A 57,671-nucleotide genomic window follows, 5' to 3' on the forward strand; every position below is an offset into this window, starting at 1 on the left:
AAGCGGTTTTCGAACTGAAGAAGCCGCAGGTATTGCGCTGGAAACAGATGCAGACATCGGGTGAACTCCTCAAAGATCGATCACGAATCAGCGCAGAAAGGTTTCGACCAGGCGCACCCAATAGCTGGCCCCTGTCGCGAGGCATTGATCGTTGAAGTCGTAACCCGGGTTGTGCACCATGCAGCCACCCTCGCCATCCCCGTTGCCGATCAGCAGGTAGCAGCCGGGGCAGCGCTGCAACATGACGGCGAAATCTTCGCTGCCGGTCAGCGGTTGCAGATCGCGGATCAGCCCCTCCTCACCCAGCCAGTCAACGGCAATTTGTCGGGCAAATTCGGTGCTTTCGGCATGGTTGATCAACGGCGGAAAACGCTGGGCCTGATCGACGACGACTGTGGCACTCGCGCCGAAGCTTGTTGCCTGCGCTTCGGCCAGGTCGGTGATTCGTAAGATCAATTCGTCGCGGACTTCAGGTTTCAGTGCGCGCACGCTCAGTTGCAGTTCGGCGTGATCGGCAATGACGTTCGGGGCAATGCCGGCGTGGAAGGAGCCGACGGTGACCACGGCAGTGTCGAGCGGATTAACGTTGCGCGAGACGATGCTTTGCAGCGCCATGACAATCGCAGCGCCGACAAACAACGGATCAATGGCTTTGTGCGGCATCGCGCCATGCCCGCCAATACCGTCGACTCGAATGGTCACGGTATCGGTGGAGGCCATGAACGGCCCCGGTAAAAAACCGAGCTTGCCGACCGGCAGGCCCGGCATGTTGTGCATCGCAAACACTGCATCGCAGGGAAACAGCTCGAACAAGCCGTCATCCAACATGCGTTGCGCGCCGCCATCGCCTTCTTCTGCGGGCTGGAAAATCACTACCAGCGCGCCATCGAATTCACGACTGTCGGCCAGATGTCTGGCAGCCGCGAGCAGCATCGCAGTATGACCGTCGTGCCCGCAGGCATGCATGACGCCATCGTGTCGGCTGGAATACGCCAGGCCCGTTTGCTCAACAATCGGCAAGGCGTCCATGTCGGCACGCAGGCCGATCATTTTGCCACCGCTGCCGTTGCGCAACAGTCCAACGACGCCGGTGCCCGCCATCCCGCGATGCACCTCATAGCCCCATTCTTCAAGTTTTCCGGCAACGAGGTCGGCAGTGGCGAACTCCTCAAAGCTCAATTCTGGATGGGCATGAATGTGTTGCCGCAGCGCAATCATTTCTTCCTCGATCGCGCGGATACCGGGCAGCGCAGGCAGGTCGATCATCACGTACTCCTCATTTTTTAAAGTCTTGTTTTCGGGTGTTCCGCTGATAGGCTGCGATGCTAATCAGTTGGCGATGGCCGTGGCAGTCGCAAAAAGCGGGGGCTGAAACCCGCTGGTTTACACCTTTGACTGGGAGAAGTGATGAAGCTGCATCAATTGCGCGCGCTGGTGATGACCGCCGACTGCGGGAGCATTCGTGCTGCCGCGCGGCAACTGGGTGTCTCGCAGACCTCAGTCGCCAAAGCGTTGCGTGAGCTTGAAGAACACCTGCATTTGCCACTGCTGGTGCGCAATGCCAACGGCGTAGTGCTGACCCAATACGGACAGTCGCTGCTGCAACATGCGCGGCAGATGCTCAGTCAACTGGAGCGCGCGCAACTGGAACTCGCGCATCTGAGCCACGAGGCGCAAGGCCAGTTAAGGTTGGGGATCTCGCCTTGGATGGGCATGACGTTATTGCCGGAAGTGGTGATGCTGTTTCGTCAACGCATGCCGAAAGTGCGTCTGGAGATTTTCGAGGGGTTGATGGCCGTGGCGCTGCCAAGATTGCGTGACGGCACCATGGAATTCGCGGTTGGCCTGGTCTCATCGCTGCTGCCGCGACCGGAGTTCGTCAGCGACCCCCTGTTTGCCTATCAGATGGCAGTCGTCGCCCGCCGCGAGCATCCACGGCGGCACAGCCAATCCATCCATGAATTGCTCGATCTGGATTGGGTGGTGAACTACCCGGATGCCAGTCACGAAGGCCTGATGACCGAACTGTTCTGGCAACACGGTGCGCAGATCGATATGCAGCACATCCACCGCGCGCACTCACCTCAGCTGACGTTATTGATGATTGAGCAAACTGACATGCTCAGTTACTTCCCCGAGCCGATGTTAACCGTGCCGATGTATGGCGAACGCGTGGCGCGACTGCCGCTGAAGGAAGCGTTTGCGACTGACACGATAGGCATCGTCACCACCCGCAATGTGCAGTTGGGCGTGGCCGCTCAGTGTTTTGTTGAATGCCTGACGCAGGTTATCCGCCGTCGCGCGCGTTCGGCGCGCAAAGAGTATGTCCAGTTGTTCGATACGCTGGAATTGTTGATCTGAATACTCGGCGGGTTTTTCTGGGCAAAAAAAAGGGCTTGCATGAGATATGTCATACAAGCCCTTGATATTCATGGTGCCCGAAGCCGGAATCGAACCGGCACGCCCTTACGAGCGGGGGATTTTAAGTCCCATGCGTCTACCAGTTTCGCCATTCGGGCGGTAGCGCGGTGTTGCTGTCTCCGACTGTTCAGTCGCGATCCTGACAGGATGCAGGCTTGAACAGCCGAGCGGGAAATATATACATCACTCCCCGGTGAAGCAAGTTCGCATTGGCTGTTTTAAAGACTAAATCTTACAGCGCAGTGCAAATAAAAAAGCTCCGTAAATCATGGATCTACGGAGCTTGTTTATAGTGGAGGCCGAGGTCGGAATCGAACCGGCGTAGGTGGATTTGCAATCCACTGCATAACCATTTTGCTACTCGGCCTCAAAACGTTTGCTATCAGTAGCACAACAACAAACGCGTTTTAAACTTGGAGCGGGAAACGAGACTCGAACTCGCGACCCCGACCTTGGCAAGGTCGTGCTCTACCAACTGAGCTATTCCCGCTTGGTGATGCGCATTCTATAGAATTAAGAAGCTCCGTCAACCCCTTGATTCAAAAAAGTTTTATTTCTTTTCAACATCGGTCTTCAGATGCGGCCAGGCAGCGCGAAGGTATTGAACCATCGACCACAACGTCAGGCCTGCGGAGATCATCAACAGCGAATAACCCAGAATGACCCAAAAGGTAAAGTCCTTCGGATTGGCCAACAGGATCACCAGCGCGAGCATTTGTGCGGCGGTTTTCCATTTGCCGAGATTGGACACGGCGACATGCGCGCGGGCACCCAGCTCGGCCATCCACTCACGCAGTGCCGACACGACAATCTCGCGACCGATGATAACGGCGGCTGGCAGAGTCAACCACAGATTGCCGTGTTCTTGCACCAACAACACCAATGCAACGGCGACCATCAGCTTGTCGGCAACCGGGTCGAGGAAGGCGCCGAATGGCGTGCTTTGCTCCAGGCGACGGGCCAGATAACCATCCAGCCAGTCCGTTGCAGCGGCAAAGGCAAACACCGAAGCGGACGCCATGTAGCTCCACTGGTACGGCAAATAGAACAGCAAAATGAAGATCGGGATAAGCAGGACGCGTAGAACGGTAATCAGATTAGGGATATTCATCGGCACAACTGGCTACGAGGTGAGGGGGCATTCTACTCGCTATGCAGGTTCGCATAAATCGACTCTGCGAGCTTTTTACTGATCCCCGGGGCTTTGGCGATCTCTTCGATGCTGGCACGAGTCAGCTCCTGCAATCCACCAAAATGTTTGAGCAAATCTCGACGGCGGGTAGGCCCGACACCGGCAACGCCTTCCAGCGTTGAGGTACGCCGGGTTTTGCCGCGACGTGCGCGGTGCCCGGTAATTGCAAAACGGTGCGCTTCGTCGCGGATCTGCTGGATCAGATGCAGCGCCGGCGAGTCGCCGCGCAGCGTGAACTCGTGCGCCGCATCATTCAGATACAGAGTTTCGAAACCAGCCTTGCGCGTTGCGCCTTTTGCAACGCCAAGCAAGATCAGATCCGGCACCGCCAATTCGTTGAGCACGTCACGCGCCATCGACAACTGACCTTTGCCGCCGTCTACCAGTAGAATGTCCGGCAGCTTGCCCTCGCCTTCCTTCAGCTTGCTGAAGCGTCGGGTCAAGGCCTGGTGCATGGCGGCGTAATCGTCGCCCGCTGTCACACCTTCGATGTTGTAGCGACGGTAATCGGATTTGATTGCGCCTTCCGGGCCGAACACCACGCATGATGCGACGGTTGCTTCGCCACTGGAGTGACTGATGTCGTAGCACTCCAGACGTTGCGGAGGCTCGTCCAGATTCAGCACTTCGGCCAATGCTTCGAAACGCGCAGCGGTGTGTTGGCGGTTGGCCAGACGCGCACTCAGTGCCTGTTCGGCGTTGGTGACCGCCAACTGTTGCCAGCGCGCTCGCGTGCCACGCACCCGGTGGCTAATGGCCAACTCACGACCGCGCAACTTGTGAATGGCTTCGATCAGCGTCGGGAAATCTTCGTGGACGACGTTGACGATCAACTCGCTAGGCAGATCGCGTTCCGGGCTGCTGATGAAATACTGCCCGAGAAACGCCGCCATGACCTCAGAGACATCTTCTTCAATCCCGACTTGCGGGAAGAAATTCTTGCTGCCGAGCACGCGCCCGCCACGGACACTGATCAGATGCACGCAGGCACCGCCCGGATTGACGAACGCAGCAATGACGTCGATATCGCCCGTACCGCCTTCCATGCTCTGCTGATCCTGAACCCGGCGCAGCAAGGCGATCTGATCGCGCAATTCGGCGGCGCGCTCGAATTCGAGGTTGATCGCTGCCTCCTCCATCGCCGTCGAGAGTTCATTGGTCAGCGCGTGGCTACGCCCTTCAAGGAACATCACCGAGTGACGCACGTCTTCGGCGTAGACCTCAGGCTCGACCAGGCCGACGCAGGGCGCTTTGCAGCGTTTGATCTGATATTGCAGGCACGGACGGGTGCGGTTCTTGTAATAGCTGTCTTCGCACTGACGGACGAAGAAAGTCTTTTGCAACAGGCTGAGACTTTCGCGAATCGCCCCGGCGCTCGGGTATGGCCCGAAGTATTTGCCTTTGGCCTTTTTCGCGCCGCGATGAATGCTCAGACGCGGAAACTGTCCGTCCGACAGGAATACGTAAGGATAGGATTTATCGTCGCGCAACAGAATGTTGTACGGCGGCCGCCATTCCTTGATCAGCGTCTGCTCGAGTAGCAGCGCCTCGGTTTCGTTGGCGGTGATGGTCGTTTCGACCTGAGCGATACGCCCGACCAGCGCAGCGGTTTTTGGCGCCAGCCCGGTCTTGCGGAAATAACTGGCCAAACGCTTCTTGAGGTTCTTGGCCTTGCCGACATAGAGCAGGCGCGCATCGCTGTCGAACATGCGATAAACGCCGGGGCGCCCACTGACGGTGGAGAGAAAGGCGCCGGAATCGAATACTTCAGTCATGGTCAGGCGCTGGCATCGACCATGCCGTGTCGGACTGCCAGAAGGGTCAACTCAACATCGCTGCTGATCGAGAGCTTCTCGAAAATACGGTAACGGTAGGTGTTCACGGTTTTTGGCGACAGGCACAACTTGTCGGAAATGATCTGCACTTTCTGACAACCAACAATCATCAACGCAATCTGGATTTCGCGCTCGGACAAGGCATCGAACGGCGAATCGTTGGTCGGCTGGAAAGACTTGATCGCCAACTGTTGAGCGATCTGCGGGCTGATGTAGCGCTGACCGGCAAAGACCAGGCGAATGGCCTGAACCATCTCCGGCAATCCCGCGCCCTTGGTCAGGTAACCGGCGGCACCTGCTTGCAGCAACCGTGTCGGAAAGGGATCTTCTTCGCACACAGTGACGGCAACCACCTTGATATCCGGATGACTGCGCAGCAGCTTGCGGGTGGCTTCAAGGCCGCCGATGCCGGGCATCTTGACGTCCATCAGCACCACGTCGGGCTTCAACTCACGCGCCTTGATCAGGGACTCTTCCCCGGACTCGGCCTGGCCGACCACTTGCAGGCCATCGATATCGGCCAGCATCCGTGTAATGCCTGTACGAACGAGATCATGGTCATCGACCACTAGCACCCTAATCAAGCAGACACCTCGCGATATGGTCTTATTGGGATGCCCGACACCTTAGCAAAAAGAGCCAGACAGACCTAGCGGAAAGCCGCATTTAAAAAGTTTCAATTCATCTTTGAGGTCTTGCCAGCCGTGGCTTTCAGAGCACAGGCGTGCTCAAATCGAGCTGCATGCGCAGGAAACACTCGTCCTTTCCATGAAGCTGTAGTCCTTTTCGCTGATACAAATTTTTTGCCGGATTGTTTTCGAATACCGTCAGCCGCAAAGCCGAACGCTTCTCATGGCGAGCCATCTCGATAACCTGATCAATTGCCCAGGATCCCGCGCCCTGCCCCTGAAACGCTTCAGCCAGCTGCAATTCGCGTATGTACAGTGCCCGCGCATCGCGGCTCAGGCTGAGAAACCCCAGCGCGATATCATTGCGGGTTACCAGCCAGTTTTCCCGGCCCATCCAGGCGACGTCAAAGGCTTCATCCTGCCACAGCAGCTCATGTTGAATGTAGTACGGCAACATGTTCCTGCAGGTGAGATCGCGGGCGAACGCCAAGTCCTCAGGCGTTGCACGACGCAACCGAAATCTCATCGTGGCAGATCCACTGCAACGACCCGCCCGCTCCATTCGCCATCACGACGCTGTGCGACTACCAGACAATCGCCCGCTCCTGCTGCCGAAGCCACAAGATCGCCAGTTTCTGACCAGATCGCACTGCGCCCCGCAGACTGCCAGCCGCCGGTGAGACCTCCGTGATTGGCCATCAATACGGCCATCGAATGGTGACGAGCATAGCCGTGCAGCAAAGCAGAGTCTGGCTCGTAGCCTTTCTCGCTGATCAATACACCCGCCGCGTACAGATTGGCACTCTGGTCAGCGGCAGCGGCCGCGTGGCTGGCGTGATTGAAATCAGCGCAAACCGCCAGCGCAACCTTATCGTCACCGATTCGCAGTGTTGCACCGCCAATGCCTGGAGCGAAAATACGCTCCTCGCCCGTGTGCAAATGTTGTTTGCTATAAACACCGAGCGAACCATTAGCCCCCAAGACCAACGCGCCAATCCATACCGCAGTTGGTTTATCCGCCCGGATCGGCATACCGACGACAGCGGTGATGCCCAGCGTTCGCGCCAGATCGCGTAACGGTTGAATGACCGCATCGTGCGGATCAATGGCCAACGCTGCTGCCGCCTCACCTTCATAACCGGTCAGCGACAACTCCGGAAAGACCAGCAACTCGACGCCCTGCTCCGCCGCCACTTCGATAAAGCACAAATGGCGTTGGATATTCGCCGCAAGATCCCCCGCAATGGAGATGGATTGGGCAGCAGCAATGGTCAGCGTCGACATGGTTCATCCTTGGGTTCAGGCAAAACGCTGAGTTTGTCACAACTGTTGCTACGCTCAAGCGATAGGCAAAATGTTCTTCACGCCATAGCATTTTCTGATTGCTGAGGCGCATCGGCCTCTAGTAAGCTCGGCGCATTCATTGGAGACAGACCATGTTCAACGCCCTTCCACAGCTTCGTGTCGTCAGCGCCCTGCGCTCGATGGCGGCTGCGTGGGCGAAAGACGTTTGCGCTCCGGTCAGCTTTTATTTTGGGTATTGGTTTAGCCACTAGCGCGCCTGATACCCAAACGGCGCCCATGTAAAACGGGTCGCCTACCAGAGATTTCTCAACCCCCGGTCGGCCTCCCGACCGGGGGTTTTGTTTTTTCTGGCCCCTGCTTTTTCAGCAACGCACCAGACACTTTTGAGGATTTACCCATGAACTACGCCACTTATTACCGTTACGACACTTTTACCGCCTGGCGATTTACCAGCCTCCGCTCGGGACAGCCTGCCGCCTCCGATCGGTCACCCACCGGTGGCAAACGCACACACGTAGCCAATACGGCCAATTGTCGAACACCCCAGTAGGGCCGAGCGAGCGGGAAGCACCCGCCGCCAGCCCAGGAATTGTGAATATGAACTCGTCCGTTTCTGCTCTGCCACTGTCCAGCCTCAACTCTGCCAACGAAGCGCTGACCCTACGTCTGCCCAGCTCGTTGCAACTCAAGCAGCAATTGCCCCTGAGCACTGCCTTGAGCCAGCAAGTCGCCACACACCGCCAGGCGGTAAGCGCCATTCTCAACGGTGAAGACCAACGTTTACTGGTCATCGTCGGCCCTTGCTCAATACATGATCCTCAGTCTGCCCTCGAATACGCCGGCAAACTCGCCCGTCTTGCCGATCAAGTCAGCGACGAAATGCTCCTGGTGATGCGCGCTTACGTGGAAAAACCCCGTACTACAGTGGGCTGGAAAGGTCTCGCTTATGATCCGCACCTCGATGGCAGCGATGACATGGCGGCAGGCCTGAGCCTGTCGCGCGAACTGATGCTGGAAATGATTCGCCTCGGTTTGCCAGTCGCTACCGAACTGCTGCAACCCATGGCCGCCGGTTACTTCGATGACCTGCTGAGTTGGGTCGCCATTGGCGCGCGCACCACCGAATCGCAGATCCATCGCGAAATGGCCAGCGGCCTGGGCATGCCGGTCGGCTTCAAAAACGGCACCGACGGTGGCGCCGCAGTGGCCGTTGACGCCATGCGCTCAGCCGCACACCCGCATCGGCATTTCGGTGTCGACAGCCAAGGGCATCCGGCAATCATTCAAACGCCGGGCAATCCAGATACCCACTTAGTACTGCGCGGCGGCCACAAGGGGCCGAACTACGACCGCAACAGCGTAACCGCCATCAATGCCGAACTGACCCGACTGAAAATCCCCGGCCGAATCATGGTCGATTGCAGTCACGCGAACAGCGGCAAGGATCCTTCGCGTCAGCCCGCTGTCTTCAATGACGTACTCGAACAGCGCCTGCAAGGTGACCGTTCACTGATTGGCATGATGATTGAGTCGCATCTTTTCGAAGGTTGCCAGCCGCTGAGTCCTACGATGCGCTACGGCGTATCCATCACCGATGGTTGCCTGGGTTTCAACGCGACGGAGCACATGCTTCTGGATGCTGCAAAGCGTTTGAGTGCTCAGCCGCGCACCTGATGACAACGCCCTCCGGGACTTTTCGCACCGGAGGGCAATCGTGTTACTCAACCCGTAGCAACGTTATCGCGGAAGCTTGACTGTCATCATCCGAACGCTCCACTGAATAGGCGATGCGCACTGTCGAGCCCTGATGCTCACGCCAGAACCGGTGGGGCACGATAAACACCAACGGCTGCCCCGCTGACTCGCGGGTAATCTCACGCTCATCGCGATGGTTGAAGTAATCACCATCACACTTGAGATAGACCAACTCTCCCTCCTGAGCTTGGGCATTGCCGATCACGACGGTGATGCCATCCGTTGAGTCCACCACATCAAGCACGTCGTCCTGAGCTTCGAGGACATCCGGCGCCTCGAGCAAACCACGAATCAAAGGTGCGATGACAAAGGTTGCGATGTCGGAATCTCGCGCCTCGCCAGTTTTCGGTTCAACCCGATAACGCGCTGTCACTTCGCCGCCAAGATGTCCCGCAATAAGATCAGCACCAATCCAGAAAGACAGCGTATTGCCTACCGCCAACGACTGCAGGGTCAATGCATCGTTAAACACCTCCGTCAGAACAGCGCCTTGCCAGGTCAACAACACTCTGTCGCCTTCGGCCATACGTGAATACGGTCGAAGGCTGATGCAGGTACCTTCGCTGAGTCGCTCAGGATCAAGGATTGCGCCAACCGCTTCTTCGACATAGGGCGCAAGCAACCTCGGGCGAACATCGCCGACGTCCAGTTGCAACCTGGCAGACGTGACCGGTTGCGCTTGTTTGGCACTGTAAAGCGTCCAGTAGATTTCCAGCGAGCCACCATCCAGCGCCGCGACATGCACGCCTTTTATGACGAATACGATTTCCTTGCCGACCTGTGCTTCGCTGACGAAGCGAGCGCTTTCATGTTGATAGGTGAACCCATCGATATCGAGCCCTTCCCAGCGCAACAGCACTTTATCGCCGCACGCCATGTTCGGGTAAGGCGGGATCCGGACGATGGCCCTCTTCAGGGACGGGTCAAGTACGGCTTGTGTCATCGAATCAAGATTAGGTGCGGGCAATGCAAGCACTGCCTCGGCATCCAGGGTATTGCCCGCTCGAAAGCAGAACTCCAGCGACGTTTCATCCGCTTTGAAACTCAGCGCGCCCTGTTTATCCAGTGCAACCCAGCGCTGCTGAAAAGTGCCGGGGCTCTGCGCTGACGCGACTGACAGATGTGCTTCATGCGTAGTCATGGGTGCCTCCATTCCTTGGATTAAACGCTGTCGTCAATGACCGCGTTGACTGCCCCTATTGAACGCGCTCAATCATTCAATGGATATCAGCCGAATGCCTTTAAGCACGGAGGCAAAGGCATCACGCAAAGTAGGCAAGCCGCAAAAAATACCAACACGCCGTCCGATAGACGTCCAAAGAATAGGAGCTGGATTTCAGCACTTTCCGAAGTTTCGTACAGCTTCTAGTCCAGATTCCAACGACAACCGAAGCTTATTCGTACTTCGCTAACGGAATGACTGTTTTAGAGTGGCACGCAGATTTCACCCAGAACCTCTGCGAAAAGGTAGTCAACATGCAACGGAATGCTACAACTCAGTACCCGATCCTGCTGGTACATGGCCTGTTCGGATTCGAGCGTATTGGCTCCTTCGAACTCTTCCACGACGTCAAGAAAGCACTTCAGGCTGTCGGCTGCCGAGTGTTTGTGCCGCATCTTTCAGCCACCCATGACAACGAAATGCGCGGTGAACAATTGTTGCAGCAAATCGACCGGGTGCTCAGGGGTACCGATTCGAGCAAAGTCAATCTGATCGGGCACAGTCAGGGCGCACTCGCCGCTCGATACGCTGCGGCGCTTGCCCCACACGCCGTCGCTTCCGTGACATCGGTGAGTGGCCCCAACCAGGGATCGGAATTGGCCGATGTGCTGCGTGAAGCACTGATTCCCGGACAACTGCCAGAAAAAATCGCGCAGACCGTCGTCACGTTATTTGCCGATTTTTTGTCGGTGCTCAGTGGCCGCATAGCCATGCCGCAGAATGCGATCGCTGCGCTTGGCGCCTTGACGACGCAAGGCGTTGGCCGCTTCAACGAAAAATACCCTCAGGGCCTGCCCGACAGTTGGGGCGGCCAAGGGCAAGAGTCGGTCAATGATGTTCATTACTATTCCTGGAGCGGCACGTTGCCGGATCACAGTCAGCCAACGCTCGATCCGGTGGAGCACATCTGCCGAAACCTGGCCAGATACTTCAAAAAAGACGCTGGCCAAAACGACGGGTTTGTCGGCCGCTTCAGTTCTCACCTGGGGAAAGTGATCCGTTCGGACTACCCGTTTGACCATCTGTCCATTCTGCGTAGCGCAAGCGCCTTGCGCGCAGTATCACCGGATCCGATCGAACTCTACGTGGCGCATGCCCGCCGCCTGCAGGCAGCTAACCTGTGATGTTGCCGCGTCACGCAAACGGAACTTTGCCGAGAAATCGCCCACTGAATCCGGTAGGCTCCGCACTTTACTGATATTGATTGGAGATTTTCCCCATGGCTAAAGCCACTGCCCGTCACATCCTTGTTGCCAGTGAAGACAAGTGCAACGAACTCAAAGCCCAGATCGAAGCCGGTGCTGATTTCGCCGAAGTGGCCAAGGCCAACTCCACCTGCCCTTCCAGCCGTCAGGGCGGCGACCTCGGTTCGTTCGGTCCTGGCCAGATGGTCAAGGAATTCGACACCGTAGTATTCAGCGCACCGGTCAACACCGTGCAAGGCCCGGTGAAAACCCAGTTCGGTTATCACCTGCTGGAAGTGACCAGCCGTCAGGACTGATCCTTCGCATTGAATGAAACATAACGGCCCGCCTTTTGGTGGGCCGTTGTGTTTCAGTTACACGATACGGCTGGCGAGCCGCGCGTTGCTCGCGTACAAATTACGCTTATCGATCACCCGGCTCTAAGGCTGACAATGCGACTGGCTTTCCCCACATTGATGTTCACTGCCGTGACGCTGCTGTTGAGCGCCGTAGGTGTGAGCGCGGCACCGCAACATGCATTGACTGTTTATGGCGAGCCGGCGAAGTATCCCGCCGGTTTCAGCCACTTCGACTACGCCAATCCGCAGGCGCCCAAGGGCGGAACGATGCGCCGCTCGGCGATTGAAATCGGCCACTTCGACCATGTCCTTCCTTATATAGACAAAGGCATCGGCGTCACCCAGATCGACGGCATGCTCTATTCGCCGCTGGCGCAGCGCTCGATGGATGAGCCTTACACCGTCTACGGCCTCGTCGCGCAAAAAATCGAGCGCGCTGACGATGGGTTGTCCTTGCGCTTTTTCATCAACCCCAAAGCGCGTTTCGCCGACGGTACGCCGATCACCGCCGAGGACGTGCGCTACACCTACGATTTGTTGATGACCCAAGGCAGCCTGCGCTATCGCACACAGTTCGCCGACGTCAAAGGCGTCGAAATCGAAGCGCCGCTGACGGTACGCTTCGATTTCAAGAGCAATGAAAACCGCACTCTGCCACTGGATATCGCCACCCTGCCGGTGTTTCCCGAGCATTGGTGGAAGACCCGTGACTTCGCTGGCGGTGGCGGCTATGAAGCGCCATTGGGCAGCGGCCCGTATCGCGTCGGCAAGGTCGACTCCGGACGCAGTATCACTTTTGAACGCAATGCCAACTGGTGGGGCAAGGATCTGCCGGTCAGCCGCGGCTTGTACAACTTCGATCACTTCAGCATCGAGTATTTCGGCGACACCGACGTCGCCCGTCAGGTGCTGCGCGGTGGCGCGTATGACTACAACCGCGAGTTCTCGGCCACCGGTTACTCGATCGGTTACGACAGCCCGGCATTGAGTGACGGGCGCCTGCAAAAGGCTCATTTGGCCACTGAGGCGCCACAATCGGCGCAAGGTTTCGTCTTCAACCTGCAAAAGCCGATGTTCCAGGATCGTCGCGTGCGTCAGGCATTGGCCATGCTCTGGGATTTCGAGTGGAGCAACCGGCAGATGATGCGCAACCTGTACATCCGCCAGCAAAGCTACTTTTCCAACACTGAGCTCGCCGCGTCAAAACTGCCCGATGCGCAGGAGCTGCAGATCCTTGAACCGCTGCGTGGCCAGGTGCCTGATGAAGTCTTCAGCCAAGTGTTCGAAGCGCCGAAAACCGACGGCAGCGGGATGATCCGCGATAAACAGCTGCAAGCCTTGCAGCTGCTGGAACAGGCTGGCTGGAAACCGGATGGCGATCAGTTGGTCAATGCCGAGGGCGAGCCACTGAGCTTCACGTTTCTGGTCAGCCAGAACGGCATGGATCGCTTGCTGCTGCCTTATAAACGCACGCTGAAACAAATCGGCATCGACCTCAATATCCGCCGCATCGATTCCTCGCAATACGTCAATCGCCTGATGAGCCGCGACTACGACATGATCGTCACCGGCTACCCGGTGAGCACTTCCCCCGGCGGCGAGCTGCTCAACTATTTCGGCTCGGCCTCGGCCAACGATCCCGGTGCCAACAATTACATGGTGCTGAAAAATCCGGCCGTCGATACGCTGATCAACGGCCTGATCCGCGCCTCGACGCAATCCGACATGCTGCATTACGCCCACGCACTGGATCGGGTGCTGCAATGGAATTACTACTGGATTCCCAACTATTACCCGCCTGGCACCTCGACGGTCTGGTGGAACCGCTTCGGCATGCCGGCGGTGCAAGCGAGCAATGACGAAGCGATCGAGAGTTGGTGGGAAATCAGCAGCACACCGCTGACCAACCAACAGATGACGGCCGAGAAAATCGGTCGTGGCAAACCCGGAGGGCCGCACTGATGTGGGGTTACATACTGCGGCGTCTGCTGCTGATCATTCCGACACTGGTGATCATTCTGCTGGTCAATTTCGTGATCATTCAGGCCGCGCCCGGTGGCCCGGTGGAACAGGCCATCGCTCACTTGCAAGGTATCGGCGGCGGCAATGTCGGTGGTGGTGCCAGTGAAGCCATTAACAGTACATCGCGCGCCAGTCGCGGCCTCGACCCGCAACTGATCAAGGACATCGAAAAACAGTATGGCTTCGACAAACCCGCGCATGTACGGCTGTGGCTGATGCTAAAGAATTACGCGCAACTGGACTTCGGCAAGAGCTTCTTTCGCGGCGCCACGGTGACCGACCTCATCCTCGAAAAAATGCCGGTAACCATTTCCCTAGGGCTCTGGGCGACGCTGATCACCTATCTGGTATCGATTCCGCTGGGCATCCGCAAAGCCGTGCACCACGGCAGTCATTTCGATATCTGGAGCAGTACTGCAATCATCATTGGTTACGCGATGCCGGCGTTCCTCTTTGCGATGTTCCTGATCGTGGTGTTTGCCGGCGGCACTTCGCTGAACTGGTTCCCGGTGCGCGGTCTGGTCTCGGACAACTTCGAATCGCTGTCGACACTCGGCAAGATCACTGACTACTTCTGGCATCTTGTGCTGCCAGTGACGGCGCTGGTGATCGGCGGATTCGCCACGCTGACGATTCTGACCAAAAACTCGTTCCTCAACGAAATTACTCGCCAGTACGTGGTGACTGCCCGGGCCAAAGGCTTGAGCGAGCGACGCGTGCTCTATGGGCATGTATTTCGTAACGCGATGCTGCTGGTGGTGTCAGGCATTCCTCAAGCGTTCATCAGCGTGTTCTTTGCCGGTTCGTTGTTGATCGAAGTGATCTTCTCCCTCGACGGGCTGGGGCGCATGAGCTACGAAGCGGCAGTCTCTCGTGACTATCCGGTGGTATTCGGTTCGCTGTTCATCTTCACCCTGTTTGGCCTCCTGATTAAACTGATTGGCGACCTCTGCTACACGCTGGTGGATCCGCGCATCGACTTCGCAGCGAGGAACGCGTGATGCTCAAGTTTTCGCCGTTGGGCCGTCGCCGCTTCGAGCGTTTCAAGAGAAACCGTCGGGGCTGGTGGTCGTTGTGGTTGTTTATCTGTCTGTTTGCGTTGACGTTGGGCGGCGAGTTGATCGCCAACGACAAACCGCTGATGGTCAGCTATCAGGGTGAATGGTATTTCCCGGTATTCAAGCGTCACACCGAGCAGGAGTTCGGCGGGCAACTACCGTTTCAGGCCGATTATCGTAGCGAGTATGTGCAGAATCTGATCCGCAAGGACGGTGGCTGGCTGCTGTTCCCGCCGATTCCGTTCAGCGATGACACGCCCAATTACGACCTCAACAAACCGGCGCCGAGCCCACCAACAACGGTGAACTGGCTGGGCACCGACGATCAGGCGCGGGACGTACTGGCCCGAGTGATTTTCGGCGCCCGCGTGTCGATTCTGTTTGCGTTGATGCTGACGTTTGTCAGTGCGCTGATCGGCATTGCGGCCGGTGCGCTGCAAGGCTATTACGGCGGCTGGGTCGACTTGATCGGGCAACGCCTGCTGGAAGTCTGGTCGGGGTTGCCGGTGCTGTATCTGCTGATCATCCTCTCCGGTTTCGTTGAGCCGAATTTCTGGTGGCTGCTGGGGATCATGGCGCTGTTTTCGTGGTTGGCGCTGGTCGATGTAGTGCGCGCCGAGTTCCTGCGTGGGCGCAATCTGGAATACGTCAAAGCCGCACGGGCCTTGGGGCTGACTGATCGCAAAGTGATTGTCCGGCACATCCTGCCCAACGCGATGAACGCCACGTTGAGCTATCTGCCGTTTATTCTGACCGGTGCAATTTCTACCCTGACCGCGCTGGATTTTCTCGGTTTTGGCATGCCCGCCGGCAGCGCCTCGCTGGGTGAATTGATCGGTCAGGGCAAACAGAATCTGCAGGCGCCATGGTTAGGTTTGACGGCGTTTTTCACCTTGGCACTGATTCTGTCGTTGCTGGTGTTTATCGGCGAAGCGTTGCGAGACGCCTTTGACCCACGCTCTTGAAGCAGAGATTGACGATGACTGACAACCTGATCGAAATCCGCGACCTCAGCGTCGCCTTCAATGACCAGACCGTGGTGCGCAACCTGTGTCTGGACATCCGCCCCGGCGAGTGCCTGGCGCTGGTCGGCGAGTCGGGTTCGGGCAAATCGGTGACCGCGCATTCGATCCTGCAATTGCTCCCCGAGTGTGATGCCCGCACTACCGGCAGCATTCGTTATCGCGACCAGGAACTGGTCGGCGCTGACCCCAAGGTCATGCGTGAACTGCGCGGCAATCGCATTGCGATGATTTTCCAAGAGCCGATGACTTCGCTCAATCCACTGCACAGCATTGAAAAACAGATCGGCGAAACCCTGTTGCTGCACCGTGGCCTCGGCGGCAAAGCGGCGCAGTCGCGCATTCTGGAATTGCTGCAACTGGTTGGCATCAAAAAGCCTGAAGAACGCCTCAAGGCTTATCCGCATCAATTGTCTGGCGGGCAACGGCAGCGGGTGATGATCGCCATGGCGCTGGCGTGCGAACCAGAATTGCTGATCGCCGACGAGCCGACGACGGCGCTGGACGTGACGGTGCAGCGCAAGATCCTGCTGCTGCTCAAATCCCTGCAACAACGCCTCGGCATGTCGCTGCTGCTGATCAGCCACGATCTGAATCTGGTGCGCAGCATCGCCCAGCGGGTTTGCGTGATGAAGGCCGGGGAAATTGTCGAGCAGGCGCCGTGCGAGATTTTGTTTACCGAACCGAAGCATCCGTACAGCTGCGTCTTGCTCAACGCCGAGCCCGAGGGCGAAGCGCTGCCCCGCGATGAGCGCGAGAACGTGCTGGAAGTCGAGGATCTGCGGGTCGATTTTGCCTTGGGCGGCGGTCTGTTTCAGCGCAAGCAGTATTTGCGCGCAGTGGACGGTATCAGCCTGACCATTCAGCGTGGCAAAACCTTGGGAATCGTCGGCGAGTCCGGTTCGGGCAAATCAACGCTGGGTCAGGCGATTCTGCGTTTGCTCGACTCCGAAGGCAGCATCCGTTTTCAGGGCGAAGCGCTCGACGGGCTCAACCAGAAGCAACTGCGGCCATGGCGTCGGCAGATGCAGGTGGTGTTCCAGGACCCGTTCGGCAGCCTCAGCCCGCGCATGTCCGTGGCGCAGATCATCAGCGAAGGTCTGGAGGTGCATTGCGAATCCACCGCCGATGAATGCGATGCGCAAGTGATCCGTGTGCTCAAGGAAGTCGGTCTCGACCCGGAAAGTCGCCATCGTTACCCTCATGAGTTTTCCGGCGGACAGCGTCAGCGTATTGCCATCGCGCGGGCGCTGGTGCTGAAACCGGCGCTGATTTTGCTGGATGAGCCCACCTCTGCGCTGGATCGAACCGTGCAGAAACAAGTGGTCGCCCTCCTCCGCGATTTGCAGGAAAAGCACGGTTTGACCTATTTGTTCATCAGCCATGATCTGGCGGTGGTGCGCGCCTTGGCGCACGACATGATCGTGATCAAGGACGGCAAAGTGGTCGAGCGCGGCGCCAGTCATGATGTGTTTGATTCGCCGCAGCATCCGTATACCAAAGAGCTGTTGGCGGCGGCGCATCCGGGGTAGGCATTTCTCTGTTAGACCGCATCGCGGCATTCGCGAGCAAGCCCGCTCCCACATTCGCAATGCATTCCCCCTGTGGGAGCGGGCTTGCTCGCGAAAGGGCCGCCACTGGCAATACACAATCAGGATCAGCTCTCAGATGAACACCACCGAAAGCCTCAAGGACTACCAACGCGTGCGCACGCTGGCGATCCGCTCGTTGTTCGAGATCATCGAGCAGTCCAGCGAAGGCACGGTGATCGTTGATCGTGATGCCAATATCGTCTGGATGAATGAGCGTTACGCGCGCCGATTTGGCCTCGACTCCGCTGAAGGCGCCATCGGCAAGCCCTGCGAAAGCGTGATCCCCGGCAGCCTGCTGCGTGAAGTGGTGCGCACCGGGCGGCCGATCCTGCTCGATATGCAAGACACGCCAAAAGAACCGCTGGTCGTTATGCGCCTGCCGATCCATGACGATGCCGGCACAGTCATTGGCGCCATCGGTTTCGCCCTGTTCGACGAGTTGCGCACGCTATCGCCGATGCTCAAGCGCTACCTGAGCATGCAGGAAGAATTGGCCTCGACCCGTTCACTGCTGCGCGCACGGCAGACCAAATACAACTTCGCCCATTTCATCGGTACCAGCGCCGCCAGCCTTGAAGTCAAACGCCGCGCACGTCGCAGCGCCAGTGCCGAGTCGCCGGTGTTACTGCTCGGTGAAACCGGCACCGGCAAAGAGTTGTTGGCGCAGGCGATTCACAGTGCTTCGCCGCGTGCGCACAAGGCATTCGTCAGCATCAACAGCGCGGCGATTCCTGAAGCGCTGCTGGAAGCGGAATTCTTCGGCACAGCGCCGGGCGCGTTCACCGGCGCCGACCGCAAGGGCCGCACCGGCAAATTGCAAATCGCCCAGGGCGGCACGTTGTTTCTTGACGAGATCGGCGACATGCCGCTGCCGCTGCAAAGCAAACTGCTGCGGGTTTTGCAGGAAAAGGAGTTTGAGCCGGTGGGCTCGAACGAGGTGATTCAAAGCGATGTGAGAGTGATCGCTGCTACTTCGACCGATTTGCAAGCGGCGATCAAACGCGGCGAGTTCCGTGCCGATTTGTATTACCGCCTCAATGTGCTGCCGATTCAAGTGCCGCCGTTGCGTGAGCGTCTTGATGATTTGCCGGCGCTCAGTGAGGCGATTCTGGAGGAACTGCGCAGTCAGCATGAGCTGCACCGCGATGCGCTGGATCTGCTTGGGCAGCATGCCTGGCCGGGGAATATTCGCGAGTTGCGTAATGTGCTTGAGCGCGCGGCGTTGCTCAGTGATGACTTGATGCTGACGGAGAGTGACATTCGTGCAGCAATCGGGCCGCTGAGCCCAGTTGAGCGTGTGTCGATACACACACTTGAAACACCAAGTGAGGAGACGTTCGCTCAAGCGCGGGAGCGGTTTGATCGGCAATTGATTGAGGCCGCCCTTACGCAATGTGCGGGGAAAGTGCCGGAGGCGGCGGCTCGGCTCGGGCTTGGGCGGTCGACGTTGTATAAGAAAATGGTGGCGCTGGGGATTGCATAGTCTCATTTAAGAGATATTTATCTCCCTAACAAGAAAAGATCAAAAGCTTCGTGAGCAAGCCCACTCCCACAGGGGAACGCATTCCAAAGGTGGGAGTGGGCTTGCTCACGAAGAGGCCCTCACAGACAGCGACCATCTCAAAAAAGAGACAACACTTCATAATCTCGCGCCAATTACTACGACAAACCCATATATATCAATAACTTAAACACCTGGCACAAATCTGGCTATATCCTCTCCCACACCGCACCACCCACAAAAATAACAACTCCGGAGAGACACACCATGAGTGTGATCATTGCCTTGGCAGCCCTCGCGCTGCTGATGCTCGCCGCTTACCGTGGCTACAGCGTTATCCTTTTTGCCCCGATCGCCGCGCTCGGCGCCGTCCTGCTCACCGACCCTTCCGCCGTCGCCCCTGCGTTCACCGGGGTGTTCATGGAGAAAATGGTCGGGTTCATCAAACTCTACTTCCCTGTATTTCTGCTCGGCGCCGTGTTCGGCAAGCTGATCGAACTGTCCGGTTTCTCACGTTCGATCGTCGCCGCCGCGATCAAACTCCTCGGCACCAAACAGGCGATGCTGGTCATCGTACTGGTCTGCGCCCTGCTCACTTACGGCGGCGTTTCGCTGTTCGTGGTGGTGTTTGCCGTTTACCCGTTTGCGGCGGAGATGTTCCGCCAGAGCAATATTCCCAAACGGCTGATTCCGGCGACCATCGCCCTCGGCGCGTTTTCCTTCACCATGGACGCCCTGCCCGGCACCCCGCAAATCCAGAACATCATCCCCAGCACCTTCTTCAACACCACCGCGTGGGCCGCGCCCTGGCTGGGTCTGATCGGCACAATCTTCGTGTTTTGCGCCGGCATGCTGTTTCTGCAGCGTCAGCGTAACAAGGCGCAACGGGCCGGCGAAGGTTACGGCACCGAACTGCGTAACGAACCGGAGACTGCTGAGGATCTGAAGCTGCCTAATCCGTGGATCGCGCTGTCGCCGCTGCTCGCGGTGGGCATCATGAACCTGCTGTTCACCCAATGGATTCCGCAGTGGTACGGCAAGACTCACAGCCTCGCGTTGCCGGGGATGGCCACGCCGGTCACCACCGAAATCGCCAAATTGACGGCGATCTGGGCGGTTCAGGCGGCATTGTTGGTGGGCATTCTGATGGTGCTCGCCTTCGGCTTTAAAGCGATTCGCAGCAAACTTGCCGAAGGCAGCAAAAGTGCGGTCAGCGGTGCGTTACTGGCGGCGATGAACACTGCTTCGGAATACGGCTTTGGTGCGGTGATCGCGTCCTTGCCTGGTTTTCTGGTGCTGGCGGACTGGCTCAAAGGCATTCCCAATCCGCTGGTCAATGAAGCGATTACCGTGACCCTGCTGGCCGGCATCACCGGCTCCGCCTCGGGCGGCATGAGCATTGCGCTGGCGGCCATGTCCGAGCAATTTATCGCAGCGGCGCATGCGGCGAATATCCCGCTGGAAGTGCTGCACCGGGTGGCCGCGATGGCCAGTGGTGGCATGGACACCCTGCCGCACAACGGCGCGGTAATCACGCTGCTTGCGGTCACCGGCCTGACCCACCGTGAAGCCTATAAAGACATTTTCTGTATTACGCTGATCAAGACCCTAGCGGTTTTCGTAGTGATCGGCACTTTCTACGCCACTGGCATTGTGTGAGGTATTCATGGCCACTCTTACGGGCAAGACCGCACTGGTTACAGGTTCCACCAGCGGCATCGGTCTGGGCATCGCGCTGAGCCTGGCCAAGGCCGGCGCCAATCTGATTCTCAACGGTTTCGGTGATGCCTCCGCCGTGATTGCCGAAGTCGGCCAGTTCGGCGGCAAGGTCGGCCATCACCCCGCCGATGTCAGCGACCCGGCGCAGATCGCCGACATGATCGCCTACGCCGAGCGCGAGTTCGGTGGCGTGGACATTCTGGTCAACAATGCCGGCATCCAGCATGTCGCGGCGGTAGAAGAGTTTCCGGTGGAGCGCTGGGATTCAATCATTGCGATCAATCTGTCGTCGGTATTTCACAGCACTCGCCTGAGTTTGCCGGGTATGCGCGCCAAAGGTTGGGGACGGATCATCAACATTGCGTCCGTGCACGGCCAGGTCGGCTCGACCGGCAAAGCGGCGTATGTTGCGGCCAAGCATGGCGTGATTGGTTTGACTAAAGTGGTCGGCCTGGAAACCGCGACCAGCAATGTAACCTGCAATGCGATTTGCCCCGGCTGGGTGTTGACGCCGCTGGTGCAGAAGCAGATTGATGATCGAGCGGCCAAGGGTGTTGAACCGCAGCAAGCACAGCACGATTTGCTGGCTGAGAAACAGCCGTCACTGGAGTTTGTGACGCCGCAGCATCTGGGTGAGTTGGTGCTTTTTTTGTGCAGTGAGGCAGGCAGCCAGGTGCGTGGGGCGGCATGGAATATTGATGGTGGTTGGCTAGCGCAGTGACCTGCTCTTGTGGGAGCGGGCTTGCTCGCGAATGCGGTGTGTCAGCCAGCGATGATGGTGACTGACACGACGCATTCGCGAGCAAGCCCGCTCCCACAAGGGATGTGTGTGAATTTGTAGATGAATACAACAAGAGGCAATCCATGTCCGACATCCTCTGGCAACCCGACGCTACCCGTATCGCCCAATCGCGGATGGACACCTTCCGCCGCTCGATCAATCAGCGTCATGGCTTGAACCTTGACAGCTACGCCGACCTGCACCAATGGAGCGTCGAGCAGCGCCCTGAATTCTGGCAAGCCATCGTTGATTTCTTCGATATTCGCTTCCATACGCAACCTGATGCGGTGCTGCGTGAAGGCTTAAAAATGCCCGACGCTGAATGGTTTCCGGGCGCTACATTGAATTTCGCCGAACACCTGCTGCGCCGTCGCGACGATGCCGTCGCTGTTGTTGCGGTGGCTGAAAATGGCCAGCGTGAACAACTGACCTGGGCCGAACTCGCGCAACAGGTCGCCGGATTTCAAGCCAGCCTGCAAGCCGCCGGGGTCGTCAGCGGCGATCGTGTTGCCGCATGTATGCCCAACACCTGGCAGACGCTGGTGGCGATGCTGGCCACCACCAGTCTCGGTGCCATCTGGTCGTGCTCGTCGCCCGATTTCGGTACCCATGGAGTGATTGATCGTTTTGGGCAGATTGAACCGAAAGTGTTGATCACCTGCGCGGGCTACCGATATGCCGGTAACGACATCGACCAGACCTCCAAACTCAATGAAATCCTCGAACAGTTGCCGACGTTGCAACAGTTGATTGTCGTACCGTACGCGCGGCCCCATGCCCGCGCCGAGGATTACCACACGCTGGCAAACATCACGCTATGGGATGAGTTTTACGTGACTGGCGGCGAGCCGTTTTTTATATCGGTGCCTTTCGCCCATCCGCTCTACGTGTTGTATTCCAGCGGCACCACCGGTGTGCCGAAATGCATCATCCACGGTACCGGCGGAGTTTTGCTGCAACACGTTAAAGAACATGGCCTGCACGTCGATCTAGGTTCCGGCGACCGATTGTTCTATTACACGACGTGCGGCTGGATGATGTGGAACTGGCTGGTGTCCGCGCTGGCCGTCGGCAGCGCAGTGGTGTTGTACGACGGTTCACCGTTTCAGCCCGACAACGAACGCTTGCTGGATCTGATCGACGATGAACGCATCAGCGTTTTCGGCACCAGTCCGAAATTCCTCGCCGCGCTCGAAAGCAACGGTGTAAAACCCCGCGAAAGCCACGATTTGAGCAGCCTGAAAACGTTGCTCTGCACTGGCTCGGCACTGGCGCCACGCAGTTACGACTTCGTCTACCGCGACGTCAAACCCGACGTGTGCCTGAGTTCCATGTCCGGGGGTACCGACATTGTTTCGTGCTTCGTCAACGGCAATCCAATGTCGCCCGTACGCCGTGGCGAAATGATGGGCAAGAGCCTCGGTATGGCGGTCGAGGTCTGGAACGACGCGGGCCAAGCGGTCATCGGTGAGAAAGGTGAGCTGGTGTGTGCCCGCCATTTCCCGGCGATGCCCATTGGCCTTTGGAATGATCCGGATGACGAGAAACTGCGGCAATCCTATTTCAATCTGTTTCCCGGGACGTGGGCGCAGGGAGATTACGCTGAAGAATTGCCCCACGGGGCGATGTTGATCCACGGCCGCTCGGACGCCGTGCTCAATCCGGGTGGCGTGCGCATCGGCACCGCCGAAATTTACCGTCAGGTTGAGAAAATCCCGCAAGTACTCGACAGTGTGGCCATCGGTCAGCAATGGCAGGACGACGTGCGCGTCGTGCTGTTCGTGCACCTGAAGGACGGCATTGAACTGGATGAAACCCTGCAACAGCAGATTCGCCAGGTCATTCGTGCCAACACCACGCCACGGCATGTGCCGGCGAAAATCGTCGAGGTCAGCGATATTCCTCGCACCATCAGCGGCAAAGTCGTGGAACTGGCCGTTAGAAACGTCGTTCACGGCGATACCGTCAAAAACACTGATGCTCTGGCTAATCCGCAGGCACTTGAGCAATATCGCGATCGCCCGGAGCTCAAAGACTAAGCCAGCAGGCACCGATAGCGCGGATCACTTCGCGGTATCGGTGCAGGCATTCTTGTCGCAGCTTTTATCGCAGCGCTTATCGAGTGTTCAGCTCTATCCAGACCTCGCCCACGATGGGCTTATTCGCACTGGCGGCAACGGCATTAACAATTGTCTCAAGATTTCGCGCAAACATTGGCTCATTAACCGTGAGCTGGTGCAGTAATGCCGTTGTCACGGCAAAGGTGTCAGCATTTTCCAGCGCGCGCGAAGCGCTGTGATAGCGAACAGTCGAGTCCGCGGACGACTCCGCCAGATAACCTGCGGCGAGGTTCAGCAGTGGCGCAACGTTCAGACCTTTGCGCCCTTGTAATGAAACAGTGGCAGGCGCCACCTCGGATCTGCCGGTACTGGCACGGAACATCTCATGAACAAGGTCGTCTGCGACTTCTCCAACTTTGAAACCTGCAGAACTGAAACGGCTGTTGAGTTCGGCGCAATTAATGCTCAGAAACTGATGGTGTGCCTTTTGCCCTACGGCTGCCCTCCTCCAATCTGCGTAGACCGAGGTGTCGACTTGAACAACCTGGACTTTGTCTTTTAACGGGTCGAGGAAGAAGTTACTGATCGACCAGCCAGCAATGACAATCCTGATGGTTCTCAGGAAGGCCATGAGCTTGTCTCGCATTTCTGGCGTCGATCCAAAAAACAAGCCCATTACGACATCGGTTTTTATAATCGACTCCGGTTTGGACAATATCTCGATCGCTGAAGAAATTTCCTGTCGACCATTGGCATAGCCTGTCTGACTACGTCACGGGTGTAACTGTCCGGCAGACTTTTATTCGCGAGTGGCAGGGCCGTCTGTGGCGTTCCCGTGAAGTCGAGCATTTTTCTGCCCCATGGCCTACCGCTTCGACTGACCGCATACCAACTGTTATTCCTGTTGACGCTGCACACCTCAACATATTCAGCGATGCTGCCACGAGGGCGCCACTTGCCTTTGCTGATGGTTGGCAAATTACTGCACACTTCAAACCAGCTATAACGCTTTTACGCTCTGCTTCATCCGCGTAGACGCATGAAACATAACCACCCACGCGATCAGCAAAGTCGATTCTTGCTTTCATATCCAGAACACTCCACTCGATCATTAATTAAGCCGAGATGGATACTATCCAGAAACGAAAACACAGAAACCGGAGAACCATAAAATCTTAGTTCACTTCTGTTGATAACCAACAGTCATTACGAATTCAAACCAATCCCCAATCTGCAGAAGGGTTGTTCTCATCGGTGGACAACTCTGAATACAACTTCAGTCGCAGCCTTAAATTATTGGCCGAATCAGCATGCCTTACTGCCTCAGCCTCATCGACCGCCCCCTCTACAAACAATTGATAAAGCGCCTGATCAAATGTTTGCATCTGCGCATCTGCTGACTTCTCTATTATATTTTTAAGTTCATTCAAATCATGACGGCGAATCAAATCTGCAATGGTCGGTGTCCCCAACATGACTTCAATGGCCGCACGTCGTTGCCCATCGAGCGTGCGCACCAAGCGCTGCGAAACTGAGGCCCTGAGGTTGTTTGCCAATGCCTGTGTGAGCTGCGGACGACGCTCTTCCGGAAACATATTCACGATGCGCTCCAATGCCTGATTGGCGTTGTGCGCATGTAAAGTCGACAACACCAGATGCCCGGTTTCAGCAAATGCCAGCGCATGTTCCATGGTTTCCCGGTCGCGGATTTCGCCGATCATGACCACGTCCGGCGCTTGGCGCAGGGTGTTTTTCAGTGCTGCATGGAAACTGCGAGTATCGACCCCGACTTCCCGCTGGTTGATGATCGAGCGCTGGTGGCGGTGGATGTACTCGATTGGATCCTCAATGGTGACGATATGCCCGGTGCTGTGACGGTTTCGGTGATCGATCAGCGCCGCAAGCGTGGTGGACTTTCCAGAGTCGGTCGCCCCGACAATCAATATCAGGCCTTGCTTGAGCATCACCGTCTCGAGTAACACCGCCGGTAACTTCAGATCTTCAAAGCGTGGAATGTCCAGCTTCACGTTTCGGATTACCAGCGAGACGTCGTTACGCTGTTTAAAGATGTTCACCCGGAAACGTCCGACGCCGGTACGCGAGATCGCCAGGTTCATTTCCAGATCCCGTTCGAACTCGCGGCGCTGCTCGGCGTCCATCAAAGAGGTGGCGATGGCAGCCACTTCACCGGGTTTGAACGGCTGATCGCTCAACGCGGTCAGTACGCCGTCGAAACGTGCGCTGGGTGGCGCGCCCGTCGACAGAAACAGATCCGAGCCGTGTTTGCTGGCCAGTTGAGTTAACAGTGCATCGATTTCCATGGCAAAAAACACCCGCGAAGCATTGAATGATCGAAATGAGCCGCCGCGTGACGCGCCCGGCCCCATAGCGTCTACCGTTCTGCAAGCATAGTAGACGCCGCCTCACCGACCGAACCTCAGGATCCAACGATGAACGCTGTACCGAACACTGATGACGCCCAGGCTCTGATCGCCCGCACCGACTGGAGTCGCAGCCCGTTGGGCGCCGCTGGCACTTGGCCGCAGAGCCTGCGTACTGCGGTGGACATCGTGATTCACTCGCCCATGCCGATGTTGCTGCTGTGGGGCTCGCAACTGACGCAGATCTACAACAACGGCTTCGCGTTGCTCGCCGGCCACAAGCATCCGCACGCTTTCGGACAGCCTGCACACCAGATATGGCCGGAACTTAGAGAATTCACTGACCCGATTTACAGCGCCGTCCTACAAGGCCAGGTGCGCACCTACAGTGAAAGGCGTTTCACCTTGCAACGCGACGGTCAGGAATCCGACTTCTGGCTCGATCTGACGTACAGCCCTATCCGCGACGAAAATGCGCAGGTCGCCGGGATTCTGGTCACGGCCATCGAAACCAATGAACGTCGACGCATTGCCCTGGAACTGCAGCAACGCTCCGAACAAAGTTTGAAGGCCCAGCAGGAAAGCGAAGAACGTCTGCAATTGGCCCTCGCTGCCACCGATGCGGTTGGCACTTGGGATTGGGACATTGGCGAGGACCGCTTTATTGCCGACGCGCATTTCGCGCAGTTGCATGGCGTCGACCCGGTACGTGCCAGTCAGTTGCCGATCAGCGAATACCTGCAAGGCGTGCACCCCGAAGACCGCGCGATGGTTGCCCGCAGCATCAAACATTGCATCACCCACGGCACCGAATACGCCGAGGAATACCGCCTGTTGCAACCCAACGGTGAGTTGCGCTGGGTGTTTGCCCGAGGCCGTTGCTACAAGGATCACCACGGCCGGCCCATGCGTTTTCTTGGCGCTGCGCTGGATCTGACCGAACGCAAACACACCGAACAGGCGCTGCGTCAGAGCCAGACCGAACTGCAACTGATCATGAACGCGATGCCGATCCTGATCAGCTATGTCGATCAGGAAGAACGTTTTCGCCTGAACAACGCCGCTTATCTGGACTGGTACGGCTTAACCCCGCAGGAGCTGTTCGGACGCACCATTCGTGATGTCATCGGCGAAGAAGCGTATTTCCTGCGGGCGCCGTACATTGCTGAAGCACTGGCCGGCCGGTCGTGCTCGTTCAGCCTGTACACCTCCCATCGCGACGGCAGCACGCGCCACGCGCTGATGAATTACGTGCCGCGCCACGGGCCGGATGGCGCGGTCAACGGTTTCTATATTTTTGTGATTGATGAAACCGAGCGGAAAAAGACCGAAGAAGCGCTGCGCAATCTCAACGAGACACTCGAGGAACGGGTCAGCGCCCGCACCGAGCAATTGGCGCAGGCCAACCAGCGTTTGCAAAACGAGATGTTCGAGCGTGAGCGTGCCGAAGATGCATTGCGTCACGCGCAGAAAATGGAAGCGGTCGGCCAGCTCACCGGCGGTATCGCCCACGACTTCAACAACATGTTGACCGGGATCATCGGCAGTCTCGACCTGATGCAGCGCTACATCGCCAACGGTCGTGCCGACGAGATTGGTCGTTTTACCGAAGCGGCCGTGTCCTCGGCGAATCGGGCGGCAGCGCTGACCCATCGGTTGTTGGCGTTCTCCCGGCGTCAGTCGCTGGATCGCAAGAAACTGGATGTCAACGAACTGGTGCATTCGCTTGAAGACTTGATTCGTCGAACCAAAGGCGATCCGATCGAGCTCGAATTGCGTCTGACCGACAATGCCTGGCCGGTCAGCACCGATGTCAGCCAATTGGAAAACGCCCTGCTCAATCTGGTGATCAACGCTCGCGATGCCATGCCCGAGGGCGGCAAACTGCTGATCGAGACGGCCAACGTTTACCTTGATGGCAGCGACATCACCACGCTGGAACCGGTCAAGGCCGGCGATTATTTGATGCTCGCGGTCAGCGACAACGGCACCGGCATGACGCCATCTGTGCGCTCGAAAGCGTTCGATCCGTTCTTCACCACCAAACCGATTGGTCAAGGCACGGGGTTGGGGCTGTCGATGATTTACGGGTTTGCCCAGCAATCGGGCGGCCATGTCAGCCTCGACAGCGTGCCGGGTCAAGGCACGTGCGTGCGATTGTATCTGCCTCGACTGAAAACGCCTGAACTGCAAGCCGCCGAGGTTGAACCGGTGAGCGTTACGCCCCCCACGGCCAGCGGCGAGACCGTGATGGTGGTCGAGGATGACCCGGCGGTGCGCATGCTGGTGCTCGATCTGTTGAAAGAGTTGGGTTATCGCGGGTATGAAGCGCAAGACGCGACGTCCGCCCTGCCCTTGCTGGAATCCGACTCGCGCATTGACCTGCTGGTGACCGATGTTGGCCTGCCGGGCATGAACGGTCGACAACTGGCGGAGATTGCTCGTCAGCATCGCCCCGGGCTAAAGGTGTTGTTCATGACCGGCTACGCGCAAAAAGCCGCTGAACGTCAGGGCTTTCTTGAGGACGGTATGGACATGGTCGCCAAACCGTTTGCGTTGGAACTGCTGGCCAGCAAGATCCGCACGATGCTCAGCCAAACTCCGTGACTTGAGGCATAATCCGCGCCCCGCCGTCACCCCGTTATCAGGTACCGCACGATGAAAGCCCAAGCCCGCCACATTCTGGTGAAAACCGCCGAAGAGGCCGAACAGCTCAAACAACGCATCGCCAAGGGTGAAGCGTTTGATGTGCTGGCGAAAAAATTCTCGACCTGCCCGTCCGGCAAGCGCGGCGGGGATCTGGGGGAAGTGCGGCCGGGGCAGATGGTCGGCGCGATTGATGCAGTGATCTTCAAGAAGCCGCTGCGCACGGTGCATGGGCCGATCAAGAGCAAGTTCGGGTATCACTTGGTGCAGGTTTTTTACCGCGATTGACGTGTTGGCTTAAGGGCCTATTCGCGAGCAAGCCCGCTCCCACATTTGGAACGCATTCTCCTGTGGGAGCGGGCTTGCTCGCGAACCGATTGCGCAGCAAGCGGCCATTCAGAATCTATCTGGGGATCAGTGCACCAGGAATTTGAATGACTCGGCTTGCTAATTGATGCCCGGCCCGCGCGGCCTCTTCAGGACTGTCGCCCATCAACCGCGCCGCGAGATACGCCGCACTGAACGAATCCCCCGCCGCCGTCGTATCCACGACTTTCTCAACTTTCTGCGCCGGCACTTCAAACACCTCGCCCTCGCAGCGAATCAGACACGCCTCAGCGCCCCGTTTGAGCACCACTTCCGGCGTACCGATTTGCGCGTACGTGGCGAACACCTCATCGCAATCAGCAAAACCAAACAGCGCCTGTTCGTCATCCACCGTCAGCAAGGCAAGGTCAACATACGGCAGGACGCTGCGATACGCCGCCCGCGCATCTTCCACTGAGGCCCACAAGCGTGGACGGTAGTTGTTGTCAAAAACGATCCGCGCATCGCGCTGGCGGGCTTCGATCAGGGTATGAATGAGTTTCTCGCGCCCTTGCGCACCGAGCACGGCCAGGGTGATGCCGCTGAAATACAGCACGTCGTAATCCGGCAGCGCGGCCAGAATCGGCTCGGCGGCCGGCGTGGTGAAGCAATCGCGGACGGCCGCTTCGTTGCGCCAGTAGAGGAAACGACGTTCGCCATTGGCGTCGGTCTGGATGCAATACAGGCCCGGCAAACGACCGGGCAGGCGTTGCACCATGCCCAGACCGATGCCTTCGTCTGTCCAGATCTGGCACATGGCATCGCTGAAGCTGTCATCGCCGAGCGCGGTGACGTAGTCGACTTGCGCCTTGTCGCCCAGGGCTCGGGACAGGTAGACAGCGGTGTTCAAGGTGTCGCCGCCGAAGCTTTGCTGGAGGCTGCCGTCGGCGCGTTGCTGGAGCTCGATCATGCATTCGCCGATCAGGGCGATGCGTGGGGTGTTGGGGCCCAGGGGACTTAGGGTGTTCATGTTGGCGGTGTCTCTGGTCGTTCGATGGTGTTTTGGCGGGCCTCTTCGCGAGCAAGCCCGCTCCCACGGTTTGAATGCATTCCAAAAAGTGGGAGCGAGCCTGCTCGCGAATGGCCGCGATGCGGTCTGGAACCTTAGAAACAAGTCTCCATGCTCTCGATCACCGTCAACTGCTCATCCACCAGCAAACCGGTGCGCCATTTGTCGAACGTCAGGCACGGGTGCGAGGTGCCGAAAGAAATGATGTCGCCGACGCGCAATTCAACACCCGGCGCTAGGGTCATGAAGGCGTGCTGATCCATCACCGCCGTCACCTTGCACGCGCCGACATCGTCGCCCACCGCTGGTACAACTCCAGCCTTGTAACGCAGCAACGGCACCGGCAAACCGGCGTCATAAGCCACATCACGCTTGCCCAGCGCGATCACCGCAAAACCCGGTTCTGGCAGCGATTGCACATGCGCCCAGACTTCCAGCGCCGGACGCAAACCTTCGTGCAGATCACTGCGACGATCCAGCACGCAGCACTGCGCTTCTTTATAGATGCCGTGGTCATGCGCGACGTAACTGCCCGGGCGCAACACGCTGAGGAAACGTCCGGCAGCGTTCTGCGCTTCGAACGACTCAGCGATCAAGTCGTACCACGCCGAACCCGAGGCAGTGATGATCGGCTGCGGAATCGCGAACGCGCCGCTGTCCTGTAACTGCACCGCCAAACGCACCAGCGACGCGGCGAATTCACGAATGCCGCTGACCGCGTGATCGCCGTGAATCACCCCTTCGTAACCTTCAATGCCGGTCAGGGCCAGTGCCGGTTGTGCATTGATCGCCTTGGCCAGCTCGATCACTTCCTGCTCGCTGCGGCAGCCGCAACGGCCACCGACCACGCCGTACTCAATCATCACGTTCAGCTTCACGCCGCGCGAGGCGAAGTAAGCGCCGAGATCGGCGACGTTGTCCGGGTGATCGACCATGCAGTAGAAATCGAACGACGGATCGGCCAGCAGATCGGCAATCAACGCCATGTTTGGCGTGCCGACCAACTGGTTGGCCATCAGCACCCGGCGCACGCCGTGGGTGTAAGCGGCACGGGTCTGGGTCGCGCTGGCGAGGGTAATGCCCCATGCGCCGGCGTCGAGCTGACGCTTGAACAGCGCCGGGGTCATGCTGGTTTTGCCGTGGGGCGCGAGTTCGGCGCCGCTGTCGCTAACGAATTTCTGCATCCAGCGAATGTTGTGTTCCAGCGCTTCGCGGTGCAGCACCAGCGCGGGCAGGCTGACGTCACGGGCCAGATGGGCACCGATGGCCGCATCACCTTTATCTACAGCAGAATTGATGACAGTCGTCATGGTCGAACTCCTCACATTCGCGGCTGCAGGCAGCCGCGTTTATTCGTTGATTCGTCGGGCGAGGCTGTTAGCACTCTCGATCAGCACCCGGCGATAGTCGTTGTAATTGTTTTTCGCATCGGCCCGAGGGGCGACGATGCACAGCGTACAAATCGCCACGCCTTGCGGGTCTTTGACGGGCGCGGCGAAGCAATGGGTGAAGGTGTCGGCAACGCTGTCGAACGAGAAGAATCCGTCGATGCCGGCCTGACGGATTTGCGCCAGAAACAGCTCGATCGGCAAACGCTCGCCGTCGGGCAGGATGTAATCGTCTTCGTCGATCAGGTCGCGGATTTGCTGATCGCTTAAATGCGCGAGCAGCAGACGGCCGGAAGCCGTCCATGGGATGGGTGCGTTTTCGCCGATGTCAGAAGAAATGCGAAAATGTCGCTCGCCCTCCTTCATCAATGCCACGGTGTATTTGCGCCCGTTGAGCAAGCACATCTGCGCGGTTTCATGGGTCTGGCTGACGATCTCCTGCAAGGCGTGATCGGCCTCGCGACTGAGGTCGAAATGACGTAAATGCGCCTGGCCGAGGAAGTACAGCTGCCGGCCGAGATAGACGTGACCGTCCTTGCCCACCGGTTCCAGAATCCGCCGCTCGAGTAACGAGGCAACCAGTTCGTAGACCGTGGATTTCGGACTGCCGATGCCGTTGGCGATGTCGTTCGGGCGCAGCGGCTGGCCGATTTCCTTGAGGAAATCGAGGATATCGAACGCCCGATCCAGACCGCGGGCCCGGCGCTTGATGGTGTCTTCGGTCATTTCAGTGGGTTCCCATTCAAAGTCGCCGGGAGTTTACCGCTAATGATCGTTCCCATGCTCCGCGTGGGAATGAAGCCCCGGACGCTCTGCGTCCCTTGGAACGCGGAGCGTTCCGTGAGGCATTCCCACGCAGAGCGTGGGAACGATCATGGCGTTGATCAGGCCTTTTTCTTGTACGCGATGCAGTCGATCTCGACCTTGCAATCAACCATCATGCTCGCCTGCACACAGGCCCGCGCGGGTGCGTGCTCAGGCTTGAAGTACTCACCAAAGACCTTGTTGAAACTGCTGAAATCCCGTGGATCGTCCAGCCACACGCCGGCGCGCACGACATCTTCCAGGCCATAACCGGCCTCTTCGAGAATCGCGATCAGGTTCTTCATGGTCTGGTGAGTCTGCTCGACGATGCCGCCAACAATAATCTCGCCATCCACCGCCGGCACCTGACCGGACACGTGCAGCCAGCCATCGGCTTCAACGGCGCGGGCGAATGGGCGTGGCTGGCCACCAGCGGCGGTGCTGCCGGTGCCGTATCGAGTAATGCTCATGGGTGTTTCTCCTGGTTACAAAAGTGAATATTTAAAACCGCGTGCTTTTCAAAAACTCAGCCAGACGCGGCGATTGCGGGCGTTCGAACAGCTCCTTGGGAGGCCCCTGCTCTTCGATTCGCCCCTGATTCATGAATACAATTTTGTCCGAGACCTCGAAAGCGAAACGCATTTCGTGGGTCACCAGCAACATGGTCATGCCGTCCTCAGCGAGCCCCTTGATCACGTTGAGCACTTCGCCGACCAGTTCCGGGTCGAGGGCTGAGGTGACTTCGTCAAACAGCATCAGACTCGGGTTCATCGCAATGGCCCGGGCGATCGCCACCCGCTGTTGCTGACCGCCGGACAACTGGCCGGGAAAGTGATTGCGCCGCTCCAGCAAGCCAACGCGATCAAGCCATTTCTCGGCGAGTACCACGGCTTCGTCCTTATGCATCTTCTTGACTTTGAGCAGGCCAAGGGTGACGTTCTGCAGTGCAGTCAAATGCGGAAACAGGTTGAATTGCTGGAACGCCATGCCGGTCATCGCACGATGACGAGCGATGACTTTTTCCGCATGACGCACGCGTTTGCCGTTGCTTTCGTCGTAGCCGATCGATTCGCCGTCGAGCAGGATCTGCCCGCCCTGAAACTCTTCGAGCATGTTCACGCAACGCAGCAGCGTGGTTTTGCCCGAGCCGCTGGAGCCGATCAACGTCACCACGTTGCCGCGCTGCATGCTCAGGTCGACACCCTTGAGCACTTCGACCGCGCCGTATTGTTTGTGCAGGCCACGAATATCCAGCAGCGGCTGGCCGTTTTGAAGGTTGGAAACTGGAGCTTCAATCATGGCAAGGCCACCCGCTTTTCAATGTGCCGGCCGAGTAACTCGATGCCGTAGTTGATGACGAAGAACAGAAAACCGGCGAACAGGTAAAACTCCAGGGTCATGAACGTCCGGGCGATGACCTGTTGCGTGCTGAGCAGCAATTCGGCGACGCCGATCACCGAGAGCAAGGTCGAGGCCTTGACGATTTCCGTGGACGAGTTGACCCAGGTCGGCAGGATCTGCCGCAATGCCTGAGGCAACAATACGTAGGCAAGGGACTGATAAAACGTCAGACCAATCGCCTGACTCGCTTCCATCTGCCCACGGGGCAACGCTTGCAGCGCACCGCGAACGATTTCGGCAACGTGCGAGCCGCAAAACAGCGTCAGGCCCAACGCACCAGCCTGAAATGCACTGATCTGCCAACCCAGCGCCGGCGCCATATAGAAGCAGGCCAACACCAGCACAAACACCGGCGTGCCGCGAATCAGATCGACATAGAAACGGAACGGTGCGCGCATCCAGAACTTGCCGTAGGTCAGCACCAGACCGGTGACAACGCCGAGCATCGTGCCGAACAAAATCGCCAGCGCCGACACCTGCACGCTGGTCAGAAAGCCCTGCAGCAACGTCTCGCGGGCAATCCACAACTCGTGTAACCAACTGGGAGATTCGTACATCGCAGCCTCCTATCGGCGAATCGCCAGACGCTGCTCGAGGTAACGCAGCAGCATGGCAATGAAGTAACAGGCCGCGACATACAACGCCGTCGTCACCAGCCAGGTTTCGATCACCCGGTAGCTTTCGACGTTGATCTTGCGCGCGTAATAGGTCAGCTCCGGCACCGCAATCGCAGCGGCCAGCGAAGTGTCCTTGAACAGCGAAATAAAGTTGTTCGACAGCGCCGGCAATACATTGCGCAGCATCACCGGCACGGTGACGTAAGCCTTGACCTGCCACTCACCAAGACCGATCGCCAACCCCGCTTCGCGCTGGCCTTTGGGAATGCTCAGCAAGCCACCACGGAACACTTCGGTCAGGTAGGCGCCGGCATACAGCGACAACGTGATGATGAACGACGGGATTTTGTCCAGACGAATCCCGAGGCTCGGCAAGGCAAAGTAGATCAACAGAATCAACACCAGAATCGGCGTGTTACGCACCACCGTGACGTACACCGAAGCCAGCACCCGCAAGGCGCGATGCTTTGACAGCAGCGCGAACGCCATCAGCAGGCCGATCACGCAGCCGATGGCGATCGACACCAGCGCCAGTTCGAGGCCCAGACCGAGCCCCGCGAGCAAGGTGTCGAAATCGCGCCACACGGCGGCAAAGTTCAACTGATAGTTCATGGTCAGCAGTACCTTGAGCGGGGCGACATGCATCGCCCCACTCTTCCTTCAGCAATTTGGAAACGTCGCGAGCGAAGAAAAGACAAGGCGAAAACAGGCGAAAAAGCGGAGTTGACGTCAGTCAATGAGCATTTTGAGGCTGTTTTCAACGCAGTATTTTCGAGCGCAGCAGTTTTCATTTGAATTCGACAGGGAAACCGATCGCTGGGGAAGGCAGATCTACACCGAACCACTGCTTGAACGACGCGGCGTAAGTCGGGAATTCAACGCCGGTCATGGCCTCATGCAGTGTGGTGTTGACGAAGTTCAGCCAGTCCTGATCGCCACGTTTGACGGCGCAGGCGTAGGTTTGCGGGCTCCACGCATAGGTCGGGCTGCGGTAGCGGCCAGGGTTCTGCACCATCAGGTATTTGACCGAGGACTGGTCGGTGGCGGCGGCATCGGCACGGCCGGAGTTCACCGCCTGATACATCAGATCGACGCTGTCGTACTGATCGACCTTGGCTTTGGGCAGTGCCTGGTGCACCAATTCTTCGGCGTAGACGTTTTGCAGCACGGCCACGGTCACGCTGTCGCCAGCGCCTTGCAGGTCTTCAATTTCCTTGTACTTGCTGTTGTTCGGCAACAACAGGCCGACGCCTTCGCGGTAGTACGGCAGCGTAAACGCCACTTGCTGCGCGCGGTTGGCAGTCACGGTGATGAACTGGCAGCTCATGTCGACCTTGTCGGTGAGCAGATTGGGAATCCGCGCATCGGACGACTGCACCACGAACTCGACTTTGCTCGGGTCGTTGAAAAGACCTTTGGCCACCATCCTGGCGATGTCGATATCAAATCCCTGCAACTTGCCGTCCGCGCCCTGAAAGTGCCACGGCGCATTGGTGCTGCCGGTGCCCACGATCAACTTGCCCCGGGCGAGAACACTGTCGAGCTTGCTGTCGGCCGCTTGGGCCAGACCCATGACGGTGGATGAAGCTGCAAGAACAAAAACACATGCTTTAAACAAGGAAGGACGGCGATGCATGGCAAGCACTCCAGATTTGTGTTTATTCCGCTATACCGGAACACGGTTTGTTACTACGGAATAGACAGCAGAAAGTGTGCCACAGGAATCACGAGGAATCTGCAATGGATTGAAATGTTTTTTGAATCAAAGGGATGGGTGAAGTGTGGGGCGTGGAGTTATCAAAGCGATTTGATTGTCGGCGCTACCGTTGGCTACGAGGCGCGGGTAGCAGGTTCCCAATTCAGATAAGAATGCGCTGATTCAGTGCAGCGAAAAATCCGCTTTAACGTTGATTCAACGCTTTGCCGCGTTATCGTAAACCTCTCCACGTGCTCTTTTACCGACCGCTATCACTATCACGATTAACACTTCGTCTCTTACGCGGTAGCCCAATCGATAACCCTCCATTCCTTCAACACCTTTAAAGAAAACTCAAGCTCACAGGTCATCAGTTGAAACCTTGATGGTGGGGTCATTTTCCCTTTCTTTGCATAGCGCAATCAGTTCCAGATCCTCCAGGCGCGTCATCATTGCCTCGTACTCTTTTGCCGGCACGCAATAAAACCCCGGCTTGTTTCGGTTGAGAATTGCTACGGACTGCCCTCCTCCAGCAGCCATGACACCCATCGGATTTTTTTTCAATTCAGAGATACTCGCTACCACGTTAGAAAGAACGATATGTGTCATGAGGGTGTTCCTTGGGGTGCTTTGAGTGGTACTAAAAACAGCACTCGCAAGAGCTTATGACTCCTACGCGTTGCCTTGAACACCGCTTCGCGAGCAAGCCCGCTCCCACACCTGAAATGCATTCCAATTGTGGGAGCGGGCTTGCTCGCGAAGGGGCCAGTAAGACCAGCAAATCAATCAGTCATTTTTTATCAGCAACACCCGCGTCACCCGCCGCTCTTCAACCGCCACCACCGTCATCTGCCAGCCTTCGTATTCCAGACGATCGCCCACCATCGGCAAGCGATCCAGCAAACTCATCACCAGCCCGGCCAGTGTCTGATAGTCCTCAGTCGGCTCAGCACCAAACCCTGTGCGCTGCCGCACCCGTGTCAGGTTCAGCGCACCGCTGACCATAAACCCGCCCTGCTCTTCAACCACGTCAGGGCCTTCAACTTCACTGGCGTCGGGTAATTCACCGGCAATCGACTCAAGGATGTCGGTCATGGTCAAGATACCGACAAAATCACCGAATTCATTGACCACAAACGCGATGTGGGTCGACGCGGCACGCATTTGCTCCAATGCGTTGAGAATCGAATAGCTCTCGAGCAGATTGATCGACTTGCGCGCCAGGTGCTCCAGATTCGGCTCCTCACCGGCCAGATACTCTTTGAGCAATTCTTTCTTGTGCACGAAGCCCAGGGGTTCATCCACCGCGCCATCGCGAATCAACGGCAATCGCGAGTAGGACGAATGCATCAATCGTGTACGAATCGCTTCGGCGTCGTCGGCCAGGTCGATGTAGTCGACATCGGCGCGCACAGTCATCAGGGCACGAATCGGACGTTCAGCCAATTGCAGAACGCCGCTGATCATCACGCGCTCGCGGCGGTCGAACAGTTCCGTACTCGGCGCTTCGCCGTTGTCGAGCAGGTCGGAAATCTCCTCGCCCACTTCCTCCACTGCCAGTTTGCGTCCGCCCAGCAGACGCATGACCGCGTGGGCCGTGCGCTCACGCATCGGACGCAAACCCTGCATCGAGCGTTTGCGACGGGCACGGGCAATCTGGTTGAACACTTCAATCAGAATCGAGAAGCCGATGGCTGCGTACAGATAGCCTTTCGGGATGTGGAAACCCAGGCCTTCGGCGGTCAGGGCGAAACCGATCATCATCAAGAAGCCCAGACACAACATGATCACCGTCGGGTGCGCATTGACGAAGCGTGTCAGCGGCTTGCTCGCAACAATCATCAGACCGATGGAGATGATCACCGCGATCATCATCACCGCCAGCTCATCCACCATGCCGACAGCGGTAATCACCGCGTCCAGCGAGAACACGGCGTCGAGCACCACGATCTGCGCGACGATCGGCCAGAACAGCGCATACGCGGTGTTAGAGGTGCGCTCGCCGACATGACCTTCCAGCCGTTCGTGCAACTCCATGGTTGCCTTGAACAACAGGAACACACCACCAAACAACATGATCAGGTCGCGACCGGAGAAACTCTTGTCGAACACCTCGAACAGCGGCTGCGTCAGGGTCACCAGCCAGGAAATACTCGCCAACAGGCCCAGGCGCATGATCAGCGCCAGCGACAGGCCGATGATTCGCGCGCGGTCACGCTGATGCGGCGGCAGTTTGTCCGCCAGAATCGCGATGAACACCAGGTTGTCGATGCCGAGCACCAGTTCCAGCACGATCAAAGTCAACAAGCCTAACCAGGCCGTGGGATCCGCTAACCATTCCATAAAATATCTCGATCTCTCTTCAGTAAATTCAGGCTGCCGGACACGACGAAGTGCAACGCGATAGCTCTGAAGCTGCGTTGTCTACGATAGTCGGGTGTCGGAAAACCGGATGCTGCGAGTGCGTCAAGACCGCGCCGTGGCGCATGGGAAACGGATAACTGGGAGGCTCCGAGAGGGTGTTCATGCAAATCCTGAAAGAAAAAAGGCCTTGAAGCGTACAGGCAGAAGCGGGCCTTTCCCCAGTCGCAAATTATTTCAAAATCTGTAAAGCACAGCTTTGATGGGCTGCCGAAGCCTCTCCGGCAGCCGATGGAGTCCACTGATAAACCTAGTGTCCGGCCAGCCGCTGCAGCTGTTCCAAAGTGTGTGTCTCCAGGGCAATGCCGTACTTGAGCGACTTCTCACGTTGCAAATGCCGACGATCACCCGGCAGACGCTTGAGCCCGACGCCGTGCATTTGCCGCACCAGTTCATGGCTGCGCTCGGCAAAACTCTGGCCCGACGCCTTGGAGGGATCAATCACGATCAGCAACTGACCGGTCCATGGCGTTTTCGCGCCGGGATGATTCTTCCAGTCGAACTCGAACGAGAAGTTTCCACCGGTGAGTGCCGCCGCGAGCAACTCGACCATCATCGACAGCGCCGAGCCCTTGTGCCCGCCAAACGGCAACAGCGCGCCACCTTCCAGAATGGCTTTGGGATCTTGCGTCGGCTGACCAAGGCTATCGACGCCCATGCCCGGCGGCAAACGCTCGCCATTGCGCGCGGCAATTTGCACGTCACCATGAGCGATGGCACTGGTGGCCAGATCGAAGACGATCGGCGCGGCCCCGGCCTGCGGCGCAGCGAACGCAATCGGATTGGTACCGAACAATGGCCGATCGGCGCCGTGTGGCACCACGCACGTCATGCTGTTAACCACGCTCAGGGCGACCAGGCCCTCCTCGGCGAATGGCTCAACGTCCGGCCACAGTGCCGCGAAGTGATGGGAATTGCGGATCGCCAGCGCCGCGATCCCGGCGCTGCGTGCTTTCTCAGTCAGTAACGGACGGGCCGCCGCCAACGCTGGCTGGGCAAACCCGTTACCGGCATCAACCCGCACAAATCCGGCAGCGACATCCTCCACCAGCGGCACAGCCTGCCCGTTGACCCAGCCACTTTGCAGGGTCGACACATAACCGGGGATACGGAACACGCCGTGACTGTGCGCCCCGTCACGCTCGGCGCCGGCACAGTTAGCGGCCAGTGATCGAGCGACCTGCGCAGAGGTGCCGTGGCGCAAAAAAATCGTTTCAAGCAGTTGCGTCAGTTCTTCGAGCGACAGCGTGGATAAAACAGCAGCAGACACATGATCGGATGGCGCAGACATCTGAAGCTCCAGATTAATTATTGGAGGGAACAACAGCGTACGAATTCGCGAATCGATTAATCACGCCTGCAAGGCAGCGTGTCAACCCTTGCCGAGGGCAACGGCGTCACAGACTGGCGCATTATCAGGCTGTGTGTGCGGTAACTATGTACCACCTGCCCACCTTCTTCGATCCATACCCTAGAGCCTCAATCTATCGGCGCGACCCGTGCGCCTTGTCGAGACTCGTTGATGCCAGCCACTCATTCTCCGCTGTTGTTTCCAGAAACCTTGAAGTCACCCGGCCTTTGGGGCGAACTGGGCCCAATCCATGGTTTGTCACGTAAGGACTTCGATTGGCTGGCCCTGACCGAACTCGCCACGCAGGCATTACGCAGCCAACAATCCCCGCCAATGCTGGCCCAGCGCATTATGCTCAGCATTCCTGGCGCTGCTGCGGTGCCGCTGGCGGGCTGTTTTGTCCTGGGTGCCACTCCGGATGACGGTGGCGAGATCCTCTACACCCCGTATGAAGGCATCAAAAAACACCACAGCCGCGCTGATCTATTGGAACGACTGGAGACACGGCTGAACACGCCAGGTGACGCTGAACGACTGCTGGCCTTTTTACCGATATCCCGACGCAAGCAACTGCTGGATTCAGGCGCTATCCGGGTCACGCTTGAACCGATTGCCGGGGATATATTCGAAGATCAGCAGGCGCTGATTACGCAGGCTCAACGCGAGAATGCCGAGGCCATGCTGATCGAGCTGAAGCAACTGCCTATGCTGCGTACGCTTGTTGAACAGGTCATGGATGATTTACTACGCAGCGACGTGCAAGCCGGATCGCCACGTGCAACCCGCGTCAGTTTTTACCTCAGCCCCGACAACGGCGCGACTCGCCACTGGCTGGACTCCATGAGTCTGAGCGACGCCGTGCTGATGTATTACCGCAACCAATGCTGGCCGGCAGGCCAACAGCACGAGTTCTCAAACCCGACCATTGCTACACAACCTGATGATCAAGCCCGCTGGGAGAGTGCCGTGAAAAGCGCCTCGGGAAAGTTAGCGGTGCTGTTGTTTGATCAACTCGAAGCCTACTGGCAGGCACCTAGCGCTGACGGATCATCCCGTCGCGATTTTTTCGCTCAAGCGGTGGAAGACCAGGCCCGCGCGGATCTGCTGCTCAAACGTGAAGCCAGCATCATTGACGCCACGCAATTCATCACCCTGCATCAAATGATCGAACCGCTTCCCACCGTTTCTCGCCTGCCAACCATCGAAACCGTAAGGATGTGGGAGTACCAGGCCAACTTCGTCGAACTGGCCGGTTCCTTGATGATCAGCCACGACAACGCCTACCTCTATACCCCCACTCAGGGTCTGCATGTACTCAAGGACTACGCGGATCTGAAGGAGATTTTACTCAGAAAATTCAAGCGAGCCGGGCATGAAGACCAGCTCTACGGGTTGCTCAGCCTCGAAGAACGCAATCGTTTTATTGGTTACGACCGTCCGCAGGTAACGGGAGAGGTGATTTCCGGCGCCATTTTCAAAGTGCTGTTCGAACTGATCATCACCAAACAACGGCAGAACCTCGACTACGCCTTGCAGGTGTTTCGCCACAGCGATGGCGTCATCGATGTGCATGCCTTGGTCGACAAGGCGCTGGACATCCGCACGATGCTGAATGAGCAATTGCTGACCCTCGATGCCGGTGAGCGCTGGAGCACACGTCCAGTACTGTTCGGTCGGGCGCAACCTTCGTGGGTGCTGACCGACAAGACGACGCTGGCGATAAAGTCATTCGCCGACGTCAAAGCCCCCCTCGCCCGTGATTTCGCCGCACAACCCCACACGACTGCAGCTTCCCAGCGCAGTTACCTGGAGCATATGAAGACCCGGCTGGCCCATGCTTTTTACGTAGGCGTGCGTGGCGAAGCGGAACTGCGGATGATTTACGGCACGCTGCAAAAACCGCAACGGGCGATCGTCGATACCGTTTTCAACGCCGACCAGCCCACGCGTAATGATCGCCGAACGCTCAATGGGTTTCGTCCCGATGCCTGGGCACTTACGGTGAAAGGCTCAGGTGAGACACAGGCATTTCCCCTGGATCAATGCGTTTTGCTCACGGAGCGCGGAGGTCTGGATGTCGAGCACTCCGGGCGCGTCATTCTGTGGACTCCGAGTTTGGGGCTGGAGGCATTTGACGGAATTGTCAGCGTCCGACAAACATTGAATCAGCGCTTGCTCGACAGTGTTCAGCGCCTTTCTTTGCTGGAAAACCTTCGCCCGCCACAACAATTGCTCCGCCGGAATTACCAGTTGGGGTCGCTGCAACTGATCGAAGGCAATGTGATGGAGGCGTGCATGCAATCGGCGATCAATCACTACCTGGCCCGTTGCGAGCAACTGCGCGCACGCCTGAAGGATCCCGCCCGCCTCAGTGATTCGTTGACACTGCTCAGTAAAACCCTGGTCGAAACCAACTTGCAGCGTGCATCTGACGTTGCGCAAGCCATCAGGCAGCAGCAATCGCTCCCGATCTGGCTGGGTATGGCATCGATCGACGAGCAGCAATTACATCTGGAATTGTTGGAGCAATGGCACAACAGCGTGACCGATGACGAAGATTATCTGCACGGCATTCCTTCATTGGAGCGCTATGTACGAGAAACGCTGAAGTCGTTACTCGATGTGCGATTCCCCGGGAGCAATCTTGAGCCGCAAAATATTGAGATCATCCCCAATCTGGCCCTCGCGGGACCCGCGCGCAGCCTGTCCGAGTTTGCCTTGAATCACGTCAACGTCGCGCAAGGCACTGGCTTCAGCGTAGCGTCGGAGACTGCCCAACCGTTACCGCGGGGGCTTGATCAACAGGCCGTCAGACAAATGCTGGCGTCGCTGGCAATATCCACTGATTACGCAAAAAGGGTCACTGATGCCCTTTCTGTACCCTCCCCTCAAGCCGATGCACGTAAACAGCGCTTTTTCCGCCAGTTACCGTGGCAACTGTTACAGCATGCGCACGCCTTGAAACTGCAACAACGTTTGTCCGACAAGGCTTTCGACCTGATCGCCCAAGTGCTGGACATGCCAGATGGCAAGGCTCGCGCCACCGTCGAGGGAGCTCACGCAAATATCTATCCACTGTCGCTGATCAAGACGCCGAGAGCGGCGCCCGTTGAAGCGCTCGCCATGTACGTGATCGATTCCGACCATCGCTCGCGCAATCCGCTGGTGCTTTATGCGCCTTATGCCGACGAGGTGTTTCGCGAGTTTGCGAGCGAAATGGATCTGATCGCAGCACTGAACACACCGGGGAGCTTGCAGGATCTGCTCATACGCCGCGCCCCCGAGCACCAGCAGGCGTCGCTGCGAAGTTTGTTGATTTCAAGCGTGGGCGAGGTCAGCGAGATGACGCTCGCTGTGAACCCTGTCACGGGTAATATCTTTCACCGACTGTACGACGACAATATTGCGCTCCTCCCGCAGTTGCTCGGCAGCCAGTTGAAAACTGCAGCGCAGACAGATTGGGAGGCTGCGAAAAATCTCTTCAGCGATGGCAGCAAACTGCTTTCAGGGCTTCTGCCGGGCAAGCTGGGTTACCTGTCGTTTCTTTGGCAAAGCTACAAAGACTTCAAGGATTCGGCCGAGGCACTGCAGGATCATCACTGGAAACCCGCACTGAAAGCATTCATTGCCGGTGCGATACAAATGGTCAGCATGGGCCGTTTGTCGATGGAGTCGTCCGCTGAGTCCGTAACCCCTTTAAAGGCTGCCTCCGAAGAGCCGCCGTTAGTGGCCCCTCGGCTACAGCAGATCCAAGTGACTGCACCGTCACGCACCGCCCTGCAACACTTCGAAACCACGACAGTCGCACTCAAAGACCTGTCCCTTGAGCCGCACAGCGGGACTTACATCAATAACGCCGACAGGCTTCGCTATGCCGCCATCGCCGGCAAGGTTTATCGCGTCGACAAACCCGGCGCCGTTTGGCGCATGGCGAATGCACAGTCCTATGGTCCGACATTACGCAAGGGAGGCACACAGCTGGTTATCGATCCGGATCGTCACACCGTCCATTACGGCAAGGCGATGTCCAAGATGTACAACCGCTTCGCCGCCGACCGCGAACGCCGGCTGGTACTGAACATCGAGGCACTCGGCATGGAGGCCATCCGCAGCAAATACCCGGACAAAGCGCGGATGCTGGTGCAGGCCATCGATATGGCCCGCTATTACGCATTCAACAGCTTGCATAATCTGGCACAACTGCGCAGTGCACCGGTCGGCACCCGACTCGATCGCTTCCTCAAGCAGTTCTTTGATGTGAGTCAGATCGACGACACGCTGATCAACAAAATAAAACAGGCGATCGTCCCGGTGTGCACGGCGCTGGTAAATCCGAGTGAGGACTTGATGAACACCGAGCGCTTCGTCATTGGTTCGAACAAATACCCCGGCGCCAACCTGATTGCCTTCGTCCTGGATGAGGATGAGCAACGCAAGGTGCACTTCACCGAAAAATTCTTCTCCCAGCAACTGGACTGGTACAAATCTTCTCTGACCGAACCCTTTAATGTCGACGGGCATGCCCAGGCGTCCGTGCTGATTCATGAATTTGCCCATCAAATCTGCAACGCCGTAGACATTGCCTCGCTGGAAGCCCGCCGGCCCTTCAGCGATTTGATCGAGACCCTTACCGGCCAAGGCATCGCAATGAAAAACACTCAGCAGACGTTCCAGCGTCAAGCGCTGTCTTTGGCCACCCCGCGACAAGAGCTGTTTTCGCGCTGGAGCGATAAGCAACAAGCCTGGATTGGCTTCGATCAACTGCCTGACATGACCCACGTCAGCCGACAGATACTCGACGCCACGCTGAGCCCCACGCTGAACGACGCACGCAATGCCTTCCTCGATCAACAAACGCCACATCCGCGCATTGAGACTATTTTGCGCAATGCCGACTCGATTGCTTTTTTGATCGGCGAGATGGGCCGGCAACTGGATCCGGTGCCAGCAACTTTGCCGTAATCAGGCAAAAAAATGCGCAGGCCAGGCCTGCGCATGATTGAGACAGAAAACTGTGACGTCAGTCTTTCTGATCCCGCAAGACATTACCCGAGGCACCGTCGATGCGGAACTCGTACACAACGCCGTCGGCTTTACGCCCTTCGCCTTTCCAGTAACCGTTGTTGTCGGCTTCGATTTCGTAAACCTCTACGTAACCGGCTTTGGTTTTGACGATTTCGATGGCTTTCTCAATGGTGATCCAGCCTGCACCGGGCTTGTCTGCCAGCGCGGCGCCAGCGCTGAGCAAACTGGCGGTGGCAATCAGGGCGGCAAAAGTTCTTTTGATCATTTTTTCACTCCATTTGTGGATAGTGCGCGAAGGTGTCCTGTTTTTTGGGCGCCTCAGGGAAAAATAAGTTCCACTTTGATGGGTAATTGCCATGACGGATGTTCTCGGCAACTGATCGTCAAGGTTAGAATGTGCGAAATCAGGACGAGTCAATGACCCAAGACACCCTCTCGGAAGCCGAATACGATGCGATCACCGATGCCGCCGCGCATTGGTGCATGCGTGTGCACGCGGCTGATTGCACGGACGAAGAGCGACGCGCGTTCGAACAATGGCTCGATGCTCACCCGCTGCATGCGTTCGAATATGAAGCGATGCTGGAAATCTGGGACGTTGCCGAACATCTGCCGCGCCCCGAAGTTGACGTTGCTGTGCCGATCAGCCGCTCGCCGTCACGCTCGTGGCGACACTACGCGGTAGCCGCTGGTGTTTGCGCCGTCGCATTACCGCTGGCTGCAGTCGCTGGCTGGAACCTTGGCTGGTTGCCCAACAGCTATCAGCATTTCGCCGCCACCGACAACGTACGTCAGGTCACGCTGGGTGATGGCAGCCAGCTCGAACTGAATCTGAACACCGAACTGACCTTCAGTAATTATAAGGACGAGCGCCGCGTCACCCTGGAAAAAGGTGAAGCGTTCTTCACCGTCAGCCATGACATGAGCCACCCGTTTGTCGTGCGTGCAGGGGAAGGCAGGATTCGTGTAACGGGCACACGATTCAACGTTTGGATGTATGAAGACCAGGTGCGGGTCAACCTGATTGAAGGTTCAGTGCTGGTGACCAGCAACACTGCATTGTCGGGTGATGGTTTGCGTCTCGGGCCGTCGATGCAGGCTCGCTACAAGCATGGTGATTACATGCCGCAGATCAGCCAGACCTACCCCAACGACAGCGCTTTGGCCTGGCGTAGCGGCAAACTGGTACTCGACAATCTGTCGCTCAACGACGCACTGCCGCTGATCAATCGCTATCTGGACAAACCGTTGATGCTTAACGATAACGCGACCGGTGCGATTCGCGTGGGGGGCATTTACAACATCAAAGAGATGCACAATCTGCCAAGCACTCTGCCTAAAGTGCTGCCGGTCTATCTGTCGCGTAACAAGGATGGCGACCCGGTGATCAACTCGCTGCCACAACAACCGCCAAAAAGCTGAAGGCCGCGCCCCTTGCGGGATGCGGCCTCCATTTTTAACGTGGGCAAATAGCCGTTTTTACTGCGCTGCCACTTTTCCAGTCTTATCCAGTGCGTCGCGGATTGTCTGTACCTGATATTGCGGATCCGCCTGAATCTGCTGTTCGGTAAACGGCAGGACGCTCCATTGTTTCTTCGAGAACGCTTCAGTCTGATCCCGCGAATACTTCGATGCCGGATCACTGGACAACGAGAACGCCAACAGTCCTTGCGCGTGCGGGCCCTTTTCATCGAACGTGACCACTTGCAGGTAGCTGGTGCCGCTGACCACTTCCAGTTTGCCGTCCTCACGCGGCACGCTCTGAATCGCGTTATAGATCCCCAAAGTACCCGGCCCGCCATGAATCGGCGTCTGTTGCCCGCCACTGCTGACCACCTGAATATCGCCCCAGCGAGCGTCAGACTTGAGGCCCATTTTTGCGCTCAATGCGACCGACGCCAACATGGCCTCGCGAAGCGCTTTGGCCACCGCTGGCTGCTCAATAGCCAGACCACGTGGCGTGTTTTGCGCATCCTTTGGATCGAACGCCACCCGCCAGATATCCGGAGATTCTTGCAAGGCTTGCATGATGTTCTGGAAATGCACCAGGCCCAGACCCGAATCCAGATTGGCCCGGCCGTCCCACGCTTTCAGGCTGGCACACAGCGGTTGCAGCGCAGCAGCGTCAGTACCTGTTTCATTGGCGCAGAATTTCAGCAGATCCGGCACAACCTGACCCGCCAGATATACCTGGTCGTCCATCACCATGTGCTGGAGATCCTTCACCGCCAGGGTAGCGTTTTTGCTCAGACTGGCGAGACGATCCAGGGCGAAACGCGAGCGCAACCCCAACGGTTGCCCCTCCTGACTGATCAGCGGCGAGAACCCGGTCAAGGGTTGCGCCGGATTCGCCATCCAGGCGGAATCATTGGAATGCTGTACGAAATCCTTGCGCAGTAATTGCGGCAACTGGCTGGAGGCAAAAATACCTTTCTGCGCGGCTGCCGGATCGATGTCCCAGGCGCAAGCGCTGTTCGAGCCGTCCAGAATGATCATCTGCAAACCGATGCGCGGATCGCTGCATTTGGCCAGTTTATTGGCACTGACGTTGGGCACCACCGACAGGTTCATGTATAGCGTCTGTCCCTTGTCATCCACGGCCAGGGTATTAACCCAGGGAATGCCTTGAATTTTGTGCACCGAATCCTGCAAATCCTTGAGGCTGGCAGCCTGATTCATTGCGTACCACTGTTTGAGTACGCGATCGTTCTCAAGGTTGGCGTCGCGCAAACTGTACGCGTATTGATTATCCCAATCGAGCTTGCCCGGCCACTGCACCACCGGGCCGAACTGCGAGCTGTAAATGTCTCGCGATACCGGCACGACCTGGCCGTCCGCCTGCTTGACCTGCACCGTTACGGTCTGCTTGCTCATTGGCAGTGATTTGCCATCGAGCATGTAGTGCGTCGGATCTTTTGGATCGAGTTGCAGGCGGTAAAGCGTGAAGTGTTTCGAAGAGTCAACCGTGTGCGTCCACGCCAAGTGCTGGTTGAAACCGATGTTGATCATTGGCAGGCCCGGCAGCGCAGCCCCCATAACGTCGAGTTTGCCGGGGATGGTCAGGTGCATCTGATAGAAACGCATGCCGCCGACCCAAGGAAAATGCGGATTGGCCAGCAACATGCCGCGACCATTAAATGAACGTTCGCTGCCAACGGCCACCGCGTTGCTGCCGCGATCCAGGGCGAAACGTTGCTGGCGCACGCCGGCCATTTGATAAGCGTGATGATCGTGCTCGATCCGGGCAGTGGCCTGTGGCGGTGTCGCACCCGCCAGTGATTCGGCGAATTGACCAACGCCACCTTCAACCAGCAGACGCCGCGTCAACTTGACCAAATCTTCAGCGGCAATGTCGCGCACCCATTCGCCTTGGCATTGCTGCGGCAGGCCTTGCTGGCGACGTTCGGCAAGATATTTGTTGTAGCCGGCGGCGTAACCTTCGACCAGGTCCTGCACTTGGGAAGTCTGTGCCTGCCAAAAACCATTGACCGCTTCAGGCGTGTTCAGCCAATTGAAAAACACATCGCTGACGCGATTTTCGCGCTCTTCAACCGTGAACTGATCAGGGCCGAAATAGCGTGAGCGCTGACCATTGACCGTGACGATCTCGTTGGCCAGCAGACAGAGGTTGTCTTGCGCGTAGGCGTAGCCGATGCCAAAACCCAAACCGCGTTCGTTGTCAGCGCGAATGTGCGGCACGCCAAAAGCGGTACGCCGAATATCGGCGCTGGCCTCAGTGGCGGGACTGAGTGCATGGGCGGAAAAACTTAGCCCGAAAGCCATACCGGCAAGGGTCAGTCCAATTAACTGCCTGGAAATAATCACGCTCGCTCCTGATCGAAATGCCGAAGAGCGCAGGCGTGCCTGGCCTGAAAGGACGGGCATCGGCTCCGCTCTGAAAACACCCACGCGTCCACGCGCAATGAGCCTTTGCAAGTAACGAAGCCGAGAAAAAAAATTTAGGCCGCCGAACAGCGATCTGAAGCCGTAATTACGGAGAAAAGACGAATTTCCGACAAAATTTCTACATTTTTTCTTTCATGATTTCTCGTGCTGATTCGTCTTGTTTAGAGAGAGCACAAAAACCTTTCCCGATCTGGCCCTGCAAAGGAGTAATCGCATGTACAACTCGCAACTACCATCGGACGGTAGCCAGGCGCCACAAGGGGCTTCCATGAGCTCCCTGGCGAGCGATTTCGGGCAGCGTGCCGACCGTCACGGCAACGAGCGGATCCGCCTGCTACTGAAAAGTTTTGGTCTGCGCACCAGTCTGATCCGACTGAAAGTCATCGACGCCCTGCTGGTCGCGGCACAAACCGATCGTCGTCTGGGCGTTCGCGGTGTCCATAGCCAATTGCTGGATCTGGACATTCCGCTGTCATTTCTCAGCGTCCGCGAAGTCCTCAAACGACTGTGCGCCGAAGGTGTCATCACCTTCAATGCGGACAAAAGCTACAGCCTGCATCCACAAGCTGCGGCCGTCCTCAACGAGTAACCCGTACAGCGATCGCCGTCAGGATTTGACCTTGCGGCGCATCACGGCGTTGATAATCACCACGATCACCGCCACGGCGATGGCAATGTACTGAAACATCTTTTCAGTGATCATCCCGGCGTTTTGCGCCCAGGACAGGCCGAGCATGATCGCCAGTACCGACACGGCAATCAGAATCGAATAAATCAAACGTTGCTTATGGGTCATTGCGGTTTCCTGAAACTTTGAAATGTATCCGGTTTGTATCTGTTTGCATGCCATGCGCTTACCGTTTCACGGGGATGCGCCGCTGCAATCGGGGTCTCATGTTACAGCCGATGAAGAGTTTTGGCTTCATGACGGCGTAACCATGAGGATTTTTGAAATGCTGCGTCGAATCACCTGGCTGATTCCCGTTCTTGCCCTGCTGACCCTGAGTGGCTGCATCATCTTCCCCCACGGCGGCTGGCACGACGATCACCATCGTTACTACCAGGGTGGCCCTGGTTATTATCAACATCGCTAGAACAGGATTGTTCGCCCTGCCCGCTCTTCTCTGAATGAACGCGACAGGGAAATCACCCAGCCGATCCACTGCACACAATGCCCGCATTCAAGCGGGCTTTTTTGTGTGCGCCGATCCGCCAGTCCAGCGCTTAAACAAGCCGCAAGCATTTGAAATCTAATGTCGCAGCAAACCGTTAGGCCACCGGATGGCGCGCGCCTAGGATTTGAGAATCTTTTTCGACTCGCAAACAAGGATGTTTATGCAGAGGACACTTATCAGGATCCACCGTCGACAGGCCATCGGATTTTGTCTAGCCATAATGGCGTTTGAATTGCTGACCTACATGGCCAGCGACATGATCATGCCGGCCATGCTGACCGTAGTGACGGAACTGGATGCCGATGTGCGTCACGTGCCAAACGCCTTCAATCTGTACCTGATTGGCGGTGTCTGCCTGCAATGGCTGATCGGGCCATTGTCAGATCAATGCGGGCGGCGGCCGATGCTGCTGCTGGGTTGCGCACTGTTTGCTATTTCCTGCGCGGTTGCCTTCATAACCGACAGCATCGAAATGTTCAATCTGCTGCGCTTGCTGCAGGGCATGGGTTTGGGGTTTGTGGTGGCCGTCAGTTATCCGGCCCTTCAGGAAGTTTTCTGCGAGGCGGACGCCGTACGTCTGATGGCATTACTCGGCAATGTAGCGCTGTTGTCGCCCTTGCTCGGGCCGCTGCTGGGCAGCCTGCTGCTGGAATGGGTGAACTGGCGCGAGCTTTTTCTGGGGCTCGCAGTGGCGGCTGGCGTGGTCTGGGTCGGGCTATTTATCTGCATGCCTGAAACCGTGGGCACTGTGCGCCGGGACGGACAGGCGCTACGCCCGGTGGCCTTCTCTTGGCGACAGACCCGTCAGCGTTATCTGGCCCTGCTGGCCAATCGCAGGTTCCTCGCTGCAAGTCTGGCGCTAGGCCTGATGAGCCTGCCGTTGATTGCCTGGATTGGCCTTGCCCCCTTGTTACTGATCCAGCTGCTGGGCCTGACGTCGGTTGAATATGGCCTTTGGCAAATCCCGATTTTCTCAGCAGTTATCGTCGGCAACCTGATGCTTGATCGTTTATTACTGACGCACTCGATACCCGAATTGATAGGCCTGGCACTCTGGCCTTTTAGCCTCGGATTGCTGGCCCTCAGCGCATGCGCAGTGATTGGCACAACCCTCACCCCGGTGATTGCCAGCCTGGCGCTGTACGCCATCGGATTGGGCATGAGCAATGCCGCTTTGTATCGAATGGCACTGTTTGCCAGTGATGACAGCAAGGGGCTGGTGTCCGCCATGATCGGCATGATTTCGATCACCGTGATGGGCATCGGCGGCTCGCTGATTGCTGCTGGCGGCGGTGGCTCACGCGTTGAATTCTTCGCACTCTGGTCAGCCTTCGGCGGCCTGCTGTGTTTGCCTTTTCTCTACGGTTTTTTACAAGGCGCGAAAACCGCGCCACCTCCACCTCAATAAAGGATTATTGATGACTCATCTGCCCTATAGCGACGCGCTGTGCGCGTTGCCGCAGCCCTATTGTCGGACCTCGGCCCCCGCAGGACTGTTCGATCAAGCCATGGCCGAGACCAGTCGTTTTCATTGCCGGCACACCCCCGGTTACGAGCACTGGCTGAACAGTCATGGAATAAATGTGCATGACCTCGACAGCCTGGACGACTGGTCAACATTGCCGCCGATCTTCGCCAGTTTTTTCAAGCGTCACCTGCTGCTCAGCAGCACCGGTGAGCATGCACTGGAACTGACGTCTTCGGGCACCAGCGGCGAACAAAGCCGTATGCGCTATGACACACGCAGCATGGCTGGCGCCCAGTTCATGGTCGAACGAATATTCGATCATTACGGCTGGAACACTCCCGAAACCCCATGCAACTACCTGCTTCTGAGCTACGAGCCAAAAGATCGCATTACCTTGGGGACCGCTTACACCGATCAGTTTCTCTGCCGTTTTGCGCCAAAAAATCGCGTGATCTACACCCTTCGCAATACGGGCGACGGTCATCAGTTCGATGTATTTGGTGTGATCGCTGCTCTGCAATCCTTCGCTGAAGAAGGCCTGCCGGTGAGGATATTCGGCTTTCCCGCATTTCTCTGGCAGGCCCTGCAGCGAATGCAGGCGACCGGTGTAGCGGATTTACAGTTACCGCCGAATTCGCTGGTGTTTTTCGGGGGTGGCTGGAAAACCCTGGCCGCGCAGGAAATCCCAAAAGCGCAGTTATATGCGCAAATCCACCGGCAACTGGGGATTGAGCCGTCGAATTGTCGCGATGGTTATGGGGCCGTCGAGCACGCGGTGCCTTACGTCGAATGCGCTGAGCATCACTTTCATGTGCCGGTGTATTCACGCGTCTACATACGCGATCCCGGTGACTTTCGCGTGTTGCCCTATGGCCGGCCAGGCCTGTTGGGATTCGTCTCGCCCTACATCTCGTCGAGTCCTGCGCATGCGGTAGTGATGAGTGACCTGGCCACGTTACACCCCGGCGAAAGCTGCAACTGCGGCCTGGAAAGTGACTGGTTTGAACTGCATGGCCGCGCCGGCACCAGTGCCGGACGCAGTTGCGCCATGGCCGCCGCCGAACTGCTGGGGGATCACTGCCATGTTTTTGATTAATGGACAGCTGAATCCCCAACGTAGCCTCGATGACGCACTGCACACTCTTTATGCGGATCTGCCACAGCGCTTGAGCATGCCCTTGCGCGCAGAAACGGTGATCAGCGCAGCAATCCGGTTCGCCGAACAATTGCGCGACGGCAGCACACTCGCGCTCGACGCCGAGCAATGCCAAGCATTGATCAACTTCTGCCAGGCCGATGCTTTACGCCACAAACTTGCGCGTGAACTTGGCGATCAACCAACCTCACTGCGGCGTATTGATTACCGTCAGCCACGTTTCGAAAGCTGGCGCGCATTGGGACTGGTCGTGCACATCACGCCGGGCAACGCGCCGTTGCTGGCATTCTGCGCGGTGCTTGAAGGCTTGCTGGCCGGCAACGTCAATTGGCTGCGCCCCAGCAGCAGCGATCAAGGATTGACCGCGCGTCTGCTTCAAGCGCTGGTGCAATGCGATGCCAGCGGACAACTCGCCGGCTACATCGCCGTATTACCGGTGACCACTGCGCACATCGGTCAGCTGTGCAAAAAGGCCAACGGCGTCGCCGCCTGGGGTGGAGAGTCCGCGTTGCGGGCCATCCGCCAACAGCTGGCGCCCGGTTGTCGCTGGATCGATTGGGGACATCGCATCAGCTTCGTTTACATGACACCGGAGGCGGCATCAGCGCAGGCGCTGGATGCCGTGGTCGATGAGGTCTGTCGTCTGGATCAGCAGGCGTGCTCCAGCCCGCAATGGCTGCTGGTGGACAGCGATGACCCTGCGGCTCTGCGCGACATCGGTGACAAAGTGGCCGAGGCCTTTGAACGTCGCGCCGGGCAATGGCCAGCGTTGCAACCCACGCTGCAAGAAGCCTCGCAAATCACCACCCAAACGCAGATGACCCGCCTGGCGCAGAGTTTTGCCGGGCAGATGGGGCACGTCTGGAGCGGATCGGGCTGGCGTGTAATTTGGGCGCATACCCGCCAATTGAGCCCCTCACCGTTGTTTCGCAGTTTGCTGCTCTTCCCGGTGCCTCGCGCGCGAATCAGTGAAACATTGCTGAACTGGCGAAACGTCCTGCAAAGCTGCGCGCTGGTGTGCGAGGACAGCCAAATCAGTGAGCTGACGCAAACGTTGATCAGCGCCGGCGTCACCCGTCTGGCGCCGGTCAATGCCATTCACGACGGCTATGAGGGCGAACCCCACGACGGCGTCTATGCACTGCAACGGCTTAGCCGTCGAGTGTCGGTCAGCCTGTCCGCAACCACACTGCCGATCCACGCAACCCTTGACCCACTGCCACTGGCGCCCGTCCACAACGGTCAGCCGATCATGAGTAAAGACGCCTTCGTCTCGCAGCCCATCAATCCGGCAGCGCAACTGTATTTTCGCTCCGGCGGCAGTAGCGGCCTGCCGGCGTTGGCGGGTTTCAGCTACCGCGACTTCGAGCGGCAGATGCGGGCAACGGCCGATGGACTATTTGCGGCTGGTCTGGATCCGCGCCGTGACCGGGTCATGAATCTGTTCTTCAGTGGCGGGTTGTACGGTGGTTTCTTCAGCTTCGCCAAAGTGCTTGAGCTGCTCGACGTTAGCCACCTGCCGATGGGTGCCCCCGCCGATGATGAATACGCTGAGATCGCGCAACTGATCATCGATCAACGCGTCAACGTGCTGATTGGCATGCCGAGCACCCTGCACCGCTTGTTCCTTAAAGAGAAAGAGCGACTGCAAGCGTACGGCAACATCGAAAAAGTCTTTCTCGGTGGTGAGCACGTCAGCGAGCAAAGTCGCGATTTGCTGCAAAGTTGCGGCGTTTCCCATATCCGTTCGGCCATCTACGGCAGCGTTGACGCGGGCCCACTGGGCCACGCATGCCAGGCGACCGGCGATGGCGTGTTCCATCTGCTAAGCGATATCCAGCACCTGGAAATTATCGGGTTCGATGACGACGTCGCGGTGAGCGGTGATGGTGTCGGCCGACTGATCTTTACCTCAACCGCCCGGGAGGGCCAGTTCGTCGAGCGTTATGACATCGGCGACAGTGGTCGCTGGGTGCCCGGGCATTGTGCTTGCGGGCTGCTCTCGCCGCGTTTCGAACTGTTGCAACGCCACGGAAAACTGATTCGTATCGGCACCGATTTCATTTCCCTGAGCGAACTGGCCGAGCGCCTGCAAAGCCCTTTCCAACTGTTGCTTGACCACGCACCCGACGGCGTCGAACGCATGCACCTGCGCTCGGAACTCTCATCAGAGAAGGCCCTGACCCGACTGGCCAGCTATTTGACGCTCGCGACCGTCGTGCAAAGCGGATTGTTGGTGCTCGAAGTTGAAGCCTGTTCCGTCGAACACTTCACTCGCCACACACACAGTGGCAAGACGCCAATTTTCATCGACTCACGGCGTTAACAGCCAACTTATTACAAGAGAAAACACCGTGAAAACTATTCATCAACTCAACGAGCTGATCACCTACGCTCGTCAACACTCGGGTTTTTACAAAGAAACGCTGAGCCCTATTAATCAACCGATCACGGCTGTGGCCCAACTGCCACTGACCGATCCAGTCGACTACTAGAATCAAAGTCATGACCTTGATCGTTGGCCTGTGCTGACAGGTTCACCGAGTCAGGCGCTGGTGTTCAAAACAGGCGGCTCGACCAGCGTGGGCAAGTTGTCCGTTTACAGCCGCAGTGAATGGCACACGCTCGTCAGAGACTTCGGTCATAGCCTGACAATGCAGTTCAAGCCCGACGATCGCGTGGCCAATCTGTTTTTCGCCGGCGACTTGTATGCCAGCTTTCTGTTTATTCATGACGCGCTCGCGCATGTCGATACGTCGATTACCGAATTCCCTTTCACCGGCGACGTCGATTCCAGTGTATTGGCCGAAGCGATCGTTCAGCATCGGATCAATGTTCTGGCGGGAGTGCCTGCGCACTTGTTGGCATTTGCCGCCTGGCTCAGTCGTCATGGGCAGATTCTGCAGGGCGTCGAGACAATCCTTTACGGCGGCGAAAGCTTGTTTGCTTCGCAGCGGCAGGTACTCGGCCAAGTTTTCCCCAACGCCCGCATCACCTCCATTGGCTACGCCAGCGTCGATGCCGGTTTTATCGGCGCCAGTACACTGGACTGCGATGACGGCGAGCATCGAATGCAGGATGAGCACGCCATTATCGAGATCATTGACGAGGTGTCCGGAGCGCTGATCGATGACTGTGATCAGCCGGGACTGTTAGTGCTCACAAACCTGAATCGAACCTTGATGCCGCTGATTCGCTACCTGGTCGGCGATCGCGCCTGCTGGCGTGAGCCCGCCGGCACCGCCCGGCGTAAATTTGCCCTAAAAGGACGCAGCGCCAGCAGCCAACGGGTGCGCGTGGGCCTGCTTTCGCTGATTCCGAGCGAAATCGGCGCCATCGTCCAGCACACCGTTGGCAGTGACGACTGGCAACTGATGATCGAACAGACAGCGCACAAGGATGTATTGAGTCTGAAGTGGCGAGCGACCACCCCGCCGCCGTCCGATGAGGACGCTTGCCGGCAACTTGAATCGCGCTTGGCCGAGTGCTATCCGCTGATCAAAAAATTGCAGGCAGACCAATTGCTGGAATTGCGCATTCAGCGTTGCACATCCGAAGATCTGCAGCGTCATCCGCGCTCCGGAAAATGCTTGCGCGTACTGGATCGGCGCGTGTACTCGCCCCCTGCTGCGGGGCTTACGTGATGGAAGCTCTGATTTTACGCAACTACCGCAATTCCGACGCAACGGCAGTCAGCCAACTGTTCAGGCAGGTCTACGGTGATCACTATGTGCAACCGCATGTGTACCTGCCGCACATGATTAGCCAGAACCACGCGGATCATCGATGGCACTCGCTGGTTGCCGAAGTCGATGAACAGATCCTCGGCCACGCCACACTGTTTCGCGAAACCGCCTCGCACAGCGCCGAACTGGCGCTGAGCGTCGTCCACCCGCAAACCCGTGGCCAACAAATCGCCACGCGTCTGGGCGAGCAGTTACTGACTCATGCGCAAGCGTTGGGGTGTCGCAATGTCACGATCAAGCAAGTCACCCATCACCCCTACACGCAGCGGATGGCCGCCAGCCTTGGCTTTCATAACACCGGGCTGCTGCCGGACTACGTACCCTCGCCGTTCGGCGCCAGCACGCCGGAATCGATTGTCATTGGTTGCCGGGTCATTCCAGGCTATCAACAACCGTTGCCGAACCAACGCTGGCCGACCCGTTGCGCGGCATTCATGCTCCACCTCAGCAACGTGTTCGGTGTCCATGATCAAACGCCTCGCTGGAGCGGCGTACCGGTTCAGCTGGAAAAGCAGGCGAACCGTTACGACATGCTTGTGAAAAAGATCGGTCCGGGCTTGATCAGGCAGTTGCGTGAGTTGCCAGCGCATTGGCTGGTGTCGATAAAGCTCAGACTGTCCAGGCACTTTGCCGTGGATCTGAGCCGGCTCGCCGATATCGGTTTTGTCTTTACGGGACTGGCGCCGGGGCACGGCAAATACGAGGGATGGTTGGCGTTGTTTCATCGGGGAATGTGTCAGCGGACGCTGCATCTCCACTGTCCGCACATGCAACGCTTGCACGAATTGACGCAAACGCAGGCAGCCACACAGATTGATCGTTAACGGGAGCGATGGCCTGTGGTCTGATGAAAACTCAGCAGACCACAGGATTGCGGCCTTTAGGCCTTGGCTTTAACACCCTTGTCCGAAGGCGGCAAAGGGGCGTTACCGTCACCATAGGTCTTCAGATTCTGCAGCACGTAGATGGCTTTCTTGAATTCGGGGATCAAGCTCTTCCCGTAGAAATTGCCGTTAAGGCTGTTGCTCTGGATGGTGTCCAGTTGGGTCGCGAAATACTCCAGCGCATTGAAGCGCGCGTCAGGGTCTTTCTGCACGCCGAAACGGTCGAACTTATCGCCAGCATTGAGCAGTGTGATGGAGGTGACTTCAGAAATCAGTCCCCGGCCACGCAAGAACTCACTCAGGTTGCCCAATTGCTTGACCGACACGTTGGCCGGGTCAAAACCCTTGATCTGTTTGCGCAGGCCTTGCTTGTCCATTTCGGCCACATTCAAAGCGTTGGGATCGTTGCCGACCAAGGTGAGCATCTGCTGCACCTTTACGCTCTGAGCCACTTGTTTCTTCGCACCCGTGTCGCGAACCAGAATGCCGGCCTTGCTCTGCCAGGTACCGGTAATGCCGATAGTCATGCGAAAACTCCTTGAAAAACGGCCATGAAATGTCCTTGTTGAGCGAC

Annotated in this window: 49 protein-coding genes, 3 tRNA genes and 1 pseudogene (1 of these 53 only partly in view); 24 read left to right on the plus strand and 29 right to left on the minus strand. The window is 57.7% G+C overall.

Annotated elements, in window-relative coordinates; translation table 11 throughout:
- Nucleotides 1-57: the 5' portion of an MFS transporter gene (locus GVL50_RS07765; protein ID WP_159812368.1), read on the minus strand. It extends 1,248 nt beyond the left edge of the window; only the first 57 of its 1,305 coding nucleotides appear in the window; the start codon lies at nt 55-57; its stop codon lies beyond the left edge, outside the window.
- Between the two features lie 30 nt (nt 58-87).
- Nucleotides 88-1,266, minus strand: coding sequence for a M20 aminoacylase family protein (locus GVL50_RS07770; protein WP_159812369.1), 1,179 nt, complete (start codon nt 1,264-1,266; stop codon nt 88-90).
- A 141-nt stretch (nt 1,267-1,407) separates the two neighbouring features.
- Here GVL50_RS07770 and GVL50_RS07775 point away from each other — a divergent pair, with 141 nt between their 5' ends.
- Nucleotides 1,408-2,361, plus strand: a complete 954-nt coding sequence (locus GVL50_RS07775) for a LysR substrate-binding domain-containing protein (protein WP_159812370.1) — start codon at nt 1,408-1,410, stop codon at nt 2,359-2,361.
- A gap of 71 nt (nt 2,362-2,432) precedes the next feature.
- Here GVL50_RS07775 and GVL50_RS07780 read toward each other — a convergent pair.
- The 8 genes from GVL50_RS07780 to GVL50_RS07815 all read right to left on the minus strand — a co-directional run bounded on the left by GVL50_RS07780 (nt 2,433) and on the right by GVL50_RS07815 (nt 7,361).
- Nucleotides 2,433-2,519: transfer RNA gene (locus tag GVL50_RS07780), tRNA-Leu, on the minus strand.
- Between the two features lie 195 nt (nt 2,520-2,714).
- Nucleotides 2,715-2,788: transfer RNA gene (locus GVL50_RS07785), tRNA-Cys, on the minus strand.
- Between the two features lie 47 nt (nt 2,789-2,835).
- A tRNA-Gly gene (locus tag GVL50_RS07790) sits at nt 2,836-2,911 on the minus strand.
- 60 nt (nt 2,912-2,971) lie between these two features.
- Nucleotides 2,972-3,532, minus strand: coding sequence for a CDP-diacylglycerol--glycerol-3-phosphate 3-phosphatidyltransferase (pgsA, locus tag GVL50_RS07795; protein ID WP_053120408.1), 561 nt, complete (start codon nt 3,530-3,532; stop codon nt 2,972-2,974).
- Nucleotides 3,533-3,564: 32 nt separating this feature from the next.
- Entirely contained in the window at nt 3,565-5,388 is a 1,824-nt protein-coding gene (gene uvrC / locus GVL50_RS07800; protein ID WP_053120410.1) for an excinuclease ABC subunit UvrC, read from the minus strand.
- Between the two features lie 2 nt (nt 5,389-5,390).
- Nucleotides 5,391-6,032 (minus strand): UvrY/SirA/GacA family response regulator transcription factor, encoded by a 642-nt coding sequence (gene uvrY / locus GVL50_RS07805; protein ID WP_024012761.1) that lies wholly within the window; start codon nt 6,030-6,032, stop codon nt 5,391-5,393.
- Between the two features lie 127 nt (nt 6,033-6,159).
- A complete protein-coding gene (locus GVL50_RS07810) occupies nt 6,160-6,603 on the minus strand; it encodes an N-acetyltransferase (protein ID WP_159812371.1) in 444 nt (147 codons plus the stop codon).
- Nucleotides 6,600-7,361, minus strand: coding sequence for a carbon-nitrogen hydrolase family protein (locus GVL50_RS07815; protein WP_159812372.1), 762 nt, complete (start codon nt 7,359-7,361; stop codon nt 6,600-6,602). The genes GVL50_RS07810 and GVL50_RS07815 overlap by 4 nt, the downstream gene beginning before the upstream one ends.
- Before the next feature lie 618 nt (nt 7,362-7,979).
- Between GVL50_RS07815 and GVL50_RS07820 the strand changes: the two genes are divergently transcribed.
- Entirely contained in the window at nt 7,980-9,056 is a 1,077-nt protein-coding gene (locus tag GVL50_RS07820; RefSeq protein WP_159812373.1) for a 3-deoxy-7-phosphoheptulonate synthase, read from the plus strand.
- 43 nt (nt 9,057-9,099) lie between these two features.
- On the opposite strand, the gene GVL50_RS07825 is transcribed toward GVL50_RS07820, so the two are convergent.
- On the minus strand, nt 9,100-10,278 hold the full coding sequence (locus GVL50_RS07825; protein ID WP_256671836.1) for a hypothetical protein: 1,179 nt from the start codon (nt 10,276-10,278) through the stop codon (nt 9,100-9,102).
- A 335-nt stretch (nt 10,279-10,613) separates the two neighbouring features.
- Here GVL50_RS07825 and GVL50_RS07830 point away from each other — a divergent pair, with 335 nt between their 5' ends.
- The 10 genes from GVL50_RS07830 (at nt 10,614) to GVL50_RS07875 (ending at nt 23,636) form a co-directional block, all read left to right on the plus strand.
- Nucleotides 10,614-11,483: an alpha/beta fold hydrolase gene (locus tag GVL50_RS07830; RefSeq protein ID WP_159812374.1), complete on the plus strand. Its 870-nt coding sequence runs from the start codon at nt 10,614-10,616 to the stop codon at nt 11,481-11,483.
- 95 nt (nt 11,484-11,578) lie between these two features.
- Entirely contained in the window at nt 11,579-11,860 is a 282-nt protein-coding gene (locus GVL50_RS07835) for a peptidylprolyl isomerase (RefSeq protein ID WP_053120421.1), read from the plus strand.
- A 135-nt stretch (nt 11,861-11,995) separates the two neighbouring features.
- Complete coding sequence (locus GVL50_RS07840) at nt 11,996-13,864, plus strand: extracellular solute-binding protein (RefSeq protein WP_159812375.1); 1,869 nt, start codon at nt 11,996-11,998, stop codon at nt 13,862-13,864.
- Nucleotides 13,864-14,925, plus strand: coding sequence for a microcin C ABC transporter permease YejB (locus tag GVL50_RS07845; RefSeq protein ID WP_159812376.1), 1,062 nt, complete (start codon nt 13,864-13,866; stop codon nt 14,923-14,925). Before GVL50_RS07840 ends, GVL50_RS07845 begins: the two co-directional genes overlap by 1 nt.
- Nucleotides 14,925-15,947: an ABC transporter permease gene (locus tag GVL50_RS07850; protein ID WP_159812377.1), complete on the plus strand. Its 1,023-nt coding sequence runs from the start codon at nt 14,925-14,927 to the stop codon at nt 15,945-15,947. The genes GVL50_RS07845 and GVL50_RS07850 overlap by 1 nt, the downstream gene beginning before the upstream one ends.
- A gap of 14 nt (nt 15,948-15,961) precedes the next feature.
- Nucleotides 15,962-17,536, plus strand: a complete 1,575-nt coding sequence (locus GVL50_RS07855; RefSeq protein WP_159812378.1) for an ABC transporter ATP-binding protein — start codon at nt 15,962-15,964, stop codon at nt 17,534-17,536.
- 136 nt (nt 17,537-17,672) lie between these two features.
- Nucleotides 17,673-19,079, plus strand: coding sequence for a sigma-54-dependent Fis family transcriptional regulator (locus GVL50_RS07860; RefSeq protein WP_159812379.1), 1,407 nt, complete (start codon nt 17,673-17,675; stop codon nt 19,077-19,079).
- A 285-nt stretch (nt 19,080-19,364) separates the two neighbouring features.
- On the plus strand, nt 19,365-20,756 hold the full coding sequence (locus tag GVL50_RS07865) for a GntP family permease (RefSeq protein ID WP_053120493.1): 1,392 nt from the start codon (nt 19,365-19,367) through the stop codon (nt 20,754-20,756).
- A gap of 7 nt (nt 20,757-20,763) precedes the next feature.
- A complete protein-coding gene (gene hbdH, locus GVL50_RS07870) occupies nt 20,764-21,537 on the plus strand; it encodes a 3-hydroxybutyrate dehydrogenase (RefSeq protein ID WP_159812380.1) in 774 nt (257 codons plus the stop codon).
- A 143-nt stretch (nt 21,538-21,680) separates the two neighbouring features.
- On the plus strand, nt 21,681-23,636 hold the full coding sequence (locus GVL50_RS07875) for an acetoacetate--CoA ligase (protein WP_159812381.1): 1,956 nt from the start codon (nt 21,681-21,683) through the stop codon (nt 23,634-23,636).
- 76 nt (nt 23,637-23,712) lie between these two features.
- On the opposite strand, the gene GVL50_RS07880 is transcribed toward GVL50_RS07875, so the two are convergent.
- Both GVL50_RS07880 and GVL50_RS07885 read right to left on the minus strand, forming a co-directional pair.
- Entirely contained in the window at nt 23,713-24,372 is a 660-nt protein-coding gene (locus GVL50_RS07880; protein ID WP_159812382.1) for a hypothetical protein, read from the minus strand.
- Between the two features lie 499 nt (nt 24,373-24,871).
- Nucleotides 24,872-25,978, minus strand: a complete 1,107-nt coding sequence (locus GVL50_RS07885; protein ID WP_159812383.1) for a PilT/PilU family type 4a pilus ATPase — start codon at nt 25,976-25,978, stop codon at nt 24,872-24,874.
- Nucleotides 25,979-26,107: 129 nt separating this feature from the next.
- Between GVL50_RS07885 and GVL50_RS07890 the strand changes: the two genes are divergently transcribed.
- Both GVL50_RS07890 and GVL50_RS07895 read left to right on the plus strand, forming a co-directional pair.
- The gene (locus GVL50_RS07890; protein WP_159812384.1) at nt 26,108-28,645 is read left to right on the plus strand and encodes a PAS domain S-box protein; all 2,538 of its coding nucleotides are present in this window, start codon (nt 26,108-26,110) and stop codon (nt 28,643-28,645) included.
- A 51-nt stretch (nt 28,646-28,696) separates the two neighbouring features.
- Nucleotides 28,697-28,972 (plus strand): peptidylprolyl isomerase, encoded by a 276-nt coding sequence (locus GVL50_RS07895; protein ID WP_007912322.1) that lies wholly within the window; start codon nt 28,697-28,699, stop codon nt 28,970-28,972.
- A gap of 115 nt (nt 28,973-29,087) precedes the next feature.
- Here the strand turns inward: GVL50_RS07895 and GVL50_RS07900 are convergent, their stop codons facing one another.
- The 12 genes and pseudogenes from GVL50_RS07900 to GVL50_RS07950 form a co-directional block, all read right to left on the minus strand.
- Complete coding sequence (locus GVL50_RS07900) at nt 29,088-30,020, minus strand: sugar kinase (protein WP_159812385.1); 933 nt, start codon at nt 30,018-30,020, stop codon at nt 29,088-29,090.
- A 134-nt stretch (nt 30,021-30,154) separates the two neighbouring features.
- Entirely contained in the window at nt 30,155-31,369 is a 1,215-nt protein-coding gene (locus GVL50_RS07905) for an amino acid deaminase (RefSeq protein WP_159812386.1), read from the minus strand.
- 39 nt (nt 31,370-31,408) lie between these two features.
- Nucleotides 31,409-32,173: an IclR family transcriptional regulator gene (locus GVL50_RS07910; protein ID WP_159812387.1), complete on the minus strand. Its 765-nt coding sequence runs from the start codon at nt 32,171-32,173 to the stop codon at nt 31,409-31,411.
- 158 nt (nt 32,174-32,331) lie between these two features.
- Nucleotides 32,332-32,721 carry a RidA family protein gene (locus tag GVL50_RS07915; RefSeq protein ID WP_007912330.1) on the minus strand — a complete coding sequence of 130 codons (390 nt, stop codon included), beginning with the start codon at nt 32,719-32,721 and terminating at the stop codon, nt 32,332-32,334.
- 31 nt (nt 32,722-32,752) lie between these two features.
- Nucleotides 32,753-33,550: an amino acid ABC transporter ATP-binding protein gene (locus GVL50_RS07920; RefSeq protein WP_159812388.1), complete on the minus strand. Its 798-nt coding sequence runs from the start codon at nt 33,548-33,550 to the stop codon at nt 32,753-32,755.
- Nucleotides 33,547-34,209, minus strand: a complete 663-nt coding sequence (locus tag GVL50_RS07925; protein WP_159812389.1) for an amino acid ABC transporter permease — start codon at nt 34,207-34,209, stop codon at nt 33,547-33,549. Before GVL50_RS07925 ends, GVL50_RS07920 begins: the two co-directional genes overlap by 4 nt.
- A 9-nt stretch (nt 34,210-34,218) precedes the next feature.
- Nucleotides 34,219-34,881: an amino acid ABC transporter permease gene (locus GVL50_RS07930; protein ID WP_159812420.1), complete on the minus strand. Its 663-nt coding sequence runs from the start codon at nt 34,879-34,881 to the stop codon at nt 34,219-34,221.
- A gap of 175 nt (nt 34,882-35,056) precedes the next feature.
- Nucleotides 35,057-35,905: a transporter substrate-binding domain-containing protein gene (locus GVL50_RS07935; protein WP_159812390.1), complete on the minus strand. Its 849-nt coding sequence runs from the start codon at nt 35,903-35,905 to the stop codon at nt 35,057-35,059.
- 276 nt (nt 35,906-36,181) lie between these two features.
- Nucleotides 36,182-36,289: pseudogene (locus GVL50_RS29265) on the minus strand (type II toxin-antitoxin system RelE/ParE family toxin); the annotation flags it as partial.
- Between the two features lie 36 nt (nt 36,290-36,325).
- Complete coding sequence (locus GVL50_RS07940) at nt 36,326-36,574, minus strand: type II toxin-antitoxin system Phd/YefM family antitoxin (RefSeq protein WP_159812391.1); 249 nt, start codon at nt 36,572-36,574, stop codon at nt 36,326-36,328.
- A 177-nt stretch (nt 36,575-36,751) separates the two neighbouring features.
- Complete coding sequence (locus GVL50_RS07945; RefSeq protein WP_159812392.1) at nt 36,752-38,308, minus strand: TerC family protein; 1,557 nt, start codon at nt 38,306-38,308, stop codon at nt 36,752-36,754.
- A gap of 328 nt (nt 38,309-38,636) precedes the next feature.
- Nucleotides 38,637-39,677, minus strand: coding sequence for an Ldh family oxidoreductase (locus tag GVL50_RS07950; protein ID WP_159812393.1), 1,041 nt, complete (start codon nt 39,675-39,677; stop codon nt 38,637-38,639).
- Between the two features lie 231 nt (nt 39,678-39,908).
- Here GVL50_RS07950 and GVL50_RS07955 point away from each other — a divergent pair, with 231 nt between their 5' ends.
- The gene (locus GVL50_RS07955) at nt 39,909-44,699 is read left to right on the plus strand and encodes a dermonecrotic toxin domain-containing protein (RefSeq protein WP_159812394.1); all 4,791 of its coding nucleotides are present in this window, start codon (nt 39,909-39,911) and stop codon (nt 44,697-44,699) included.
- A 58-nt stretch (nt 44,700-44,757) separates the two neighbouring features.
- On the opposite strand, the gene GVL50_RS07960 is transcribed toward GVL50_RS07955, so the two are convergent.
- Nucleotides 44,758-45,027 carry a PepSY domain-containing protein gene (locus GVL50_RS07960; RefSeq protein ID WP_053120534.1) on the minus strand — a complete coding sequence of 90 codons (270 nt, stop codon included), beginning with the start codon at nt 45,025-45,027 and terminating at the stop codon, nt 44,758-44,760.
- Between the two features lie 152 nt (nt 45,028-45,179).
- Here GVL50_RS07960 and GVL50_RS07965 point away from each other — a divergent pair, with 152 nt between their 5' ends.
- Nucleotides 45,180-46,184: a FecR family protein gene (locus tag GVL50_RS07965; protein ID WP_159812395.1), complete on the plus strand. Its 1,005-nt coding sequence runs from the start codon at nt 45,180-45,182 to the stop codon at nt 46,182-46,184.
- A gap of 57 nt (nt 46,185-46,241) precedes the next feature.
- Here GVL50_RS07965 and GVL50_RS07970 read toward each other — a convergent pair whose 3' ends face one another.
- On the minus strand, nt 46,242-48,587 hold the full coding sequence (locus GVL50_RS07970) for an acylase (protein ID WP_159812396.1): 2,346 nt from the start codon (nt 48,585-48,587) through the stop codon (nt 46,242-46,244).
- Nucleotides 48,588-48,882: 295 nt separating this feature from the next.
- On the opposite strand from GVL50_RS07970, the gene GVL50_RS07975 reads away from it, so the two are divergent.
- Nucleotides 48,883-49,257 (plus strand): fe2+ zn2+ uptake regulation protein, encoded by a 375-nt coding sequence (locus tag GVL50_RS07975; RefSeq protein ID WP_159812397.1) that lies wholly within the window; start codon nt 48,883-48,885, stop codon nt 49,255-49,257.
- 18 nt (nt 49,258-49,275) lie between these two features.
- Here the strand turns inward: GVL50_RS07975 and GVL50_RS07980 are convergent, their stop codons facing one another.
- A complete protein-coding gene (locus tag GVL50_RS07980; protein ID WP_053120542.1) occupies nt 49,276-49,464 on the minus strand; it encodes a hypothetical protein in 189 nt (62 codons plus the stop codon).
- A gap of 157 nt (nt 49,465-49,621) precedes the next feature.
- Between GVL50_RS07980 and GVL50_RS28735 the strand changes: the two genes are divergently transcribed.
- From GVL50_RS28735 to GVL50_RS08005, 7 genes are all read left to right on the plus strand, one after another.
- The gene (locus GVL50_RS28735) at nt 49,622-49,762 is read left to right on the plus strand and encodes a hypothetical protein (protein ID WP_007918111.1); all 141 of its coding nucleotides are present in this window, start codon (nt 49,622-49,624) and stop codon (nt 49,760-49,762) included.
- A 241-nt stretch (nt 49,763-50,003) separates the two neighbouring features.
- A complete protein-coding gene (locus tag GVL50_RS07985) occupies nt 50,004-51,251 on the plus strand; it encodes an MFS transporter (RefSeq protein WP_159812421.1) in 1,248 nt (415 codons plus the stop codon).
- Nucleotides 51,252-51,261: 10 nt separating this feature from the next.
- Complete coding sequence (locus GVL50_RS07990; protein WP_159812398.1) at nt 51,262-52,407, plus strand: acyl-protein synthase; 1,146 nt, start codon at nt 51,262-51,264, stop codon at nt 52,405-52,407.
- On the plus strand, nt 52,394-54,793 hold the full coding sequence (locus GVL50_RS07995) for an aldehyde dehydrogenase family protein (protein ID WP_159812399.1): 2,400 nt from the start codon (nt 52,394-52,396) through the stop codon (nt 54,791-54,793). Before GVL50_RS07990 ends, GVL50_RS07995 begins: the two co-directional genes overlap by 14 nt.
- A gap of 28 nt (nt 54,794-54,821) precedes the next feature.
- Nucleotides 54,822-54,962 (plus strand): hypothetical protein, encoded by a 141-nt coding sequence (locus tag GVL50_RS28960; RefSeq protein WP_256671837.1) that lies wholly within the window; start codon nt 54,822-54,824, stop codon nt 54,960-54,962.
- Between the two features lie 30 nt (nt 54,963-54,992).
- Nucleotides 54,993-56,111 carry a phenylacetate--CoA ligase family protein gene (locus GVL50_RS08000; protein ID WP_256671838.1) on the plus strand — a complete coding sequence of 373 codons (1,119 nt, stop codon included), beginning with the start codon at nt 54,993-54,995 and terminating at the stop codon, nt 56,109-56,111.
- Nucleotides 56,111-57,037, plus strand: coding sequence for a GNAT family N-acetyltransferase (locus GVL50_RS08005; protein ID WP_159812400.1), 927 nt, complete (start codon nt 56,111-56,113; stop codon nt 57,035-57,037). Before GVL50_RS08000 ends, GVL50_RS08005 begins: the two co-directional genes overlap by 1 nt.
- 56 nt (nt 57,038-57,093) lie before the next feature.
- Here the strand turns inward: GVL50_RS08005 and GVL50_RS08010 are convergent, their stop codons facing one another.
- Nucleotides 57,094-57,624 carry a hypothetical protein gene (locus GVL50_RS08010; RefSeq protein WP_159812401.1) on the minus strand — a complete coding sequence of 177 codons (531 nt, stop codon included), beginning with the start codon at nt 57,622-57,624 and terminating at the stop codon, nt 57,094-57,096.
- Between the last annotated feature and the right edge of the window lie 47 nt (nt 57,625-57,671).

This window comes from Pseudomonas sp. 18058, assembly GCF_902706155.1.
Classification (GTDB): domain Bacteria; phylum Pseudomonadota; class Gammaproteobacteria; order Pseudomonadales; family Pseudomonadaceae; genus Aquipseudomonas; species Aquipseudomonas rustica.

What these genes read in the sequence shown, in the direction of transcription:
- GVL50_RS07770 (WP_159812369.1), bottom strand. Translation starts at nt 1,266, where the DNA reads ATGATCGACCTGCCTGCGCTGCCCGGTATCCGCGCGATCGAGGAAGAA.
- GVL50_RS07775 (WP_159812370.1), top strand. Translation starts at nt 1,408, where the DNA reads ATGAAGCTGCATCAATTGCGCGCGCTGGTGATGACCGCCGACTGCGGG.
- pgsA (WP_053120408.1), bottom strand. Translation starts at nt 3,532, where the DNA reads ATGAATATCCCTAATCTGATTACCGTTCTACGCGTCCTGCTTATCCCG.
- uvrC (WP_053120410.1), bottom strand. Translation starts at nt 5,388, where the DNA reads ATGACTGAAGTATTCGATTCCGGCGCCTTTCTCTCCACCGTCAGTGGG.
- GVL50_RS07810 (WP_159812371.1), bottom strand. Translation starts at nt 6,603, where the DNA reads ATGAGATTTCGGTTGCGTCGTGCAACGCCTGAGGACTTGGCGTTCGCC.
- GVL50_RS07815 (WP_159812372.1), bottom strand. Translation starts at nt 7,361, where the DNA reads ATGTCGACGCTGACCATTGCTGCTGCCCAATCCATCTCCATTGCGGGG.
- GVL50_RS07820 (WP_159812373.1), top strand. Translation starts at nt 7,980, where the DNA reads ATGAACTCGTCCGTTTCTGCTCTGCCACTGTCCAGCCTCAACTCTGCC.
- GVL50_RS07825 (WP_256671836.1), bottom strand. Translation starts at nt 10,278, where the DNA reads ATGACTACGCATGAAGCACATCTGTCAGTCGCGTCAGCGCAGAGCCCC.
- GVL50_RS07830 (WP_159812374.1), top strand. Translation starts at nt 10,614, where the DNA reads ATGCAACGGAATGCTACAACTCAGTACCCGATCCTGCTGGTACATGGC.
- GVL50_RS07835 (WP_053120421.1), top strand. Translation starts at nt 11,579, where the DNA reads ATGGCTAAAGCCACTGCCCGTCACATCCTTGTTGCCAGTGAAGACAAG.
- GVL50_RS07840 (WP_159812375.1), top strand. Translation starts at nt 11,996, where the DNA reads ATGCGACTGGCTTTCCCCACATTGATGTTCACTGCCGTGACGCTGCTG.
- GVL50_RS07845 (WP_159812376.1), top strand. Translation starts at nt 13,864, where the DNA reads ATGTGGGGTTACATACTGCGGCGTCTGCTGCTGATCATTCCGACACTG.
- GVL50_RS07850 (WP_159812377.1), top strand. Translation starts at nt 14,925, where the DNA reads ATGCTCAAGTTTTCGCCGTTGGGCCGTCGCCGCTTCGAGCGTTTCAAG.
- GVL50_RS07855 (WP_159812378.1), top strand. Translation starts at nt 15,962, where the DNA reads ATGACTGACAACCTGATCGAAATCCGCGACCTCAGCGTCGCCTTCAAT.
- GVL50_RS07860 (WP_159812379.1), top strand. Translation starts at nt 17,673, where the DNA reads ATGAACACCACCGAAAGCCTCAAGGACTACCAACGCGTGCGCACGCTG.
- GVL50_RS07865 (WP_053120493.1), top strand. Translation starts at nt 19,365, where the DNA reads ATGAGTGTGATCATTGCCTTGGCAGCCCTCGCGCTGCTGATGCTCGCC.
- hbdH (WP_159812380.1), top strand. Translation starts at nt 20,764, where the DNA reads ATGGCCACTCTTACGGGCAAGACCGCACTGGTTACAGGTTCCACCAGC.
- GVL50_RS07875 (WP_159812381.1), top strand. Translation starts at nt 21,681, where the DNA reads ATGTCCGACATCCTCTGGCAACCCGACGCTACCCGTATCGCCCAATCG.
- GVL50_RS07885 (WP_159812383.1), bottom strand. Translation starts at nt 25,978, where the DNA reads ATGGAAATCGATGCACTGTTAACTCAACTGGCCAGCAAACACGGCTCG.
- GVL50_RS07890 (WP_159812384.1), top strand. Translation starts at nt 26,108, where the DNA reads ATGAACGCTGTACCGAACACTGATGACGCCCAGGCTCTGATCGCCCGC.
- GVL50_RS07895 (WP_007912322.1), top strand. Translation starts at nt 28,697, where the DNA reads ATGAAAGCCCAAGCCCGCCACATTCTGGTGAAAACCGCCGAAGAGGCC.
- GVL50_RS07900 (WP_159812385.1), bottom strand. Translation starts at nt 30,020, where the DNA reads ATGAACACCCTAAGTCCCCTGGGCCCCAACACCCCACGCATCGCCCTG.
- GVL50_RS07905 (WP_159812386.1), bottom strand. Translation starts at nt 31,369, where the DNA reads ATGACGACTGTCATCAATTCTGCTGTAGATAAAGGTGATGCGGCCATC.
- GVL50_RS07910 (WP_159812387.1), bottom strand. Translation starts at nt 32,173, where the DNA reads ATGACCGAAGACACCATCAAGCGCCGGGCCCGCGGTCTGGATCGGGCG.
- GVL50_RS07915 (WP_007912330.1), bottom strand. Translation starts at nt 32,721, where the DNA reads ATGAGCATTACTCGATACGGCACCGGCAGCACCGCCGCTGGTGGCCAG.
- GVL50_RS07920 (WP_159812388.1), bottom strand. Translation starts at nt 33,550, where the DNA reads ATGATTGAAGCTCCAGTTTCCAACCTTCAAAACGGCCAGCCGCTGCTG.
- GVL50_RS07925 (WP_159812389.1), bottom strand. Translation starts at nt 34,209, where the DNA reads ATGTACGAATCTCCCAGTTGGTTACACGAGTTGTGGATTGCCCGCGAG.
- GVL50_RS07930 (WP_159812420.1), bottom strand. Translation starts at nt 34,881, where the DNA reads ATGAACTATCAGTTGAACTTTGCCGCCGTGTGGCGCGATTTCGACACC.
- GVL50_RS07935 (WP_159812390.1), bottom strand. Translation starts at nt 35,905, where the DNA reads ATGCATCGCCGTCCTTCCTTGTTTAAAGCATGTGTTTTTGTTCTTGCA.
- GVL50_RS07940 (WP_159812391.1), bottom strand. Translation starts at nt 36,574, where the DNA reads ATGACACATATCGTTCTTTCTAACGTGGTAGCGAGTATCTCTGAATTG.
- GVL50_RS07945 (WP_159812392.1), bottom strand. Translation starts at nt 38,308, where the DNA reads ATGGAATGGTTAGCGGATCCCACGGCCTGGTTAGGCTTGTTGACTTTG.
- GVL50_RS07950 (WP_159812393.1), bottom strand. Translation starts at nt 39,677, where the DNA reads ATGTCTGCGCCATCCGATCATGTGTCTGCTGCTGTTTTATCCACGCTG.
- GVL50_RS07955 (WP_159812394.1), top strand. Translation starts at nt 39,909, where the DNA reads ATGCCAGCCACTCATTCTCCGCTGTTGTTTCCAGAAACCTTGAAGTCA.
- GVL50_RS07960 (WP_053120534.1), bottom strand. Translation starts at nt 45,027, where the DNA reads ATGATCAAAAGAACTTTTGCCGCCCTGATTGCCACCGCCAGTTTGCTC.
- GVL50_RS07965 (WP_159812395.1), top strand. Translation starts at nt 45,180, where the DNA reads ATGACCCAAGACACCCTCTCGGAAGCCGAATACGATGCGATCACCGAT.
- GVL50_RS07975 (WP_159812397.1), top strand. Translation starts at nt 48,883, where the DNA reads ATGTACAACTCGCAACTACCATCGGACGGTAGCCAGGCGCCACAAGGG.
- GVL50_RS07980 (WP_053120542.1), bottom strand. Translation starts at nt 49,464, where the DNA reads ATGACCCATAAGCAACGTTTGATTTATTCGATTCTGATTGCCGTGTCG.
- GVL50_RS28735 (WP_007918111.1), top strand. Translation starts at nt 49,622, where the DNA reads ATGCTGCGTCGAATCACCTGGCTGATTCCCGTTCTTGCCCTGCTGACC.
- GVL50_RS07985 (WP_159812421.1), top strand. Translation starts at nt 50,004, where the DNA reads ATGCAGAGGACACTTATCAGGATCCACCGTCGACAGGCCATCGGATTT.
- GVL50_RS07990 (WP_159812398.1), top strand. Translation starts at nt 51,262, where the DNA reads ATGACTCATCTGCCCTATAGCGACGCGCTGTGCGCGTTGCCGCAGCCC.
- GVL50_RS07995 (WP_159812399.1), top strand. Translation starts at nt 52,394, where the DNA reads ATGTTTTTGATTAATGGACAGCTGAATCCCCAACGTAGCCTCGATGAC.
- GVL50_RS08005 (WP_159812400.1), top strand. Translation starts at nt 56,111, where the DNA reads ATGGAAGCTCTGATTTTACGCAACTACCGCAATTCCGACGCAACGGCA.
- GVL50_RS08010 (WP_159812401.1), bottom strand. Translation starts at nt 57,624, where the DNA reads ATGACTATCGGCATTACCGGTACCTGGCAGAGCAAGGCCGGCATTCTG.